A 57,671-nucleotide genomic window follows, 5' to 3' on the forward strand; every position below is an offset into this window, starting at 1 on the left:
CGGTTCTGGTTGAGGATGTTCTATCGACTCTTGCCTTTCTACAATTTCCAGAAAATCGGCCACTGGTTGCATTTCTGGTTCTAAATCGCTTATTTCCTCTGCTGTTTCGACAACTGGTTCTGATTCTGGTTGAGAATAGTCGCTCAAATCTTGCCTTTCGACAACTGGTTCTGATTCTGGTTGATGATGCTCGATCGACTCTACTGTTTCGACAACTGGTTCTGATTCTGGTTGAGACTGCTCGATCGACTCTACTGTTTCGACAACTGGTTCTGATTCTGGTTGATGATGCTCGATCGACTCTACTGTTTCGACAACTGGTTCTGATTCTGGTTGAGACTGCTCGATCGACTCTACTGTTTCGACAACTGGTTCTGATTCTGGTTGATGATGCTCGATCGACTCTACTGTTTCGACAACTGGTTCCGATTCTGGTTGAGACTGCTCGATCGACTCTACTGTTTCGACAACTGGTTCTGATTCTGGTTGAGAATGATCGATCGACTCTTGCCTATCTGAAACTAGCGGATTTTCGACAATCGGTTGCGATTTAGATTGAGGAGAATCGGCGATCGAGTCTTGAATTTCTGCCGCTTCTTGCAGATTTTGATCGACCTCCGGTTCGCTGTGAACCAGATTTTCTTCCGGTTTCTTTTCAGCCGCTGTCAGCCTTAAAAACACATCTTCCAGAGTAGCGCGAGAGCGACGCATTTCGCACAGCCCAAATCCAGAGGCGAGGATAGCTGTAGCAATTTCTCGTCCGGGTTCTCTTTCCGGTTCGCACAAAGCCCGCAGGCGGTAGCGATTCACTAAAAATTGCTGGCTTGGAATCAATTCGATCGATCGAACTCCCGGCAAATTTTCCAAAGAAGGCAACAGCAGACTGTTTACCAAATCCGCCTCCCCTTCAACTTCGAGTTCGTAACCCTCTCCGACAGCCAACTCTCCCATCAAATTTTCGGGAGTACCCGCAGCGACGATTTTACCGCGATTGATGATGGTGACGCGGTTGCAAGTCATGCTGACTTCCGGCAGAATGTGCGTGGAAAGGATGATTGTGTGCTGGCCGCCAAGACTTTTGATTAAATTGCGGACTTCGATGATTTGTCGGGGGTCGAGTCCGACGGTTGGTTCGTCTAAGATAATGACCGGGGGATCGTGGACGATCGCCTGGGCGATACCGACGCGCTGCCGAAATCCTTTAGAAAGTTTGCGGATTAAAACTTTACGTTTATCAACCAGGCCGCAGCGTTCGATCGCGGAGGTAACTCGTCGCGCGCGATCGCCCGCAGGTACTTGCTTAATCCGGGCCACAAAAAACAGAAACCCTTCCACACTCATTTCTGGATACAGTGGCGGGTTTTCCGGCAGATAACCGATGCGCTGTCTGACTCCCATCGAGTTTTCGTGAACATCGAGGCCGGCGATGCGGGCCGTACCGCTGGATGCCGGCAAATATCCCGACAAAATCCGCATGGTTGTGGTTTTACCAGCGCCGTTTGGCCCCAAAAAACCGAGAATTTCTCCTGATTCGACCGAAAAAGACACGTCCGCGATCGCTGCGGTCGAACCGTAAGTTTTGCTTAAGTGTTCTACTTCAATCATTTGTCAGAAGTGACGCGATTTTAGGTTTGAGATTTTAGATTTACTTTGCCAACCACAGGCGGGACGCCTGTTCCACGAAGTGGAGAGTCCCGCCCGATCGGCGGGTCGATCGAATTTATGGCGAAATTTTTAATTTGATTTTGTCTTCCAGTGTAGTCTGGCAAGAACCAAATCTATCATAAGGGTCGATCGGACTTTGAAGCAAAATGCTAGGTAGTAGGGTGCGAAGCCCGGAAATGATTAGCCGATGTACATCGAATCGCTACCAACTGACGCACCCTACCAGTAGATTCTGTGCCTAACCGAACCCTCAACTAGCTGCCTTCGCTACAGACGCGGGGCTGCTTCTAGGTTGAGTTCGGCATTAAAAACAATCACAAATTGAGCATGGGGGATTAACTGCCGGATTATCCGCAGATAGCCGTCAGCATCGGAATGCCTGAAGAAATGGGCTACAGTGATTCGCTGCATATTGGGAAGCAGGCGAACAACCAACCACCTGTTAAGGCGCTGTTTGTAGGGCATAATTAAGTTTGTCTCCATTCAGTGTTGGAGCCAAAGCCAGTTCAATGCTTGTCTAGGGCGCGGACTGGCTTTTGACCTTTGTTAGACTTTGTGTCTATCTCTAGGTTATGACACGAACTACATATAGTCAACTGAATAAATATAATCAACTGAACTAAGTACGGGATAGATAATGACGCTGGGGCAAAAGCTAAGAGAAAGACGTGAAAGTCTAGGTTTGACTCGAATACAAGTGGCAAGAGCGTGTAATGTGGTGGAATCAACAGTCATCAACTGGGAAACCGACAGACACGTCCCCAAACTATACCCAGCACAGATGAAAGCCCTGTGCGACTTATTGAAATTCTCGATCGAAGATTTAGTCGTGTAGCTTCATGAAAATTAGTTTGTAGTAAGGACGCTGGCATCCTGTTTTTGAGGACTAAAGTCCTCACTACAAACAGCGATTGTTATAATATTGTTATAATATAAAATATATTCTTCTGATATAGGCTATAATTTGAAGACCTTAGATAGGAGGACTAGCTTGTGATTTCCGAAAATCTTAAAAAAATTGTGAGTATTATTATCATCCATCACAGAGAGGTTTTTCTAGAAAGCCTAACTCCAATGAAGCTGCAAAAGCTTTGTTACTATGTCCAAGCTATTTATATGGCTACCCACAATGGAGAACCACTATTTGAAGAAGATTTTCAGGCTTGGACCTATGGACCTGTGATTACCGCCTTGTATCAAGAATACAAAGATTATGGATGGAGAAGCATTCAAGAAGAGTTTGAGCTTCCCGAAATAGAACCGGAAAAATTAGAGTCTATCGAACAGATCGTTGAAGCTTACGGACGATATGATGGTGCAGCTTTAGTGACGATGACTCATCGTGAAGATCCGTGGTTAGAGGCGAGAAAAGGGTTATCTGAAACTGAAGGTTCTAATGCCTTAATATCTAAAGATTCTATGAAGAGTTTCTTTGAGAGAAAGTTGGCAGCTTACGCATGCTAATCGAAATGACTAAGAAAAAATTTGAAAGTAGTCGTCTCAAAAATCTTGCTGAAGAGTCTTATCGCATAATATCAAACGAAAAACTTAAGATTTCTTTCAAGTTCGTCGAGTGGGAATCAGAAAAGTTTTTTCTTCACGGGTTGAGCCAAAAATATTATGAACTACTTTTTGGTGCCTTTAATGACATTCAAAATGCGACTGCTGATGATATTAAACAGCAAACCCATCCAAGACTGACGCCTAAATTTATTAATTGGAAAGGAGATAGCACCATCACACAAACTTCCTTTCCAGATAAGATTAAAGATTCACTGCGCCCTCAATGCGGCAATGATGAGAATGAATTACAAAAGCAATATGAAGAAATGACTAGAGATTCTTTTGAACTTAGGGTAGCAAAGAGCTATGGAAGAATACATGGTTTTATTTTTGATAATACGTTTTATATAGTGTGGTTTGACCCCGCACACAATCTTTTCCCAGGAAGGGATGATAAAGGAAGAGATAGAAAAACTAAGCTTCCCAGCGAAGTTGCAGAGGTAAAAAGTTTTAGCCCCGAAGAAATCAATCGAATTAAAGACTTAAATATAGCCCTTTATCAAGAGAATCAGAGACTTATCCAAGAAAATGCAGATTTAATGCAGCTTCTAGAGAAAGAAACCGCTCCTGATGCCTAGATTAATCGCCGAAGCGATCCTATCTCTCTTCTCTGGACGCCCTCTGGCCCTCTACGGTTCAAAAAAATCTCAATTGCCCCGTTTCCAAATCTTAATTTCCCCCAACCAACCAGCACTCACAATCATCTTCCCATCTGCACTAATCGCCACAGCGCTAACATAGCCAGAATGCCCGCTCAAATTACCTCTCAATTCCCCCGATCGCACATCCCAAAGCCTTATACTCTTATCCCAACTCCCAGTAACCAGCGTAGTGCCATCCCGACTGAAAGCCACCGACCAAACCCCGTCAGTATGCCCGCTTAAGCGCCGAATTAACTGCCCGTTTCCTGCATTCCACAAACCGATTGTGCCGTTGCTATTTCCCGCAGCTAAACTCTTGCCGTCGGGAGTAAAAGCTAGCGACAAAACAGACAAGTTTTTGCCGCTAATCGTGCGAATTGCTTGACCGCTAGCTAAATTCCACAACCTAATTGAACCGTCTTTGCTGCCGCTAGCTAAAGTTTTGTTGTCAGGACTAATTGCAACAGCATTGACCAACCCAGAATGCCCGGTCAAAGTCCGCAGCAATTCCCCCGTTTTCGCATTCCAAATCTTAATGGTTTTGTCCCAACTACCGCTGGCTACAAATTGACCGTCAGGACTAACGGCAACGCTCGAAACTGCACCGGAATGCCCGCTCAAAGTGCGTACAACCGCGCCAGTTTCTAAATTCCAAATTTTCACGGTTTTGTCGTCGCTACCGCTAGCTAACACCTTGCCATCCGCACTCGCAGCCAGTGCGTTTACGGCTTCCGTGTGTCCTTGCAGGGTAGTTTTTAATTGCCCGCTGGGGAAATTCCAAACTGAGATTGTGCCGTTGCTATTTCCTGTGGTAAAATAAGCTGAAGCAAGGGCAAGAGAACTGACAACTTCCGAAGGCCCTTTCAGGGTATTTGTAGCAGCAAAGGCGATCGCACTTGCGGGCGTGCGGGGCGCATTATTCGCCGGAGTTTTCGGGTTTCCGGCAGTAGGAGATTGGGGAACTACTGGCAGCGAAATAGTCGATCGCCATTTCATGAAAGTATTAATTTCTATCCCCGCCGCCACAATTTTATCAGAGTTATCCTCTAACCTGACAATGCCGTTAATTGCGACAACTCGCCCCGCATCGTCGAGTACCGGCCCGCCGCTCATTCCCGCTCTCACTAAGTTGTTGTAGACCAAAGTATAGCCGTTCCAAGCAGTTTGGCGGCCGGTAAGCTGACCTTCCGTGGCGATGAAAATCGGCTGTCTCAGAGAACCGCCGGATATCGGCCAGCCGGCCACATAAGCCTTGTTTCCCTTAGTTGCTGCGGAATTGGCTAATTGAGCCAGGGGGTAGGTTTGAGTGCTGCTGAAGGGCACGATCGCTAAATCGGCACCGGGCATTCGCCGCACGAGGCTATAGTATACAGAGTGAGCTTTGCCGTCGGGAGTTACGACCTCGTAATCGCCGGCTTTATCGACAACGTGCCAGTTTGTGAGAATATAGTATGTGCTGCCTTGTTTCTCTAAAATTACTCCTGAACCGCCTTTTGGCCCCTGGATGCGAACAGTAATTTGTTGGGCAACGGTTTTAACTTTGTCGGCGGTTAATGCGAGGGCAATTTGAGGTGATGTGATTGGAAGGAGGGCGATCGAGCTCAGGGCGATCGTAGCACTCAAAATAGCCGGAATTGTTCTGCTGTAATTCATTATTGTGTCAATTTAACATACCCACATATCAACTGACGGAAAAGTTATCCGGTTTGTGGCATATTTACGGTTGACAACGCCAAAATGCCTGCGCGATCGAACTTTCGACATTCGCACAAGCCTCACAATATTTGACACAGCCCTCTGGCTAGCAGAAAAATTTAGAATTGGGAACCACAAATAGACTCAACCATAGCAACTGGCTTATCTCTATTTTTTTGTTGGCAAACGATAAATTTAGCCATACGCTGCTCGGAAAATTCCCCATTAGCCATCCAGCCGAGGGGTGCGCCTGCGATCGCGCCGACTGCTAAACCAGTGATCAGGCTCCAAACAAGATGCTTTCTGGCGATCGGGTTTTGTTGCATAAAAATTTATCCTAAACATTTACCCTTAGAAAAAATACCACAAATAAAATTTACTTTCATCCTCCTATTTACTTATTTCTTAAGTAGTAACCCATGATTAAGTATCATGTTCTTCACAGTCAGCTTAAGACAATCCCAGGCAACAGCAAAAGGTGCGTCAGGATTGATGATTTTTTACCAGATTGTTAGCTTCGCGCTGACGCACCCTACGCACAAGTATTAGTAGAATGCGTCACTTGACAAAACCCAACGCTTGGGTTATTATGCAATTAGGGCTTATGCCACAATCCAAAAAATAGGGGCAACAACGGGGGCGATTGCCCCTACTACAGGCAGGCTGTGCATAAGTCCTGCAAACCCTCACGTTGGAGAACAGCGTCTCATGCCCAAAGTTCTTGAAGACCGCCAGAACAATCTATTTATATATATTTATACTAACGACCATATTCCAGCTCACGTGCACATCTTCAAAGGTAGAAAAAATGATAAGAACCACATGGAAATCAAAATTAATATTGGCAGTGAAACCCAAGCTCCTAGCTTAGTTTACGCACACGATAGAATAAAGGATAAAGATTTAGTGATCGCTCTTATATTAGTAGCAAATAATCAAGAAATGTTATTAAGCAAATGGCAAGAAATACATCAATGACTCTGGAAAAAATAAAATTCGTTGACTCATCTGAAGCTACTGTAAAATCAGTAGTTCCACCTTAAATTTATGAGGGATTCTGTCTTTCCTTACCGGAAAGACAGAATCCATACGGGGCAAAAGTTTGAGAATATTTAATGTCGCAAGTAACAAAAGAGGAATACATGGTATTTAGAAACTGGGACAAAGAGTTAACAGAGGAAAATCTCCGAGAGCAAATAGCCCAAGCCAAGCAAGCATGGAAAACCGCTGAGGCTACTGAACCCCGTGCCGAATCCGTGCACTATAATCACTCGGAAGATTTAATAGTTATCAAACTGAAAAACGCTGCTATTTTTTCTTTTCCTCCGCGGCTTGCACAAGGCTTAGAAGATGCTTCACCAGAACAGTTGGCTGATGTTTGGCTACCCCCTTCCGGTAGCAGCGTACACTGGGAAAGTTTAGATGTTGATTTTGGGATTCCCGAACTTGTAGCAGGTATTTTTGGGACGAAATCTTGGATGGCTGAATTAGGTAGAAAGGGAGGACAGGCAATTTCAAGCTCTAAATCGGCAGCAGCACGGAAAAATGGCAAGAAAGGCGGACGACCTAAAAAGAATATTTCTGTTAATTCTTGAAATCCTTTTGAGCTGTCAGATACCAGCGAATTAAATCCCCGACTTCTTGGAGAAGCCGGGGATTTCGTGTGCTATTCTATGCCAAATCAAACAGCAAAAATTCAGCATCTGCCGTAGCTTCAATCACCAACTCAGCCTCCCCGCTAACCGCCGCAGCGTCGCCATTTTCTAAAGTCAAACCGTTGACCAAAACCGAGCCGCGAGCAACTTGCAGCCAAGCATGGCGATTCGGCCCCAAAGCATGAGAAACCCGCGAGTCTTTATCCAAAACAGCCGCATACAAATCCACATCTTGATGCACTTTCACAGCACCATCTCTCGCATCTCGCGCCGCCACTAAGCGCAGTTTTCCGCGCCTTTGAGCTAGGGGAAAATCCCGCTGCTCGTAACTGGGTGATAAGCCTTTTGTATCGGGTAAAAGCCAGATTTGCAGCAAATGAACAGGGTCAGTTTGCGAGTTATTGAATTCGCTGTGCTGGATGCCAGTACCTGCCGTCATCCGCTGCACTTCACCGGGTTTAATCACTGCACCAGTACCCAAACTGTCCTTGTGTTCTAATGCTCCTTCCAGTACATAAGTAATGATTTCCATGTCGCTGTGCCCGTGAGTGCCGAAACCTTTGCCGGGGCTAACGAAATCCTCATTAATTACCCGTAACGATCGAAAATTCATATAATTTGGATCGTAATAGCCTGCAAAAGAAAATGTGTGGTAACTGTCCAGCCAACCATGATTAGCGTGTCCTCTTGCTTCACTTTTTCTGACGGTAATCATTTTCTGAATCCTCAGTGAAATTTATCTGGTATTTCTTTGATGTTTTTATTTTAAACCTAGTCAAGCTATTATGGATAGTACGCACTTAAAAGTGCGGTACTTACCAAAAAGATACTATGCAAGTCCAAGAAGTAAAGGTCGATCGAGCAAATTGCCCTGTAGAACGCACTCTAGAGGTGATTGGCGGGCGCTGGAAAGTCTTGATTCTGCGGGAGTTGTTTCCAGGAGTGAAGCGCTTTAACGAGCTGCAACGAGCTGTCAACGGCATTACTCAGAAGATGCTGACGCAGCAACTGCGCGAAATGGAATCAGACGGGATTGTGCACCGGGAAATTTACCTGCAAGTGCCGCCAAAAGTTGAATATTCGCTAACGCCTTTGGGCGAAAGTCTCAAACCGATTATTAATGCCATGCACGAATGGGGAATTCAGCATATTAGCGAAGATGGAAAATGAGCGGTTTCTAGATGGTTTTTTCCGTCTTCCGACAGATTTCAAATTTTCCAGCTAGTTCAAGAATAATAATATGAACAACATAGAGCGTCTCGCCACCCTCAACCGCATCCGCAAACTCAGCCGCCTGATGGATACCGCCATTGGCATCCCCGGCACTAAATTTCGCATTGGTTTAGACCCCATTATCGGTTTAGTTCCGGGTGCTGGGGATATCGTAGATACCGCGTTTTCCGCCTACCTAATTTATTTAGCAACTCGATTCAACATTCCCCAAAAGACTCTAGGGAAAATGGTTTACAATATCGGTCTAGAAGCCGTTGTGGGATCAGTACCTTTAGTCGGAGATATCTTCGATGCTTTTTATAAATCAAACATGAGAAATCTGGCGCTTTTAGAAGCACACCTCGAAGAAGTTGAACCGGAACTAGCCGCAGTTGCAGAACCTATTCCTGAACCTATTAAATTGTAGGGGCTGGTTTCACAAACAATAATTGTAAATAACCAACAATCTCTCAAACCCGCCCCCATCAAACGAACAATCAGAATGTAGATTTTCCGCATTCGATCCAAATTTAATGTTGATGTGGGTTATCTGTTGTGGGGGGTGGGTTTATCTAGATTGTTGGTACTCGTCAGATATTATTCGTAAAACTCGCCATCACGAAATAATTAATGATGTCGTTTAACCGCTTCCACCAAAGCAATAACATCCGCTTCCAAAGTATTAAAAGCCGTTACCAGTCTAACAGTACATTCATCCCACCGATAAAACTGAAAACCATCACTCAAAACCCCTGTAATTACCGATTCGGGAAGTTGAATAAAAATCTCGTTGGCTTCAACTTGATGGCAAAATTTCGCTCCCTCAACTCCCGCCAAGCCTTGGGCTAATTTCGCTGCCATATTATTTGCATGAGCCGCATTCTTCAGCCACAAATCATCCGTTATATACGCTTCCAACTGCGCCGACAAAAACCGCATTTTTGAGAAAAGATGCCCGCTGCGCTTGCGGTAAAAAGGGAAAGTATTTGCTAATTGTTGATTAAAAATAACCACAGCTTCCGCAGCCATCGCGCCGTTTTTTGTCGCTCCAAACGATAGAATATCTACACCAGCACGCCAAGTGACATCAGCAGGAGAACAGCCAAGACTGGCGACAGCATTGGCAAAGCGGGCTCCATCCATGTGTAGGTGCAAATTGCGATCGCGAACTACTTCCGAAATATGGGAAATTTCCGCTGGATTGTAGACTGTGCCGGCTTCCGTTGCTTGAGTGATGCTGACGGCTGCGGACTGTACATGATGGACGACACCTGCACCAGCGCGATCAAGTATTTTTCCTAAAGTATCTGCCTCTATTTTACCATCATTTCCTGTTACTGTCACTAACTTTGCACCGCCTGTAAAAAACTCCGGCGCGCCGCATTCATCTAGATTAATATGAGATTCGGCATGACAGTAAACAGCCCCGTAAGGAGGAGTCATAACCGCAAGGGCTAGAGCATTAGCAGCAGAACCAGTTGCTACAGGAAAAACACTCACCGATGTCTCGAACAAATCCGAAAATTTAACTTGCAAACGCTGTGTATATTCATCATCTCCGTAAGACATCACAGCACCGCAATTAGCCACTGCAATCGCTGCCATAATCTCCGGCGAAACCCCGGTTGCATTGTCGCTACAAAAATTCATTAGAATAATTGGTAAATAGAATCTATAATATAACTCAACACTCAGCAGTCAACACTCAAGCATTAAACCAAGAGGCAGAATTATGGCAGAATACCGCCAAATAGAATACCGTATCGGCAAAGACGGCAAAATTACCGAAACCGTCCTCAACGCCACCGGTTCGAGTTGCACCGAAACCACCGCCGGAATTGAAAAAGCCCTCGGAAAAGTAGAATCTCAAGACTTGCTGCCAGAATACTACGAAGGCGAAGAAAATTTGGTCGTTGAACAAACGCAGACTTTAAAACAAGTTTAGAAGAGTTAAAGATGTTTGAGATCCTCGGTGCAACAGTTGATGTAACAACACTGCCTGCCTTCAGCTTCGCGCTGGCTATCGGGGGCATTTTTCTAATTTTAGTCTACCTTTATGCTGCATCTGAGGCGGGAGATGCGATCGAGTTTAAGTACGATACAATTCTGCGGGAACGCATGAATCAGCTAGACATTCTCGATTGGCAAGACTTAGGGGAAAAAGCAGGCTTAAGTCGCTTTGGGGTGCGCTTAGTGCGGCAGGGAGACGTGGGAAAACTCACGCTAGACCAACTGAGGCGGCTGGCAACAGTGCTGAATTTGAATTTTCAAGAGTTCGATCGCACTTTGCTCGCGCTGCCAATATCGGCTACAATCACAACTAATCCCAGCGAAATAGAAGAATTGAGACAGCAGTGTTTCCGGCTGCGATCGGAATTGCAGCAGCAAAAAACTCAACTAACTGCCGATTTTCGCCGCGCTACCTTTGAACAGTTGCAAACTTTGTTAACCAACTATCCCGCCGCCCGCAAAATGGCAGAAGCCAAGCCGGATATGCCCGCCAAAAATCTCTCAGCTTTGTTTACTCCCTTAGAAAATCTCTTGTCAAGTTGGGATTTTGAAACGATTGGTTCTGCGTGGGAACAAACTGCTTACAATCCGCAGTTGCACCAGCCGGATGTTGAGGATATAACAGAAGGAGAATTAGTTTATATTCGATTTGTCGGCTATCGCGAGGGAGAGCGAATTCTTACTCCTGCTAAAGTTAGTCGTACCCTGCCAGCGGGAATGAAAAATTAAATTTTAAATTTTAAATCAACATGACTACAGTTGCCATTGACTTCGGCACCAGCAATACGGTTGTCTGCATTCTCAACGCAGATACCCAAACACCAGAAACTTTGAGATTGGGCGATATATCCCGGATTTTCAAAACTAATAGTTTGAGCGGAGAAGTTCGAGAAATCTCTGTTGTGCCGACTTTAGTTTTTGTGAAAAAGCCGGGAGAGTTGGTGTTGGGAGAAAGAGTGCGATCGCAGCGTTTGGGGCAATCCCAGCCAGACCGCTTTTTCAAAGCTTTTAAACGCAATTTGGCTGCTGACTTTCAGCCACCACCCCGCAATATCGAAGGCGAAACCTACACAGCCGAATCAGTAGCCGAACAGTTTATCACAAGTATTTGGAAACAATTATATTTACAAAACATACAGCCAGAAAAAGTAATTTTTACAGTCCCCGTTGGAGCATTTGAGCGATACCTAGATTGGTTTCGCGACTTAGGAGAAAATTTGGGAGTTGCGGAAGTTCAGGTAATAGATGAATCCACAGCCGCCGCCCTGGGATATGCAGTAAAACGCCCCGGTTCTCTAGTTTTAGTAGTTGATTTTGGTGGCGGAACTTTAGATTTAAGTTTAGTCCGTACTGCTGTAACTTCCCCCTTATCCGCCCGAAGCTTGGGGGGGCTGGGGGGGGTGCGTGCCGAAGTGTTGGCAAAATCCGATGCTTATGTCGGTGGCGAAGATATTGACATCTGGATTGTCGAGGATTATTTGCGGCAAATTGGTTCGTCGCGGGCAGAAGTCGGCCCAGTTGGCTGGCAAAACTTATTAGAAATAGCGGAAAAATTAAAAATTCAACTTTCTCAAGTTAATGAGGCGAAGGAAAGCTGGTTTGACGATGAAAATTTTATGTCTTACGACTTGCAGCTAAACCGAGACAAGCTTGAGGAAATTCTGGAATCTAGGCAGTTGTTAGAACAGTTGCGGGAAAGTTTAGATGAAGTGCTGAGTATTGCACTTGGAAAAGGTATCGGCAAAGCAGATATCGAACAGGTTTTGCTGGTTGGAGGAACTTCTTTAATTCCCGCTGTATCTAATTTAGTGGTTTCGTATTTTGGGCGGCAAAAAGTCAAAATAGACAAGCCTTTTGAAGCAGTGGCACACGGTGCTTTAGCGTTGACACAATTGGCGAGAGTTGACGATTATTTGCGCCACAGCTATGCAATTCGCCTCTGGGAACCTTATGCTAAAGCTTATGCTTATTCGCCGATATTTAGCAAGGAAATGAAGTATCCCTGTCAAAGTTCCGAAGAATTGACGCTGCAAGTGGCAATTGAAGGGCAAAGGGAAATTCGGTTAGATATTGGGGAAGTTGCGGAGGTATCGCAAGCGGAGGTTATTTTTAACGAAAAAGGGCAAATGACGAGCAGTTTGCTCAACAAAAAAACGGATTTTCGGTCTCTGGAAAGCCACCACCAGCAGGTTTGCGTAGCGCATTTGAATCCGCCTGGGGTATTGGGAATTGACAGGGTTTCGGTGAGTTTTGAGGTGGATGAGAGGCGGGTTTTGTTGGCGACGGTGCGGGATTTGGTGACTGGTAAGGTGTTGGTGGAAAAAGGGGCGATCGCCAAACTGCAATAATGGTAAAATCTCAAGTATCCTCGGTAATTTTTAGTTAATTTAAGGACTTTTAAAATGTCATATAGTGAATTTACTACCATCACCAAAGTGCGTGCAGCATTTAACCTCACTGTTAATGAAAAAACAGCTTTGTTTGCAGATGTAGAATCAATTGCACCTAGCGACTATCTCAAAACCACCCTAGCAGAATATATCCCTCTCGCCAATGCGATCAATACTGAAAAAGCTCGCTCCGAGTTAATTATTGCTCCCGTATTATTAGAAGTAAGGCGCATTTTAAACTTCCAAATCGGGTTTTTCTCCGGTACAGAATTTAACCCCGATCCAGAAAGCGGACTTAGCGGCTATTGCGATTATATCCTCACCGCATCCAGCGATTTGTACGAAATCAGAACACCAGTTGTAACCTTAGTAGAAGCCAAAAATGAAAACATCAAAAACGGATTAGGACAGTGTATTGCTGAAATGTTGGGAGCCCAGCGATTCAATCAACAGCAAAATGATGAAATTGAGGCGATTTACGGAGGTGTTACCACGGGAAATGCTTGGAAGTTTCTCAAATTGGTAGATCAAACAGCTTTTATTGACTTGAACGATTATTATATTAACGAAGTTGACAAAATTCTCGGAATTTTAACAAAACCTTTACGTAAAGACTAAAAACAACGATTGACATCAAATTTCTGCCATGAAAAAGCAACAAAATAAATTCAGCCACCTGACGGCAATGGAAAGAAATTCCCTGTCCTTTCCGGCAAGATTTTTATTAGATAAAAACTTGCTGCAAGGCAAAGTCTTAGATTTTGGGTGCGGCTTGGGTAGCGATGTGAGATTGTTGCAGCAAAAAGGCTTCGATATTACGGGTTACGACCCTTATTATTTCCCGGAATTCCCGGAAGATAAATTCGACACCATCATTTGTTTTTATGTTTTGAATGTTTTATTTCCCGAAGAACAAGCTAATGTCCTGATGGAAGTGTCGCACCTGTTAAAACCGGGAGGGAATGCGTATTTTGCGGTCAGAAGGGATATCAAAAAAGAAGGCTTTCGAGAACATTACGTGCACAAAAAACCTACATATCAGTGCATTGTCAAACTTCCATTTAAGTCAAGTCACCTAGATGAGTCTTGCGAAATTTACAAATACGTGCATTACAACCATCAAAGAAATTCAACTAATAACTGCATATTCTGCAATCCGTATAAAAACCTAATTTTGCTAACTGAATCAGCAACAGCTTATGCGATGTTTGACGGTTATCCCGCCAGCAAAGGTCATGTCTTAATCATCCCCAAGCGTCACGTTGCCAATTATTTTGAACTGCCGTTTCGTGAGCAATCGGCTTGCTGGTTTATGGCTAATCAGGTGCAGAAAATGTTAAGTAAAAAGTTTCAGCCTGACGGGTTTAATGTGGGAATCAATATTAATAAACAGGCTGGTCAAAGTCGCAGTCACGCTGCTATTCATGTTATCCCACGTTATCAGGGCGATGCGGCTGGGAATAAAGGTGGAATTAGGTATGTGATTCCGAAGAGTGAAAAATAAAAGTTAGCCAATTGTGAAAGGAATTCTTTTTTACCGCAGAGGCGCAGAGAACACAGAGGAATAGAGAAGAGAGGAATTCATAATTTTTGTAAGGATTGTTATATTTGAGCAAACGGCGAGCAAAATAAGGTTAAAATGTGTTTGCCAAGTCTAAAACTACACATTAGCAGCAATTTGGTGTTCTGTTTATGTCTAAGCGCAAAAAGCAAGAATGGCTCAAGGAAACTCTAGAGCTCAAAGAAGACCACAATTGGAAGTCAAAGCCTGGAACTCGAATTTTTGTTGCAGGAAGAGGTGCAGTCCGCTTTGATGTCCCGGAAGATTGGCATTTTGAACCGGATACTAAGTCGTTCCGATTTACGGATAAAAAGCCGCCGGATGATGATTGTCGTTTGGAGGTTTCGTTTAATTTGCTACCACCTGGTAACTGGGCAGATTTTCCGCTGGTGCCGCTATTACAGAAGGTAGTTGAAGATGAGACGCGGAATCCGATCGCTTTTGGGGAAATTATCCAATTGAAGCGGCAAACTGCCCGCGTTGTTTGGACTGAATTTAAGTTTATCGACCCTCCAGAACAGCGGGAAGCTTATTCGCGAATCTGTATTGGATTGGGTTCTAATGTTCAGTGTTTGATTACTTTTGATTACTGGGTTGATGATGCTGAACGTTTGACTCCTGTCTGGAATACGGTGATGGATTCGTTAGTTCTGGGTTTGTTTATTAGCGACCCTCGAACGGGGTTCGCACTTCCAGACTAGACCGATTTTCTGGGAAACTTTCAACAACTAATTTGGCTAAGTGTTGGATTGGCAAGCCACCTGTCAGTAAATTTAAAACCAACATTAAACTTTACAACCGCTTTGCCATGAAAATATCTGGCTTGCCAATTCCGTTCGCGTCGGGCATCACTCCGACGATCGCAAAACCCATTTTTTGATAAAATTCGTAGGGATGACCGCGCAAATTTCTAATTTTGGCGATGTGTTCCCAAACGTTAGGATAAAGATTGATGCCTGAAAGAGTGGTTTGATTGTCTTCGTCGTCGGTACCTACCCACAGCACGATCCCTCCCCGGTTTTTAGCTTCTGCTGCTAAATCAGCTACGAGCGATCGACCAATTCCTTGTCCGCGAAATTCTGTTCTCACTACCAGCGGGTGCAGTTCCCAAACATTACCATCATACTGTCTAATCCCGCCAATCCATCCCAAAACTTGACCGTTTTCGGCGACAGCAATTCGACTGATGCGATCGCCTCCAAAAGATGCTTGCACTTCTTGCAAAGCAGATTTTAGATCGGGCCAAGCATGGGGCCAATGCTCTTTAAAACCTTCAACTATTAATCTGGCTACCTGTTGAATTTTTGTCTCGTCAACCGCACGCAAATCTGTAATTTGTACGTTCATGAATTTACATACTAAATCAAGGATTACGGACTAATACGCTCACAAACCGGATTTTATAACCGGGGTAAACGGCAAAAACGAAATATTATTCATAGTCTTCACGCTCCTTATGTTCCCAAAGCGAAAAGTTATTATTGGAAACTTGCGTGAAGCGAAGCTATCCCGCAGGGAATCGCCGGATCGCCAATTCCCCGCAAAATACTAACACAAGTGCCGTACAATTATCCCACCATCCGGCATCAACCAACCTGCTAACGCCATGCTTTGCGATTACCTAGTACAAATCCTCACCGCCCGCGTCTACGATGTTGCACAAGAAACAGCCCTAGAAGTAGCCCCGAATCTATCAGCACGGCTCAACAATAAACTTTTGCTAAAGCGAGAGGATATGCAGTCGGTGTTTTCCTTCAAACTGCGGGGTGCGTACAACAAAATGGCGCAACTGTCGCCGGATTTGCTAGCACAAGGTGTCATCGCAGCTTCGGCCGGGAACCACGCCCAAGGAGTCGCCCTCGCCGCCCGTCACCTGGGAACTCGCGCGATTATAGTCATGCCCGTAACGACGCCGCAGGTGAAGGTAAATGCGGTGATAGCCCGTGGTGGAGAGGTAGTCTTGCATGGGGATGCTTACGATGATGCTTACGCTTTTGCGCGTCAATTAGAGGCCCAAAAAGGTATGACTTTTATTCACCCTTTTGATGACCCCTACGTGATTGCTGGACAGGGTACGATCGGCATGGAAATTCTGCGGCAACATCAAAAACCAATTCACGCGATTTTTGTGGCAATTGGTGGTGGGGGATTGATTTCGGGAATTGCAGCTTATATTAAGCGGTTGCGGCCGGAAATTAAGATTATTGGTGTTGAACCTGTGGATTCCGATGCCATGAATCAATCGCTGAAAGCCGGTAAACGGGTGCGTTTGTCGCAGGTGGGTTTATTTGCTGACGGCGTTGCTGTGCGGGAAGTGGGGGAGGAAACTTTTCGCTTGTGCCAGGAGTATGTGGATGAGATTATTTTGGTGGATACGGATGATGTTTGCGCGGCGATTAAGGATGTTTTTGAAGATACGCGATCGATCTTAGAACCTGCTGGCGCTTTGGCGATCGCAGGTGCGAAAGCTTACGTGGAACGGGAACAAATCGCAGGAGAAACATTAATTGCTGTTGCTTGCGGCGCGAACATGAATTTCGATCGCCTGCGTTTTGTAGCAGAAAGAGCCGAGTTTGGCGAACGCCGCGAAGCCATTTTTGCCGTCACAATTCCCGAACAACCGGGAAGTCTCCGCAGGTTTTGCGAATGTCTGGGCAAACGCAATTTAACTGAATTTAGCTATCGAATTGCGGATGAGAAAGAGGCACATATTTTTATCGGTGTACAAATTCAAAACCGTGCCGATGCGGTTAAAATAGCCGCAACTTTTGAAGATTGTGGCTTCAAGACTTTGGATTTAACTGATGATGAATTAACGAAATTGCACGTCCGGCATATGGTGGGCGGGCGTTCGATGCTGGCAGATCATGAATTGTTTTATCGCTTTGAATTTCCCGAACGTCCGGGTGCGTTGATGAAGTTTGTCGGTTCGATGAGCCCTAACTGGAATATCAGCGTTTTTCACTATCGAAATAATGGCGCCGATTACGGGCGAATTGTGGTGGGAATTCAAGTACCGCCCGATGAGATGCAGAAATGGCAGGCTTTTTTGGATACGCTGGGCTATCAGTATGGGGATGAGAGTCAAAATCCCGCGTATAAGTTGTTTTTGAGGTAGGTTTTGGGGTGGGTTTTGGGGTGGGTTTTTGGGGAAAGAGCGATCGTCCAAAATGATCGCATCTCGATACAATGGGTAAAGAAGTCTAGCAAGGAAAATGCCAGATTATGACTGTCCGGGAAGAACTAATCAGCGAGATTGAGCAAGCCTCAGATGACGTACTTGAGGTGCTATTGAGTTTTTTGCGTCAGAGGCGCTTGTCTAATTCGGAGGATTTTCGGGCGATCGAGTCGGCTGAGATTTCGAGTGCTGAATTGACGGTAGAAAAGCATTATCCTCTGCGCGGGCTGCCGCTGGTGATTGCTGATGATTTTGATGAGCCGATGCAAGTTTCCCAACTCATCGAGGAGATTGTCACGATTATGGAAAATGAAAATGTAGGTTTGACGGACTTATTGGGTGGTTTAGAAGCCGAGAGAGAGGCAATTTGGCAGGAAAAACAGTCTTGATGCGTAGGATATTTTCAGACGAAGAGCGTATTAATTGCCGGATGCGGATCGCGAATCTACAATCGTTGAAGCAACTGGTCATACTCTGTATGTGCGCCGATCCAAAACCAGTAAATCCGCTCGTTCTCTAGTAAGCCAAGAACTCGGTAGTTTAGTCCAACGCGAACTGAGTAAATTGCTTGACGCTGGCTAACTCGTTTAAACTGAAGACTGTGATGGTAGGGATCGGAACACCAAAGGGCGTATGCTTTGCCAGCTTGCTCTTGAACCGAGGCTGGAAGTTCGCCCAGTTTCTTGCGGAATGCGTTCGTAACACTTGACTTCATGGCTTTGACGGAAAAACGTCAGTTAGAGGGGTAATATCGCCAGCAGCGATTTCTTGACGTACCATCTCAGCTAGACTATCCCACTGAGCATCTGTTGTAGCTTCAAATTGAGCTTTCCATGCTCGTTCATCTTCTAATTCGGTAAGGAGACGAGCAGCAATCGCATCTTGCTCCTCAGCAGATAAAGTTTTCAATTGGGCGATCGCACGTTCGAGCAATTCAGTCATAGTCGCCGTTTTGTATAAGAGATACTGCTAATTATAGCTGGCCCAGTTGTCAGGTTTTGGTGTTTCGGGCGATTCCCTTGAGGATAGCTTCGCTCGCGCGCACTTAGTTTTTGTTCGTAAGGGCGATCGGGCTATAACTTTATACTGTAAATAAATTATGGTGGAGATTAAGGCTTCGTTTCAATATCGAACTCAATTTTAATTGCTGTTATCCAGATTCATTGCCTGCATCAAAGCTACACCAGCACCCAAAGTATCGTAGGGAGTTGGTAGGTAGTAAATCTTGTAAGGTTCTAAAGGAAAAATCTCCTCACTGATATCCTCTTCCCCCAGGAGAATGCGGATTAACTCTCGTTTGTCGATCGCAGACAGTTGTCTAATAGTAGGGAGTAATTCTGTTAGTGTCATCTGTTGTTTTCCTACGATGCGTCTATGTTAATGGTAGCAGGTCAACGTAGTAATTGCAACTTTCAGGGGGGGTTCACAAAAATCGGCGCGATCGTATCTTAGTTGCGATCGCGCGGCCGTATGATATTCGTTACGTTGAAACGATTTGGTAGTTGGGGGCGATCGCACTTTTGTCTGGTAAGGGCGATCGCTCTTTGAGAATTATTCACACATTCTACAACTTGAAGCACTTACAACTACACCATCAATGTACCTCCACACCACCGGAATCATGGTTTTATCATCTACCTCTGAGGAGTGAACGAAAGAAGTGACTAACTGCCGCTCCACTTGAATCATATCCTTTGGTAGCTCTACAAATCCGTTGTTATTTGTGTGCATATGTGGCATACATACCCCAAGATTGTATTTTGCCAGTTGTTTGATAATTTCTTGCACTTCTTCCGTATCAATCGCTTTTTGTGCAAGTTGCAGACTCTCTGGCAGATTGTTTAACGTTCCCTCATCAATTTTGTTGTTCACAGTTGATCTCCTTTAGTTAGTAATGATCGGACATTTTGTTTTGGTTTTCCACATATTGCCACATTTTTTAAAGGCAGAAGCTACTAATTTTGCAAAGCTACCGATCAAATATGTGTGGAGCCAAAACTTACCCCATTTTTTGCCTATAGTAAACTAATCAACCCCAACTTAAAAGCGGAAAAAGACGGATTTTTATTAAATTATTGTAAACAACGGAAAAAGACGGTTCGAGACGGATAAAGTCGGCTATAATAACTAATGTCCTCCCACATCCCGGATGATGCGCCTCCAAGAAATACTTCAATTTATAGATGATGCTGTCTACGCCAAGACACGCAAACGTTTAAATGACTTGCAGCGCGGAATTATCGAAGGAACGCTGAAGCGTCAAAAGTATGATGACATTGCATAAAATTGTGGTTGTTCAGCGGGTCATGCTAAGGATGTCGGTTATGAGCTTTTGCAAATGTTATCTGATATCTTTGATGAAGAAGTTGATAAAAAAAATCTTAAATCCGTCGTAGAACGGCAAACTAATTTAAATATTTCTTTGGGCGCTCGAAGCTTTAATAGTAATAATAATATAATCGGCTGTGTAAACATGGGTTCCGAAGAACCCACTCCTACCGCAGATAAAAGTCAGCCGCAAACTGCCGAATTGCAGGAGGAAACCCAAATAAAAACGAAGATTGAAACAATTGATAAATTACGGCAGTTTGGCTTGAGCGACGAGCAAATTGCAGAAGCGCTACATATACCTTTAGAGCAGGTTAAGCAGGTGGACTTCGAGGAGTAAATCTGTGCTATCTCCGAATGAATTTTACTGGGTCGGGCGATTCCCTACGGGATAGCTTCGCTTCACGCTCTTAGTTGTTTTGTTATAATCATCGAAGGTTGCCTTTTTGAAGTAAAAAAAATATCCCCACATTTTTTCAGCTATGAACACAAAACTCATTGAATCCTTAGTACAAATCATCCAGACACTCTCAGAAGACGAGCAATTGCTAATAAAAGCAAAACTATTTAATAACATCCCCTATCCTTCTACTGTCGAAATAACCCAGTTAGCCCAAAGCGGAGGAGCATTTCAATTCCTGGACGACGAACCTGATATTTACACCCTTGAAGATGGAGAGCCAATTTAGTGAAGCTAAAAAAAGGAGATATTGTTTTAGCTGAATTTCCCTTTACAGATTTGAGTCAGAAAAAATTACGACCGGCTTTAGTGCTGTGGGCAAGTTCAACCATAGATGCAGGGTAAACGCATCTTAACTTCAAGCCAAAATATGCTACAGTTAAATGCGACTAATTTTTAATGTAGTTTCTTGTAGTTCATGAGTGCTATAAATGGCAATAGGTTTTAGTAAAGCTGTAAGTTGCCAACAAAAACAAACAGATTCATTGCCTTCAATGAATATTTTAAATGCCAGTTTTTTCGAGCATTTTGCCAAATTGAAAGACCCAAGAATAGAAAAAAGTAAAGAACATTTGCTCAAAGATATTAGATCGATTGCGATTCTAGCTGTCCAGACCCGGCGCAGACGGATGGGTGGCAATAGAAGCCTATGGTAACGCCAAATATGAATGGTTAAAAAGCTTTCTATAATTACCGAATGGTATACCATGTCATGACAGGTTTAGTCGATTATTTGCCCGAATTGAACCACAACAGTTTCACGAATGTTTTTTGAGTTGGGTAAATGCCATAGTCGGGGAATTAGAACTAAACGTGATTGCCATTGATGGCAAAACGATGAAACAATCTTATGACCGAAATTACCAGCAAAAAGCGCTACATATAGTCGCTGCGTGGTCTTCATCTCATCAATTGGTTTTATGATAAAAAAAGTCGATAAAAAATCTAACGAGCTGACAGCAATTCCGCCATTAATAGAAATGTTATAAATTGCCGGAAGTGTAATAAGTCTAGACGCTCTATTGATGTCAAAAAGACATAACATCTCTGATTATCAAGAGAAAAGGAGATTATTTTTTAGCCTTGAAATGGAATAAATAAACTCCTCTACAAAGCCGTAAAAGAGTGGTTTGAAGTCGCTAAAAAAGCCAAATATTTAGGCAAAAAATATGATGAGTATGAACAAGTAGAAGCGGGACTTCATCGAGGGGAAAAAATCCCAGTCTGGACTGTGGATGTATCCGAGTTACCACAAGTGCATAATCAAGAATTATGGACGGGATTAAAAACATTTGTCATGATAGTTAGTGAAGGACGATTGTGGAATAAAACCACCACGCTCAGCTCGTTTTTACGCTTAGTAGTTTAAGCAGTAATGCTGAGAGAATTGCTGGGGCTATCCTCCGTCATTGGGGCATTGAAAATAGCTTACATTGGACGCTTGATGTTACATTTTGTGAAGATGAAAGCCGGATTCGGAAACAGAACTCTCCCGAAAATTTGGCACTTCAATCGGAGGCTAGCAATAAATTTACTGAAACCAGAGAAAACTTCCGGCACAAAGTCTAAAAATGAAACGGTATCGAGCGGCAATGGACAATAATTATTTAGTTAAAATTTTAAACTCTGCCAGTTAATACTCGAAATCTATAGCCTTTATCAGAAAGATGAGGTACTCATGGGCATAGGGCTCCGTGGCCTCCGTGGGCTCCGTGGCCTCCGTGGGCTCCGTGGGCATACCTCACCACGCTTGAGAACCGCTATAACACCTATCTAAGAAGGAAAATTAGCCTGCTTTAAGAAGTTCATAAAATCTTAAGGTTCTGATTTAATCTGCTCAATTCGGGTTAAAATTAAGAAGTTTAAGAAATTTTTTTTAGTTATTTAGTAATGCACAAATTCACGTTTTTGTCAAATGAATTTAGATGCGTTTACCCTGGGTGTTGGTGGTGTGTAGGAAACATCTTGCTAAAACAAGCAATCCGTGCATTAGGTCAAAATGCTGGAAGGGCGATCGACCATCTCTAACTGGCGATAGAACTTTAATAAAGTTTATAATGATATAAAGTTGTCTAAAAAATACCAGCAGTCGCAACAGTTACTAAGGAATTATTTTAGATTAAATTAATATTTCACCGAGTGGAAAAAAGCAAAGCTGCCAGCTATAATTAAAGAGTAAGTGAAAAAAATAACTCGCTGAAACGATATGGCAACAACATTGTACGAAAAAATGGGTGGAGAGCCAGCCATTAAAGAGATGGTGGATGATTTTTACCGCGATGTTTTGGCTGACGAGATAGTGAGCCATTTCTTCGATCATACAGATATGGAAAAGCAGCGCCGCCATCAAACTGCTTTTATCTCTTATGCCCTTGGAGGCCCCAAGCAATACTCAGGCCGTTCAATGGAGAAAGCACACGCAGGTTTGAATCTACAGCCTGAACACTTTGATGCAATTGTGAAGCATTTGACAGATGCAATAGTTGCCCACGGCGCCTCCCAAGAGGATCTTGATGAAGCGCTAGGTAAAATCGCGACTTTGAAAGAGGCTGTTTTGTACAAGTAAGATCGAGTGAAGACAAGAGGGTTTTTGCAGCCACTAGAATAGTGAGAAAAGTGGAGATTTCGTAATTGTGCAGCGAAAGCTCCACTTTGTTGTTTACCAGATATAATGAACCGCGAAGATGCGAAGGAAGAGAATAGTTCACAGTTGAGGCGAAGATGGCTAGAGTTATTTAACTGATATCCCCTATGAGTTATGGGAAGCTATCGCGCGATAGATATATAGCAATCCTTGCATCATTTGTGAATTTCTTACTTTCTCCTCACGGGTTCGGGGAGGGTTGGGGTGGGGTACAAAATTTACGACTTTTGCAAGGATTGCTATAGTAGCGGATTTAAGTTATTTCTGACATCTCGCACCGTTATCAATAACAGGCAAGATGCCTGTTCCACAAGAAAATTTAGTCTTTGTGGAACAGGCATCTTGCCTGTTCCTAAAGCCTGATTGAAAAGGGTGCAAGGTGTCAGTTATTTTTGACTGGGTTTATTGATACCTATTTCATTTTTTATAGTAGCTTATTCGGCTAGCCACGGTATTGCTGAAGTATATTTCACTCTATTTGTTCATTTACTTGAAATGCTGACAAGTTATATTCCTCCTTTAGTTAGATGACAGCAGTCAAGTGCGGCTTGCACGATCGGTTTACTAATTGCCAATTACTAAATCCTATATGCCGCAATACTTCGGAAAACTCCAAACTACTGAACAGCCTTGGTCAACAATCGGTTCGGTAGAATCCATAAATAAAACCGATTCCCTACGGGATAGCTGCGCTTCACGCACAATTCACTTTAATTGCGGCGAAACTTCCCTAAACATCAGCATCCTCGCACCGAATTTAATCCGAGTGCGAATGTCCCCCACAGGTGAATTTAACAACCGATCGTACTCAATAACTGTCCCTGACGAAGAGTGGGAAATTATACCATTTGAAGTGCGAGAAACCGAGGAAAAAATAGAAATTGAAACAGCGCAAATATTAATTTCCGTAAAGCGAGATCGCCCTGCAATCGAATGCTTTGACAAATCGGGAAAACCCTTTGCTAGCGACTGCGATCGCAATATGGGATGGCGCGCAGGTGCAACCGCGGGCTGGAAGCGCATCGAAGCAGACGAGCACTTCTACGGTTTCGGCCAACGCACCGGCTTTCTCGACAAACTCTCCGAAGTCAAGACAAACTGGACAACCGACTCCCTCGACTACAATTCCCTCACCGATGAAATGTACCAGGCGATCGCATTTTACATCGCCCTGAATCCCGATCGCGCTTACGGCATTTTCTTCAACACTACATTTTGGAGTCAATTCGATATCGGCGCGGAACAACCGGGGGTTTTGCGGATGGAAACCAGAGGCCCGGAACTCGACTACTACATCATTTACGGCCCGGAACCCGCCCAAATTATCGCCACCTACACGCAGTTAACTGGCCGGATGCCGCTTCCGCCAAAATGGGCGCTGGGATACCACCAATGCCGCTGGAGCTACGAATCCGAGGACATTGTGCGGGAGTTGGCAAAGGAATTTCGCGATCGGGCGATTCCCTGCGATGTCATCCACCTCGACATCGACTATATGCGCGGCTACCGCGTTTTTACCTGGAGCCCGAAGCGTTTCCCCGATCCCGCGAAACTGATCGCAGACTTGAAAGCAGCGGGTTTTAAGGTTGTCACGATTGTCGATCCCGGTGTCAAGTACGAACCGGAAGCAGATTATGAAATTTTCGATCGCGGTGTGGAGAATGACTATTTCGTCCGCACCGCAGAGGGAAAGCTATTCCACGGTTACGTTTGGCCGGACAAAGCGGTGTTTCCCGACTTCATGAGGCCGGAGGTGCGCCAGTGGTGGGGCGAATTGCACAAAACTCTGACAGATGTTGGGATTGCGGGGATTTGGAACGACATGAACGAACCTGCGATCGCAGAACGGCCTTTTGGTGACGGCGGCGAACACATCTGCTTTCCCCTGGATGCACCGCAAGGCCCGGAATCCGATCGCGCCACCCACGCCGAAACGCACAATTTGTATGGTTTAATGATGGCGAAAGCTTGTGCTGAGGGGTTGCAAAAAGTGCGATCGGCCGATCGATCTTTTGTGCTGACGCGATCGGGTTTTGCGGGCATTCAGCGTTACTCGTCGGTATGGATGGGCGACAATCAATCGCAGTGGGAACACTTAGAAATGTCGCTACCAATGCTTTGCAATATGGGGCTTTCCGGTGTGGCGTTTGTCGGTTGCGACATCGGCGGTTTTGCGGGGAATGCAACCGCTGAACTTTTCGCGCGGTGGATGCAGGTGGGGATGCTGTATCCGTTGATGCGCGGTCATTCGGCGATGAGTACGGCGCAGCACGAACCGTGGGTTTTTGGCGATCGCACTGAGAAGATTTGCCGCGAATACATCAATTTGCGCTATCAGTTGTTGCCTTATATTTACACGTTGTTTTGGGAAGCTGCGACGACGGGAACGCCGATTTTGCGACCGTTACTATATCACTTTCCGCGCGATCGCACAACTTATCATCTTTACGATCAAGTATTGCTGGGCCCGTCGCTGATGGCTGCACCTGTTTACCGGCCGGGAGTTGAGCATCGCGCCGTGTATTTGCCGGAGGGTACTTGGTACGATTGGTGGACGGGCGAATGCTATCACGGCCCGATGCACATTTTAGCTTATGCACCTTTGGAGAGAATGCCGCTTTACGTGCGGGGCGGGGGCATAATGGCGTTAGCGCCTGTGAGGCAATTTGTCAGCGAAGAACCGCTTGAGTCATTAAAAATGCGAATTTGGCCCGGAAGCGGTGAATGGACGCTTTATGAGGACGATGGACACAGTTTTGAACACGAAAAAGGTGTCTGGGCTACTACTAATTACAAGGTGTATTTGGAAGGGGAAAAAATCATCGTTGAAATTGCCGCGCGCGAGGGTCAATTTTTGATATCAGAACGCGAAGTTATTGTGGAAGTTGTTGGCGTTGGCGAACAGCGATTTACAGATGATGGTACGGTGCGGCGTTTGACATTTGGATAACTTTGGCATAAAGCGGTTTATGCTATGGTGGGATTCATTCAGGGCGATCGCTCGATCTGGTAGAGTTTGAGATGGAAAGGGCGATCGTATCCCTCGATCGAGTTCAAAATATAATTATTCATCGACCTATCACTAAAGAGGCTTTCGGATGACTCAAACAATATCCAAGTTAATAACTTTTGATGATTTTCTGGAAGGAAAACCAGAAAACGGACATTATGAATTACATAACGGAGTTATTGTTGAAATGCCAAATCCAACTGGTAAACATTCAGCCAGCGCCGGTTTTCAGGCGATCGAGTTTGGGTTAGAAATCAGGCGACTACAGCTTCCTTACTTTATTCCCAAGGAATGTACAATTAAATTTAGCGATAACTCTGGCTACGATCCCGATGTAATTGTATTAGATAAACAAGCCGTAGCAGCCAATGAGTCTCGATGGGAAAGAGAATCAGTTATTACTCAGGGAAATTCCGTTAAATTAGTTGTTGAAGTTGTCAGCACTAATTGGCGGGATGATTATGCCCACAAAATGATTGACTATGAAGCACTAGGCATTCCTGAATATTGGATTGTAGATTATTTGGGTTTAGGTGGTAGCCGTTATATTGGTTCTCCGAAACAGCCTACTTTATCGGTTTATCAGTTAGTAGAGGGTGAGTATCAAATTAAGCTGTTTCGAGGAGATGAAAGGGTTGAATCGGCAGTGTTTCCCGAATTAAATTTGACCGCAAAGCAATTTTTTAACGGTGGGTAAGTGTAATGCACTGATAAATTTTCAACCAACCTAGGAAACTTGGGGATAAAGAAAAAGAAAGAGAAATTATGTCATCATTATTTACAATGATTAACAGATCATCTGTTATAATCTACATAGATAACTTAGATGAGATTTTATGAGCCCCACATTTATGCTAGAACCCTATCACCTAGCTAATGTGTTGCTTGTCGCTGCCAAAAGACCAGAAAGTTAATGATTGGGAGAGAAATAGAATGTCTACAAGAATTGAAGAAGTTAAGAAGCAGTTATCTAGTGAAAGTGAGCAAGAAAGACTTGCTGCTTTATCAGAGACTCTCAATTATGGTCAACAAGGTTTAGAACTATTGATTGAACAGTCTATCAAAGATCCATCAGACAGAGTTAAACAATTTGCCTACAGAGTTTTTCGTGGTGATAATTCTTGGTTGATGGAAAATACACCAGAAAACTTAATTAATTGCCCAACAGATATTATTACTTCTCTAGCAATAAGTCCAGATAATACTATTTTAGTAGGAGGGAGTTGGGAAAAGATTTGGGTATGGGATTTGCAAACGGGGGCAACAATTCGTAGTATTGAAGGACACTCGCACTGGGTTTTGTCTGTGGCTATTAGTCCTGATGGAAATACTTTGGTTAGCGGAAGTGCCGATAAAACTATTAAGGTATGGAATTTAAAAACAGGGAAGCTTATTCATACATTAAATAGGCTAAGTTGGCATGGTTGGGTTACTGCTGTTGCTATCACTCCTGATGGAAAAACCATTGTCAGCGGTAGCACAAACAAAAATATAAAAATATGGAATTTAACAACGGGTCAATTAATTAGAACTATAGAAAGTCCAAAAAAACTATCTTCTGTTTTGAGCTTATGTATTTCTCATGAAGGAAAATTTATCGTTTGCGGTAGCACTAATAAAAAAATTACAGTATGGAACTTACATAGCGGTCAATTCATACGTAGTCTTGAAGGGGAATCGGATTGGATTCAATCTTTAAGTATTACTTCAGACAACACAACCTTAATTAGTGGAAGTCGTGATGGTGTTGTCAACTTTTGGAAATCACAATCTGAAGAAGGATCTTCAAATAAATTGGGCGCTGGGGCTATTGTTGCAGGTACAGGATTAACTACGGCAATTGGATTTGCATTTGGTGGCCCAATAGGTGCATTAATAGGTGCAGGCCTAGGTGCCGGAATCTTGGGAGGTGGTAACTTTTATACTCAATTTCCGGCTGACACTTTAGAACTTGTAAATACTTCTAAATATCAAGGATTAATTAATTCTATAGCTTGTCATGTCGAGCAAAATATACTTGTAGTAGGTTTTTCCAAAAAAATTAACATCTTTGATTTAAAAGATAATAGAATCATCTACACTTCACCAGAACAGCCTGAATTGATTAGCTCTGTAGCAATTAATTGTGAGGGAAAAACTCTTGCTGTTGCAGGTAAAGATTGGGTAAAATTGTTGGACACAAAAACAGGAAAACCACTCCATCCTATTAAAGGATGTTCTGAGCCAAAACTAAGCAATATTGTTATTACTGAAATTCCCCAAGCACTCCTTTGTGGTCAAGATCAGCATTTTACTGTTAAAGGTTTAGACCAGAATAATAGAGAGATGAGCCTTAACAATACAGATGTTAAATGGGAAACTACCGGAGGGAAAATCGAACAAGGTTTATTTACAGCAGGTCAACGGGAAGGAAGATTTGAAGTTAAAGCAAAGATAGGCATTTTTGAGACTTCTGTCACAATTACTATTATTCAGCCTCCTAGAATAACTGAGATTTCTGTTACTCTTTCTAGTATTATTTTAGAGTTTGGTAAAACGCAACAATTTACAGCACAAGTTTTAGATCAACGACGAAATCAAATGCAGGAAACTGTATTATGGGAAGTAAGCGGAGGAGGGAAAATTGACCAAAATGGCAATTTTATAGCTGGAAGCAAGCAAGGTAAATTTGAAATAATAGCTTCAGTTAGTTCAATTCGTCGAGTTATTCCAATTACGATTATTGAACCTCCGAGACTAGCAGAACTAATTATTATATCTTCAATACCTCAATTAGAGTTTGGTCAGAGCTTTCAGTTTCGAGTTAAAGGAGTAGATCAGTATGGTAAAAAGATACAAACTGGGACAATTACTTGGTTAGTAAGTAGTGAATGTGGAAGGATTGACCAAAATGGCAATTTTATAGCTGGAAGCAAGCAAGGAGATTTTGAAGTTAGAGCTTCAGTCAGTTCAATTCGTCGAGTTATCCCAATTACGATTATTGCACCTCCGAAGCTAACAGAAATAATTTTTACATCCTCAACATCTCAATTAGAGTTTGGTCAAAGCTTTCAGTTTGAAGTTCAAGGATTAGATCAGTATGGTAACAACATACAAACTGGAAAAGTTACATGGTTAGCAATTAGTGGAAATATTGATAGTCAGGGCATCTTTTATGCGGGCGACCGAGAAGAAACTGTTATTATTAAAGCAAGTGTAGGGACAATTAACACTTGCACAGAAGTTAAAGTTTACGAACATTCTCGGTTAACATTCATAGATATTTTACCTTCATCTGTTACTTTAGAGCCAGGACAAAGCCAAAAATTTAATGTGGTTGCTTTAAATCAACGAGGTGAAGAAATATCTGTCAGCGATATTGAATGGAATGCAACAGGCGGCTTCATTGATCAAAATGGCAATTTTTGTAGTGGAGAACAGCAAAAAGGTGATTGTCAAGTAACCGTCAATGTAGGACATTTAAGCGCTAACGCTGAAGTTACTGTTACTCCTGTTGTGAGAGGGCTAAAAATATCTCCTGAACAGGTAGAACTTAAACCAGAAGAAGAATTTTCTTTTACTGTAACTGGATTAGATCAGGTTGGCCATCCTTTAGACATAATGAATGTTATATGGAACAGTACAACTGGTGGATTAATTACCAATAAAGGAGCTTTTAAAGGCGATTATAAAAAGCGCGAAGTTACTGTCACCGCAAAATTAGGAAAGCTTAGCGGTACAGCTAAAGTTATCCTGCTACCTGTGTTAAAGCGTTTAGAAATTAAACCTAGTTTTGTTTATCTTAAATCGAGCGAAAAACAAACATTTGTTGTTAAAGGATTAGATCAATTCGGCTTTTCAATCGCGCCTGGTGAGGTTGATTGGGAAACAACCGGAGGTGAAATTGCTCAAGATGGTACATTAACTTTTACTCAGAATGAGCAAGGTTATTTTCAAGTAACTGCAACATCTCAATTAGCCCCGAAGTATACGCAAGATATAAGAAAGCTCTTTTTATATACTGGAATTTCTAGCAGAATAATATCTTACTTAATTTCCTATGAAATGCTGCTCCAAGAAATATTTGCTTTAGATTCAGGCTCAACAGATACCGAGGAAAATTTAGATAATTCAATAGTTGATGAGACACAAGAATTAGATATAAGTACAGAGGAATTCGAGGCAATTCAAGAGACAGATACGATAGTAGAAGCTGACGAACAACTAGATATAGAGGTATATCAAACAGCAGATATTGATACAATTGTAGATCCAAATGTATTAGATTTTCATACGGCTTTAGAAGGGTGGTTTTGGAAAAAGCTGCAAAAGTTAGTAGCTAGGGTTTTCCTATCTATCAGTCGTTTCTGTTTGAATGAAGCGAGTGCAAACTTAAGCGCTTCTGCTGATGTCTTTGTTTTGACTGTTGAATACAATCCCTATCAATATTTTGAGTGTCTTAATACCCTTGATGGTCATTTTGATAGTGATTTGGATCGTGATTTGGGGTTGATTCATACTTCTTTGGCTATTACACCAGATGGACAGAGACTTGTTAGTGGTAGTCCGTGGGACAATACTATAAAAATCTGGAATTTAAACACCGGAGAGCTACTTAGTACGCTAGAAGCCTGTGTTTACTGTGTTGCGATTACTCCAGACGGGCAAACGCTTGTTAGTGCGGGTTGCGATAACACCATTAAAATTTGGGATTTAAAGACTAACGAGTTACGACACTCTCTACATTGTTCAAATGAAGTTTATTTAGTGGTAATTACACCCGATGGGCAAAAGTTAATTGGCGTAGAAGACACCAAGATTATTCAAATATGGGATTTAAACAACCAAGAACTCTTAAAAAAATTTAAAATTTATTCATTTAACTCTTGGTCTCTTTATTGGTGGGATAGTAACTCTATGGTTATTTCTCCTGACCAACAGAGACTAATTGTAAGCCATAAAACCATCAGATCCTATGATTTAATAACCGGGAAATTGCGAACAATTATAGGAAGGAATTTAGGGTGGGTTTATGCTTTGGCTATTACGCCAGATGGTAAAACACTTATTAGCAGCCATGACAAAAAGATTAAAGTTTGGGATTTAACATCAAAGAAATATCCAGAGGTTCGGCTAACTTTAAACAGTTATGCTGGAGAAGTAGAAGCTCTTACACTTACACCAGATGGTCGAAGAATTGTATCTGCTGGTTATAGATTCATAAAATATGAATCTTATGAGTGGTTTATTGAAATATGGGACTTAAATACTGGAGAAAGACTTCGCTATATAAAAAGGTATTGCACAAGCAATCGTTTCATTTCTCTTGCAATTACGCCAGATGGAAAAAAAATTATTAGTGGTCATGGTGATGGAACTATTCGGATATGGGGAATACCAGAGTTTAGTCGGTAAGAATAAATTGTGAAAGTCACCTTTGTTACAATATACCGTCCGGGGATGACTAGACCCGACACCTACCCACAAACTATGCAACCCATCCAAATTACCACCTTCCAAGCTTTGCGGCGCAGCCTGAGCCTGATAATCAAAGCCGCACCAATAGAACTCCGCAATTTAATATTACTCAACATTATCAGCGGTGCTGCCCCATCTGCTGTGCTATTCTTAGATAAATTAATCATTGATGAAGTATCTCGGTTGCTGTCGCAAACCCAAACAGCACAGCCCTTTGCTTTGATGCTTTCCCGACCAATATTGCTGTGGAGTATTGGCGGAGTCTTAAGTCTCAAGTTAGTCGGCGATGCCCTAGACACAATGAACTCTTTTGTCGCGACATCTTTGCGCGATCGCGTTCAAGGCTTTGTCGAAGGAAAAGTCCTCGAAAAAGTCGCCAATTTTGACGATATTGCCCTCTTTGAAAACCCGGAACTATTAAATATAGTAGAACTCGCAAAAAGCGGAGTATCCAAAATACAGCAACTCGCCTTTACCATCAGCATGACTATCACGGGAATTTTTATATTTATTCCATCGATAGGCCTTGCTGCTGCAATAGCTTGGTGGGTGCCATTGCTGATATTAATCTCCTCATCTCCCTCAATTTATACCCAAAGAAAATATAGCAGAATCATCTGGAGAGTTCAAAGAAAGCAAGCTAAAATCAGCCGCGAAATGAACTTATCCGCTAGAGTATTGACGGGCGAAGAATATGCTAAAGAATTGCGTTTGTTTGGCTTGCAAGAACTTTGGCTCAAACGCTGGCAGGATCAGTTTTTGCAATTTTTTAGCGAGATGCAGCAAATCCGAAAAAAAGGAGCTTTTGTTGTACTTTTCTGGTCGATGTTTAGTAGAATTGGAGTGGCTTTACCATTTATTTATGTAGTAATGGGAGCTTTGGGTGGTCGCTATACTTTGGGCGATTTAGCACTCTATTCTGGTTTGATTGTCCAAGTAAAGCAAAGTTTGCATATGCTGATTAACACTTCTACTAATTTGTACGATATCTCTCTCAGTGTTAGTCCGATTTTTCAACTTTTGGAACTCAAACCAGAATTGCAGTCTCCGCTTGTGGATGTGGCATCTCGCCTGCCTAGTTTACCCGAAGGCGGGCAAGATTCGGGGTTGACAAAAGATAAAATTGGTATCGAAATTAAGCATCTATCTTTCTGCTATCCCGGTAGCAATAAAAGCACGGTTGAGGATATTAACTTAACGATTAATCCGGGGGAAATGCTAGTGCTTGTTGGTGAAAATGGCGCGGGTAAAACAACTCTTGGCAAACTCCTCGGCCGCCTGTACGACCCGACAAGTGGTACGATCGACTGGAACGGCAAAGATTTGCGATCGTACTCTCTAGCATACGTGCGATCGCGCATCGCCGTTGTTATGCAAGATTACGCCCGTTTCCCCTCCACAGTTCGCGAAAACGTCGGTTTCGGCGACTTGCTTTCCCTCTCAGATGACACCGCAATTAACGAAGCTATTTCCGAAGCAGGAATTAGTGCAAAAGTCAATAGTCTTTCCGCAGGTTTAGAGACTCCGTTGGGGAAACAATTAGAAGACGGCATAGACTTATCGGGGGGACAGTGGCAAAGAATTGCGATCGCCCGCGCCTTAATGCGGCTTTCTACAGCCGAAGTGCTAATTTTTGACGAACCAACCGCCGCCCTCGACCCCAAGACAGAACACGAAATTTACAGCATCTTTCGTCAAATAGCCGCCGGGAAAACAACCATAGTCATCAGTCACAGATTGGGATTAGCCAAAATTGCCGATCGTATCGCCGTGATGGAAAACGGTAAAATAGCAGAAATAGGAACTCACGACGAATTGATAGCATCAAACGGAATTTACTGTTCCATGTTTACCCGTCAAGCTAGCAGTTATATTTAGAGTTAAACAAACAGTCCGCCAGGGGTTAAAACCCCTGTCTCATAGCGAAAGTCGGTTGAAACCGACTGGGGAGGGAGATATTGCAATGCTTGTTCAAAAATGTGTCTTTCAGTCCTCTTTGAGAGGACTTTTGCTATGAGACGGGGGTTTTAACCCCCGGCGGACTTGTGGGTTAGCGTGGGGAATTTGGCGCGGGTGATTGTGATAAATTATCGCGGATTTGCAATCTAATTTCTCTCGTTAGGTGGCGAGAAACCGGGTTTCTGCGAATAATTTGGCTTGAGTACGAGAAATATCGGAAGAAACCCGGTTTCTGGGATTAGCTGCGTGGCGAGAAACCGGGTTTCTGCGACAATTTTTGGTTAAGTACGAGAAATAAGGGAAGAAACCGGGTTTCTGGGATTTGCGACTTTTTTGATAAAATTGTCGGAAAGTGCGCTCTATAATAAAACCAACCTAGTTGGCGATATATCAACGATGGAAACTATAACTCTCAACCTACCTGCCGCCGTCGCTTTAACCGACGAACAATTTTATCAATTGTCCATCGCTAATGAAGAGTGGCGATTAGAACAAACCCCCGAAGGAGAACTAATTATTATGCCTCCAACAGGCGGCGAAAGCGGCATCAGAAATTCCGATCTCAACCTAGGACTCGGTTTGTGGAATCGTCAGACTCGATTGGGAAAAGTCTTTGACTCTTCCACTGTCTTTCAATTACCCAACGGTGCGAAGCGTTCCCCTGATGCTGCTTGGGTAATCCGAGAACGCTGGGAAGCATTATCTCCAGAAGATAAGCGCAGGTTTCCTCCCCTGTGCCCGGACTTTGTAATAGAATTGCGATCGCAAAGTGATTCCCTAGAAACATTGCGGGCTAAAATGCGGTATTATCGAACTAACGGCTGTCGCTTAGGTTGGCTAATTGACCCGCAAACGCCTTTAGTAGAAATCTATCGGTTGTCTGAAGATGTAGCAGAAGTTATTAATTTCTCTTTTGACCAACCACCAACACTTTCCGGTGAAGATGTACTTCCCGGATTTCTCCTCGATCTTACACCTATTCTCAATCCTTGAATCTCGATCCATTTTCTTTAGTTGGCTGGCGAGAAACCGGGTTTCTGCGACAATTTTTGGTTAAGTACGAGAAATATAGGAAGAAACCCGGTTTCTGAGATTCTTGTGCCTCCGAAAAGTCGATCGACAATTATCTCCCCGTCAGCGTATCCGCATAAGGATCGGGCAAAGCTTGCTGCACTTCAAGCGACAAAGAATCTCCAGTCAACGGTTGGCTAATCAAATTTTTTTTTAGCCCATCCCCCTTGCGATCTCGCTCTTGCAGCTTCAGCAATTCCTCTTGATAAACAGCAACAATTCGCCCTAAACTCAGCACCAAATCATCCCAATTATCATCTCCCACCAACTTCTCCGAAATTCCCTCAAATAACTCTCCCGCTTGCCTTTTTTGGACATAAGCTTTCAAAAGCTTTCCCGACTTTTGCAAAACGGCCTGATAAATATCCCCATCAGACCACCACAGCCCCTGTTGACTCAGTAGCCAAGTCAAAATATACTCGCGAGCGTGTTGCTCCTTCACCCAGGCCGCGAGATACTGCAAATCTTCCATAGTTACAACAGTCTCCTAAATTTTCCTCAAAATGTCCGCTTGTTTGTATCTACCGTTACCGCGATCGACATAATACCTGCCTTATCATCACCTGTCCCCGTCATTAATATCCCTTAAATCTTAAAAAAACCCTACTGATTTACCAAACAGCAATTCTGAGAATATAAAAATAAACCTAAACCTCCTAGGTCTATTGTCCAATACTTTTAGTCCACCGGAAAGCGGTACACCCCGCCTCGCTTTCCTCTCTCGCAAACCTATCATCAAGCGGGAACAACCAGCGGGTTATTAGCATGACAAAGCAAAATTTTGGTTTAATCGGTCTAGCAGTGATGGGCGAAAACCTAGCGCTCAACGTCGAAAGCAGAGGCTTCTCCGTGGCTGTATACAACCGCACCGCAGCCAAAACCGACGACTTCATGGCCCAACGCGCCCCCGGCAAGAACATTGTAGCCGCCAAGACTCTGACAGAATTCGTCGATGCCCTAGAAACCCCACGCCGAATCTTAGTCATGGTGCAAGCTGGGAAAGCCGTAGATGCGGTCATCGACCAGCTCAAACCCATGCTGTCACCGGGCGACATGATTATTGACGGCGGCAACTCGCTCTACGACGACACCGAACGCCGCACCAAAGATTTAGAATCGATCGGACTGGGATTTGTCGGCATGGGCATCAGCGGCGGCGAAGAAGGCGCGCTGAATGGTGCTAGCTTGATGCCCGGTGGCACCCGCACTGCTTACGGCCTACTAGAGCCAATTCTCACCAAAATTGCCGCTCAAGTAGATGACGGCCCCTGCGTCACATTCATCGGCCCTGGTGGTGCTGGTCACTACGTGAAGATGGTTCACAACGGTATTGAGTACGGTGATATGCAGCTCATTGCTGAAGCCTACGATTTGCTCAAAAACGTTGGTGGATTGGACGGCAAGCAGTTGCAAGAAGTTTTTGCCGAATGGAATACCACAGACGAGCTCAACTCGTTTTTGATTGAAATTACGGCTAACATTTTCAAGTACATTGATCCGGAAACTAAGCAACCCTTAGTTGAGGTAATTATGGACGCAGCCGGTCAAAAAGGCACCGGCCGCTGGACTGTTATGAGTGCTTTGGAATTGGGCGTGAGCATTCCCACAATTATCGCTGCTGTGAATGCCAGAATCATGTCTTCTTACAAAGACGAGCGCATCAAAGCTTCCCAAGAACTGACCGGGCCTAGCGGCAAGTACGAAGGCGATACTAAAGAGTTTGTGAACAAAGTTCGGGATGCGCTTTACTGCTCGAAGATTTGCTCCTACGCGCAAGGCATGGCACTTTTGAGCGCGGCCTCGAAGTCGTACAATTACGACTTGAGTTTGAGCGAAATTTCCCGAATTTGGAAGGGCGGCTGTATCATTCGGGCTGGATTTTTGGACAAGATTAAAACAGCTTTCAAGGACGATCCCACATTGCCGAATTTGCTGTTAGCGCCGGAGTTCAAACAGAGCATTCTCGATCGCCAATCAGCTTGGCGGGACGTGTTAGCGACTGCTTGCCAACTGGGGATTGCAGTGCCAGCATTTAGCGCCTCGCTGGACTATTTCGACAGCTACCGGCGCGAAAGATTGCCACAAAACCTCACGCAAGCTCAGCGTGATTATTTTGGGGCTCACACCTACGAACGCACCGACAAACCGCGTGGCGAATTCTTCCACTCTGAGTGGACGCAGACTGCTAAAGAGTCGCTGCAAACCGGTACTACGGACTAATTAATTTTTGTAGGGTGCGTTTCGGCGCACCTTACTAATTATTCTGGGGTTGCAAATTGTTTTGACGTTTTTTTTCGAGATAGCTTTTAATATATTCGTCGTTAAAGAGCGATCGGGCGATGGTCAGTGCTTATTGTCTTTCTGCGTCTGTCATGTAATCATCGCCTTTTAAACCTGATGCCGGCTGTCGAGGATCGCCGCCTGGTTCGAGGAATCGCTGACGTGCGTTAGCAAAGCCCTCGAAGAGGATCGCCATTAATTCTCCCAATCTGCGGTCTTGCTCTCGAATGATATCATGCGGTTTCGTCATAGTCTTCTACCTCGTCTAGTCGAGCGGGTGTAGTTTAGCCTGTTGGCTATTGTATCACCCATTGCTGACAGCATTTTCAGTTATCATTGATTGTTTCCTTGCACCTATTATCAATTCTCAGAAATTCAGGGTTTTCGTAGATAATCAGTAATTAAGATCACAATGTGCTTGTGAGATGGGTAGATAACTATATTGAGTAAATCTGGTACGCTCGTAAATACTTCTTTAAACTAAATATAATCTTATGTTAGATTTTATATTAGTAGCCGCTATCGTTTTCGCTGCGGTAAATATGATTTGGGAATGGGTAGATACATGGAAAGAAGAAGAGCCAAGAAAATGTTTATCAGACAGTGGCATTCTGGAAGTGGATGAAATGACTGGCAAAGAGTTTGAAAACTTTCTAGCTTTCCATTTTATCAACTGTGGTTATATTGTTAATTTAACTAAAGACAGTCAAGATTATGGAGCCGATATAATTTTGTACAAAGATGGGTCAAAAACGGTGGTTCAAGCAAAAAGAACCAAAAGACCAGTTGGTATTAAAGCCGTTCAAGAAGTAGCAGGATCTGTCAGATATTACAAAGCAAATAAAGCCATAGTAATCACCAACAACAGATTTACAAAAAATGCTTACAACCTTGCTGATTCTAACCAAGTAGAGTTATGGGATAGAAAAAGACTCATGGAATTCATCCTGATAGCTAAGAATTGTAGTAAATAACTTATCTACCAAAGTAAGTTATATATAAAAGATGCACTGCTTTCCCGGTATATTTAATCTCACTGATGAATCATGCTACAAATTTCTAATACAGTGTTCCTGGACGATCGCGAAATCGAGATTAGTGCGATTCGCTCTCAAGGCGCGGGGGGACAAAATGTAAATAAGGTGGCGAGTGCGATTCACTTGCGCTTTGATATCCCAGCTTCCTCATTGCCCGATCGCTACAAGGAGCGTTTGTTGCAAATCAACGACCAGCGCATCACCTCCGAAGGTGTGATTGTCATCAAGGCCCAGGAACACCGCAGCCAGGAACAAAACCGGGAAGAGGCTTTGAGACGGCTGCAAGAACTGATTAAAAGTGCGATCGTCATACCGAAAAGGCGCAAACCCAGCAAAGCGACTCGTAGTTCCCAGCGCAAGCGTCTCGACAGCAAAACCAAGCGAGGGCAGATTAAAGCTCTGAGAGCGAAAATTACGGATTGATCGATAATCTCAATTCCTATTAAAATTAGGATATCATTGTAAATGATGATTGTTAGTTTTAGGAAACGGCAATGACAACTACTGCAAGTAACGAGCCGACGCTAGCCGATGTTATTGAAAAGCTAGACAAGCTATCGGCAGAAGTTGAGAAATTATCAACTGATGTTGAAAAAACTAATGACAAAACCGACAGATTCAATGACAAGTTCGATAACTACCAGAAAGCTACCCAATGGGTTGTGCAACTTGCTTTCACTTTGATTGCAAGCGCCACTATCACGGTGATTATCACTTCTGTTCTCCGTAAGTAATACCAAATCCTACTTTAATATCCTCTTTATAACTTGCTTGTTAGATGCCCGACTTCTTCAAGAAGTCGGGGATATAATCTGCTTTTTTAGGTTGGTCTAATTAGAACTAAGCAACAAAAGTTGTCAGTCGGGATGTGGTGGGCCTAAGTCGTCAGGTAAATCGTTAAGCGTTTTTCCGAGAGCTTTGCAAAGGGCTTTCATTTGAGCAATGGTCAGTTCGGGTTCGTCTAGTCCTCGTTCCCATTTGCTAATGGCTTGCTGAGTTAGGGTTTTTGTGCGGGTTTTGTCGGGAATTTGCTTTGCTAAAGCGGATTGCGATAAACCAACTGCCTCCCGCAAGATTTGCAGTGCTGGTATATCTTTCGACTCTTGAGTTTGTTTCTTTCTGGGCATATCATAGCAAATTCACAACCAAAGTTGTTGACAAATCAGTGAAATACAACTAAGGTTGTTTAATAGAGAGACAACACAAAGGCGACTGCTTTAGCCGGACGGTGGAAACGCTTTGGTTTAGCAAGCTGCCCAATTTGTAGTTTCTACCCATTATGCCTGCATAGCCAAGCCTATTTTCCGGGCTTGGGTGCATTACTCAAGCCCTTTTCCCTAGACATTTCCGAACCCCTGCGGGTTAGTTGTCCTTCGGCGAGGGCTCACGACTTGGCAAGTCATCGGGAATTTTGGTTACGTCTAATCCTAAAACCTCAAACATAGTTTTTAGAGAAACCTGATACAGGTTAGCCATAGCAAGTATGTTTTCAGCATTAGGTAGAGCCTTGCCTAATTCCCAGTCAGCTTGTCTTCGCTCGGAAATTCCGATTTTTTCTTTGACTTGAGGGCGTGTTAGTCCAGCTTGTTCTCTGAGTAGTCTCAATGGAGACTTCTCCTTTTCTTGTAAATCTTCTTCTATCATAGGACGAAATATTCATGATGTAAACGTCTTGACAAAGGCTTGAATAAGACGTAAACTTCATGTTGGTAGGCAAAACAAAGGCGGCCGGGCGAGCCTCCAAGGTCAAAATGCAGGTTTGAAGAACCGCCTTACTTGTAGCGTCTATCAATTGTGCTTGCATACCCAAGCGTTTTTTTGGGGGTTGGGCGCATACCTCAAGCCCCTTTTTTCTCAACGCCGAGGAGGTGATGCCATGTAAAAGGTCGATCGACCTCACAGGACAGCCCAACTCAAAATTGTATCAAAGATCCAGAGCAAAACTTCTACTTTGCGATCGCACAACTTCCGTGGTATCGTGCCATTTCTCGAACCATTCCCGATCATGCCCACATCAATTGACAACTTCTACCTAGGCGATGTCGCCTCCAACTTTCACTTTGCAGGCCCGCTGCTAGACTTTGAAGAAGAAATCCAGAATCAATCACCCTTTCACGATTTAGACTATCTGACAGGCGAAATCAAAAGGGGATTCCTAGACTACGTGCGTCAAGGAATCATGCTGGACGCCATCCGAAAGCTGCGATTGTACAAAGACAAGTTCAAAACTTTTAAAAGTTACTGCGAACAAGCATTAGGTCGGCAGTATTTTTACTGCACACAAATTATCAAAGCTGCGAGCATTTGCCTGCGCTTAATTAAAGCAGGATTTGAGATTTTGCCTAGCTGCGTTGCTCAAGTTGTCCCTTTGTTCAAACACGCAATCACCGACCAATATGGCGACTGTCGTTTACAGGAAAAGTGGCAAGAAGTTGTCGATGTCATACCAAAAGAAAGGATTACCGCAGTAACTATTGCCGAAACCGTTGACAACAATCCCAACCTCCGGCTCAAACAAATTCGCATAAAAACCGACACTTACGCCCTTTTAACGAAAAAAGCAGCCGCAGCCGGACTGTCAATTTCGGAATTTTTGGCAAGGTTGGTTGGCGAATACAATCCCAGAAATTCAGACCAGCCAGCGGAACATACTCCCGAACAAGAGGAGATTTTAGACCAATTAGACGCGGAGTTTAAGAAGCCGGCCACGGAACCGACTTCAACTTCTGCCCCAGGAAAAGTTAAGTCTAAAGGTTTTGGAGTGAAAGTTGAGCCTAAAGGTGGTAAAAGGGAAGTGAAGGCGAAAACTTCGGAAAGGGAAGTTAAGGCAAAAACTTCGGAAGGTGAAGTTAAGTTCAAAAATCGGCAAACTGAAATCCAAGCCGAGAAACAGTCGAATTCATTTAATGAGAAAAATCATGAAGTCATCTGCCCAAAATCCAATCATGCGTCAACTGAAATTAATGGAGGTTCAACTGAACGAAATTCAGTGCCACCTTATTAAAGCCACTGTGTTGAATTGGTGGCAAATAGTTTTGCCTGACGGTCAGAAAATTGCGATCGAGCACGCGGGCGGCGGACACTGGGTTTTTCGGGCTAACGGGCTTGAGAAATCTCATCCAGAAGTGCGGCTAGCGGTGTTAAGGGCGATCGCCCAAGGCTGTCGCCGATAAGTTACGGGTAAGGACACGGCATCACAGCCGTGTCCCGGAAGGGGCTGGTGGGCATCCTGTCAGAGTCCAACATTTAGGCGATCGAGTAATGCTTCTAAATTCGTAAGTGTTCGTTGTTTTATCTTTTAGCGCTTCGTTAATCGTGTTATTTCTCTATGGTGCCGGAATTTGTCGCAGCAATCCCTTTTTTTAGCTGGATTGTAGCAAGTCAGGGCTGTCAGTTGCACTGAGTCAGGGGCTGGGGTGCGAATGGGCGATTCTAAGGAATGAGAATTAAATAACTTGCATTTTTTGTAGGTTGGGCCCGTGGAACGAAACCCAACGCCACGCTTGATTGTTGGGCGGAGTGAAACGGAGGGTTCGTTCCACTCCGCCCAACCTACGGAAGTTATTTAATCCACGATCCTAAAACCACCACGCTCAGCTCGTTTTTACGCTTAGTAGTTTAAGCAGTAATGCTGAGAGAATTGCTGGGGCTATCCTCCGTCATTGGGGCATTGAAAATAGCTTACATTGGACGCTTGATGTTACATTTTGTGAAGATGAAAGCCGGATTCGGAAACAGAACTCTCCCGAAAATTTTGCACTTCAATCGGAGGCTAGCAATAAATTTACTGAAACCAGAGAAAACTTCCGGCACAAAGTCTAACAATGAAAGGGTATCGAGCGGCAATGGACAATAATTATTTAGTGGAAATTTTAAACTCTGCCAGTTAATACTCGAAATCTAACACCTATCTAAGAAGGAAAATTAGCCGACTTTAAGAAGTTCATAAAATTTTAATGTTCTGATTTAATCTGCTCAAGTCGGGTTAAGATTAAGAATTTTAAGAAGGTTTTTTTAGTTATTTAGTCATGCACAAATTCACGTTTTTGTCAAATTAATTTAGATGCGTTTACCCTGCACCAACACCCCTCGGTTTTTTAGCTAGCAAACTCAAGAAATCGGTGATAAAACAGAGGCAGGATGCGATCGCCCAAATTAGGATCGCCTCTGCAATTGGACAAGTTAAAATAAATGGGCGATCGCCTGCTGAGCGGCATCATCTATAAGCAAATGGCAAATATAATCGAATCACACAGACTAGCGGCGAAAGTCGATCGCCTGTATAGTAATATTTGGCAGTTGTCTACTCGGTTGCGACACTTCCGGGCGATCGCCCGCAGTTAAGAAAAACCTTTGACTTAAGTAGGCGGACACAAATAAACATTATTATGTCATTGCGCGGAACGAAGCAATCCCAAGTCTGATCGATGGCTGCATTTCTATCTGCTGTTTCCTTAAACTTTGATGATTTTTGAGTGCCTTGAAATACTATAGCCAACATCCTAACGCTTTCTCGATCGACTACCTCAACGACTTGCGAGGAGCAATTCTAGCCTCCCCTTATCTAGCAATCAACAACCTCAATCGCGATTTCATTGGCACAAAAGGGTTTTCCGTAGTGTTTCAACGTTCGGAAATCGCCGAAGTAGAACGGCGGTTTCCCTTGTTCAAACCCTATCTAGACCAAGCATTACAGCCTGAATGCAATGCTTTTTACCTCAACCCTTTGTTGCTGGGTGAAGGTTCCCGCGTCGATCCGCATATCGATCGATCTTTGCGATCGTACTGCAAAACAGTTGAACCTCCCGCAGCAGTCAGCGTTTTATACGTGCAAGTACCGCCGAACTTGCAAGGGGGAGAATTGATACTGCGGCGCAACAAACAGCAAGTCGGCCAGATTAAGCCGCAAGCCAACTCGCTAATCTATTTTCAAGGAGATTTGACTCACTCTGTCAACGCTGTTAAAAGTACCGGGACTCGTTTGAGTTTGGTTTGCGAACAGTACAGTTTGAGCGAAACAGAACTGCAAGATATTCCAGGATTCACAGTGGAATCTAGGGCGATGAAAGCAAAAATTAAGTAATGTTTATTCGCTCCTGGGAGGGTGATAAATTCAGGACACGCTTAACCAGCCGCTTGCATCAAGGGTTCCATCACCGCCAACTTATGTGCTAGGAGATTATCCATAATCCGATGATCCACAAGAATAACCGCAAAAAGTTACCCTTATTAGCAGCATTCTTAGTCTCGCCATTTATTTCTTGGTTCCTGAGTGCGATCGCCCTATTTCTCAGTCTCTGGATCATCGTACCAGCACCCACGATGTTCCTGTACCCTTTGGCGGTGGGAGCACCAGAAATCAGTCCTTGGTTGGTTGGTATCAATACGATCGCCCTTCTGCTGAACCTGCTGGGACGGCATCAAGGCAAAGTCTACATTATTTTACTCATTTGTAACCTGTTCGCCCTCATCCTGGGCCTGCTACCCCTGATTCAGTTTCCAGCAGCCAATGCAGCCATAGCTACCCAAATGCAAGCAGTTTTAGGGGAAAACTATTTAGCAGCCCTTCCTCAAGCCGATCGCGCGCAGCTACGCCCTCAACCGTTTATCCTCGCAGATACGTTCCGAGGAATTCCCATCAGAGACGTTAGGATCGATCGGGCTATTGTATTTGCCAACCCAGGCGGAGTTTCACTGCAATTAAACCTTTATCGGCCGATGCAAATTGGCAAATATCCGGCGATTATCACCCTCTACGGGGGAGCTTGGCAAAGAGGTAATCCCGATTACAATCAGGAATTCAGCCGCTATATGGCCGCCCAAGGCTATTGTGTGGTTGCAATTGATTACCGCCACGCTCCCAAGTATCAATTTCCTGCTCAGCTTGACGACGTACAAGCCGCTCTTTCCTATATCAAAACTCATGCTGCTGATTGGGAAATTGATCTCGCTCGAATTGCTTTGATGGGAAGGTCTGCAGGTGCCCATTTAGCAATGCTAACTGCTTATGATTCTAGTGTGCTTCCAGTTCGAGCAGTAGTGAACTATTACGGGCCAAATGACCTGATTCGGGGATACAATGACCCACCTTTTCCTGATGCCATAAATGTTCGAGCCGTCTTGCGCGCCTTTCTGGGAGGAACCCCAGACGAACTGAATGAGCTTTACCGTCGGGCTTCTCCCATAAATTATATTAAACCGAATCTTCCCCCTTCTCTACTGGTTTATGCAGGTCGCGACCATATCGTTCAGCCCAAGTTTGGTCGATCGCTCTACGAACGATTCCGAGCCACGGGCGAGCGGGCTATTTTGCTCGAAATTCCTTGGGCTGAACACGCTTTTGATGCAGTTTTTAATGGGCCGAGCAATCAATTAGCTTTGTACTACACAGAACGCTTTTTGGCTCATACTCTGAAGTCTTCTGATTACCAACCAGTTAAATAAAAGTTTAAATTTTACTTTTTTATGCTTAAATAAATGCGTGTCAAACTGTCTAAAATATTGCTCTAAGTCTCTTCATTTTATATCCCTAGAAATCCCCATTACTGCGCTGGGAAAGTTTTGTGGCGGTGCTAAATAAAAGCTTACCCCGTCAGCGGTGGCGCAACCACGGGGGATTGCCCCTACAAATTTCATACCCGAATTTAGCAACGCCAAAGCGAGAGCCCTTTCTTGGCACACTATATATAGTATGCCTGCGTAAGTCCTGTAAACTGAGATGTTGCACCATTCTCAATTAGCCTTTTCTGAACAGGCTGGACGGCCTGTTCCACAAGAAAATCTACTCTTTGTGGAACAGGCCGTCCAGCCTGTTCTTGAGAATGGTGCAACATCTCAGGTAAATGTACGATCGCCCTCAGTTTCAGCGCCCCGCGTCCTGTTAAACTGAAATCCTGTGGTTGTGTGCGCTTGGTGCGATCGACCCTTATGAAAAAAACATAAAATTATGTAGCCTACAATACATTTATTTAGTTAATGATTGTTTAAACTCTCCAAGTGTAGATTGTGTACTCTCCATAATTCTCCAAAACCCCTAAACGAGTGCGTTGTTTGCTGGACTGCGATTTATCGATCGTCGAACGGTTAAAAACCATAAGTAGTTTTGACCTGAATTCATCGGAATTGATTCGCACAAAATTTTTGAGCTGACCAGGGTAAAGATTAGTTACTAAATTTGTGCAGTGCAGACATCTATAATGTTGACTCAAGTTAGTACAGGATCTTGTCATCTATTTTATTGCTGCTAATAACCGAAATCCAACCGCATCTCACAGTGGATTGTCACACCCGATGGACGGCGAAGTGATGGCGCATCGCTCATCCAATCTTGTAGAGCCTGCCAAAAAAGGCATTCTCGCAAAAGTTAGCTTTGACAAAAAATGTTGGGTAAATCTCATATGTTGCACCATTCTCAATTAGCCTTTTATGAACAGGCTGGACGGCCTGTGAAGCGAGAAAATTGATCTCTTGTGGAACGGGCCGGAGATCCCGTTCTTGAGAATGGTGCAAAATCTTGGGTAAATCCAGGATATTCGTCAATAGTTAGACTTTTGCTAACATCTATTTTTTCTCAACTACTCGTCCCGCAATACCAATAAAAATAACCATGAGTGGAAACGAATCGCGCGTTCAAGCAATTTCTCAAATCGTCAACCGCAAACTGATGCCTAGTCGGCCTCCCAAGCGGCTAGAAGATATGTGGGCAACAGACGTTTTTACTCTGAGCAAGATGCAAGAAAGTCTGCCCAAAAGCATTTTCAAATCAGTAAAAAACACCGTTCAAACAGGCCAAAAACTCGATGCTTCCGTAGCTGATGTAGTTGCAGTAGCAATGAAAGATTGGGCTATTTCCAAAGGAGCCCTCTACTACGCCCACGTATTCTACCCGCTAACCAACGGCACCGCCGAAAAGCACGACGGTTTCATCTCAGTGCAAGGCGACGGCTCCGTCATCTCAGAATTTGCAGGGAAAGTTCTCGTACAAGGCGAACCCGATGGTTCCTCATTCCCCAACGGCGGCATCCGTTCCACCGCCGCCGCTCGCGGATATACAGCCTGGGATGTCACCAGCCCTGCTTATGTCATGGAAACAGACAACGGCATGACATTGTGCATTCCTACTGTTTTCATCTCCTGGACAGGTGAAGCCTTAGACAAGAAAACGCCGCTTTTGCGTTCCATTGCCGCCATGAACAAAGCAGCAACTCGAGTGTTAAAGCTATTAGGCAATACCGAAGTTGCTCCGGTAAATTCCAGTTGCGGTTCCGAACAAGAATACTTCCTGGTAGATGCCAATTTCACCAACAACCGCCCCGATTTACTGCTAGCAGGTCGCACCCTTTTTGGCAAACCTCCTGCCAAAGGTCAGCAATTTGACGACCACTATTTTGGAGCGATACCAGAGCGCGTTCAAGTCTTCATGCAGGAAGTAGAAGAAAGAATGTACCGTCTGGGAATTCCTGCCAAAACCCGCCACAATGAAGTAGCTCCCGGTCAGTTTGAAATTGCACCAGTTTTTGAAGCTGCAAACGTCGCCAGCGACCACCAACAATTAACCATGACAATTCTCCGCAACACAGCGAAGAAACACGGTTTTATGTGTTTGCTGCACGAGAAGCCTTTCGCCGGCATTAACGGTTCTGGCAAACACGTCAACTGGTCGGTCGGGAATGCCACCCAAGGAAACTTATTAGACCCCGGCGATACACCGCACTCGAACATACAATTTCTAGTTTTCTGCGGCGCTGTCATTCGCGGAGTTCACAAATACGGGCCGCTATTGCGCGCGGTAGTTGCTACTGCCAGCAACGACCACCGATTGGGTGCAAATGAGGCTCCACCAGCAATTATCTCTGTCTATTTGGGTTCGCAATTAGAAGATATCTTCGGGCAAATTAGCCGGGGAGAAGTTAAGGACTCTAAATGTCGGGGAATTATGAACTTAGGTGTAGAAACACTGCCTACTTTCATGAAGGATGCTGGAGACAGAAACCGGACTTCGCCCTTTGCCTTTACTGGAAACCGATTTGAATTCCGGGCAGTAGGTTCCGGTCAGTCTGTTTCCGGGCCGCTGGTGGCGATGAATACAATTCTTGCAGATTCTTTGGACTGGATTGCTAACAAATTAGAAAGCGATTTGGCTAACGGAACTGAACTGAATGCTGCCATCCAAACCATTCTCAAAGAAGTGATGGACGAGCACGGTGCGGTTGTATTTGGTGGCAATGGCTATTCGGAAGAATGGCACAAAATGGCTGTTGAGGAACGGGGTTTAGCTAACTTGCGGACTACGGCCGATGCTTTACCCGTGTTGAAGGAAGGATACATTGAAGACTTGTTTGAAAAGACAGGTGTTCTGACTCCCGTGGAATTGGAAAGCCGTTACGATGTTTATGCAGAGCAGTATTTGCTGGCAATTGAAGTCGAAGCAAAACTGGTATCAAGCATGGCAAAAACCATCATTTACCCGGCTGCGGTGAGGTATTTAGCTGAACTTTCCGGCACGGTTTCTAAGTTGAAAGAGATTGGGATTGAACTGGAAAAGGAAACGGCCGAAAAAGTAGCGGTGCTGGTTAAGTCCATGATTGATACTGCAAGCAAGTTGAGTGCTGCTTTGAGCAAGCACGATTTTGCTTCGACAGAAGACCATATGCAATATGCTTCGCAAACAATTCGTCCTTTGATGGATGAGGTTCGCAAGTATGCGGATGCTCTGGAAGGTGAAGTGGCTGATGATTTGTGGCCTCTGCCTACTTATCAAGAAATGCTGTTTGTTAAGTAATAGCAAACAAATTCGGTTAATTTCCGGTGATATTTGTAGGGACACGGCACTGCCGTGTCCTTACTTGTTTTTGAGCTTAAACGAGTGTTACGCTGAATTTGTCAGAGTCATTAAATGCCAGCTACAGTAAGAGTTGTGAAGATTGTTGAGATACCCTTCAACAAATTTATCGGCGTAGAAAAAGTAATATTGCTACGAAAAGCTATTATGCGAATTCAATCTCTTTTGAAACAAATGACTCTGGCGGCTCTAGCTCTATTTTTTGCGATTAGTTGCAGCCGATCGACTCCGAACGTAAACTCTTCCCCTGAAGCAAGTACCTCTAGCAGCTTTAGAGTGGCAATGGTCGTCCCAGGCTCCAAAAACGACAACAGTTGGGGTCAAGGCTGCTTTGAAGGATTAAACCTCATTAAAGATAAATTTAATGCTCAGGTAGACTTTACTGAAAATATTGACGATGAAGATAGTGAAGCTCCCATTCGCAAATATGCCCAGTCAGGCTATGACCTGGTAATTGCAGCCAGTGGTGGGTATATCAAAGCTGCCGAAAAGGTCGCTAAAGAATTTCCGCGAACGAAATTTGCCTTGGTTACAACCTATCCAGGGAATAACCAAAATTTGGGGGCTGTTGCCTTTCGATCGGGTGAGGTTGGCTACCTCACAGGCGCTTTGGCTGCCATGAAGACCAAAAGCAATAAAGTTGGCTATATTGTGGGTGCACCTTATCCGGTTTACAAAGAAGAAGAAGCTTTGTTTAGGCGGGGAGTGAAGGCAACGAATCCCTCTGTTCAAGCCTCGACTGCTTTTCTCAATTCTTGGGTTGATACGGAAAAAGCCACCAAAGTCGCAAGGGATATGGTGGCCTCTGGAGTAGATGTTTTGACAATCAACGCGGATGAGGCAGGGTTAGCCGCGCTAAAAGCCGTTACGCAAAAGCCAAGAGTCTTTGTGATTGGTTGGGCCAAGGATCAGTACGAACTGGCTCCCGGCCAAGTCCTAACTAGCGTTCTGCAGGACATTCCCAATCTGGTGCTAAATGCGGCTGTATTAACCCAGCAAGGTCGCTGGGAAGGAAAACTTTACAAGTTTGGGCTCAAGGAGAAAATCTACGATTTTGCCCCTTTCCGTGGTAGTCTCACGGCTCAGGAAGAGGACAGTTTCAAGATTATCCGAGATGCTGTGACGACTGGCCAAATTGATGTGTCTCCTTAGTGCGCGCATTAATTGATTTACCAATATTGATCCTAAGTTCCGATGCAAAATCAACGCAACGAGCGCGTTCTGCCGATCGCCAGAAGCTCCCGTTCTCATCCTTGGCAACGCTTCTTTTCTATTGCACATCAGCTCCGCTATGGTTTGATCTTTTTGGTTCTCCTGAGCTTACTGCCCACTGGTGCCTTGCTGATCTACCTCAGCTTTCAGGCGCAGATCCAGCAATCGCGATCGCTCCAACAAGAGCGTAGTCAGACAGCAGGAGGGCAGATTGATAATTATTTAGATGACTTGAAACGAAAACTGAGCTATTTAGCTAGGGTCAAAGGACTCACCAACTTTCAACCTCAAGCGCAGCAGAGCCTGTTGGAAGGGTTGACTCGTCATAATGATGCTTATGAAGCCGTTGCCATTTTGAACCGGAAGGGACAAGTTGTCGCGTCAGTTTCACCCTACGAACCGCTCAAGTTAGAAAATCCCGCCAATTCGCCACTGTTTATTCGTGCCTTCAAACAACAGGAAGATTATGTCAGTCCTGTAGAAATTAATCCTCAAACCCACGAACCAAAAACCCTTCTGGCGGTTCCGATTCGGAATGAGCGAGATGAGGTGGATGGGGTACTATTAGCACAGGTAAATCTCAACTTTCTCTGGTTTATTGTTTCCCAAACCGAGGTCGGCAAGACGGGTTATGTTTATGTAGTTGATGAGCGTAATTTTCTCATTGCTCAAAAGGATAGTAAGCCAGAAACCTTTCAACTTCAAGATATTTCTAAGCGCCCCTTCTTTCAATTCTTGAAAGCATCCGAAGATACTAAGCGCCTTAACGTTTATCAGGGTCTAAAGCAGGTAGAAGTATTGGGAGCCAGTGCCTTAGTTCGGAGCGTGAATTGGAATGTGGTTGTAGAACTGCCAACGGCTGAGGCTTATGCTCCCGTTTACCAAATGCTCTCAATTATGGGAGGCTCATTGGCGGTGGTGACGATCGTTGCTATTGGCATTGGCTTTCTATTTATTCGGCAAATTGTGGTGCCACTCCAGCGCTTAACCACGGCAGCTATTGAACTCAGTGCGGGGCAATTAGAGACGCGGGTCAAGATCGACAGCCAAAACGAACTGGGGACATTGGCGATCGCCTTTAACAATATGGCAACCCAGTTAGAGGAACTGATTACAGCAGTTGAAGTGGAACGCAATTTCGTTTCAGCCATTCTTGAAATTGCAGGTGCCCTGGTAGTTGTGCTCGACCCGCAGGGACAAATCGTTCGCTTTAACCGAGCTTGCGAACAAACGACTGATTACTCGTTTAGTGAAGTGAAAGGGCGCTACCTTTGGGACTTGTTCCCGAACTCAGACTTAGCTGGACAAACCACAACTACTTTTGAGTCTTTAAAAGCTGGTAATTTTCCCCAGCAGTATGAAGGCAGTTGGGTGAGCAAAGATCAACAACTCAGACTGATTGCCTGGTCAGATACTGCTTTACTGGATAATCAAGGTGAAATTGAGTACATCATCAAAACAGGCATTGACATTACTCAACGGAAACAGGCAGAAGAAGAACTCAGAACGTCGGAACAGCGACTATCTTTTCTATTCCGCCAAAGTGCACTGGCAATTGTGGAATGGGATTTAAACTTTAAAGTCACTGCCTGGAATCCAGCGGCAGAGCAGATTTTTGGTTACACGGCTACAGAGGCGATCGGACACCATCCCGCAGAATTAATTGTGCCTGCGTCTGCCCGAAAGGTGGTCGATCGAGTTATGAGCGAGCTGTTGATTGAGACCGGAGGACGCTACAGCGTCAACGAAAATGTTACGACAGACGGCAAAACCATTATTTGCGAATGGTTCAATACGCCTTTAGTAGGGGATGGTGGAAAGATTCTTGGAGTTGCATCCTTGGCACTGGATATTACTGAGCGCAAGCAAGCCGAAGCTGCCTTGAGGCAAGCAAAAGAGGAAGCTGAGGTTGCACTCAAAACCTTACAGCAAACTCAGGCACAGCTTATTCAGGCAGAGAAAATGTCAGGTTTGGGGCAACTGGTTGCTGGTGTTGCTCACGAAATTAATAATCCAGTCAACTTTATCTATGGCAACCTGAGCCATACTGCGGACTATACGCAAAATTTACTAAAGTTGATTCAGCTTTACCAGCAAACCTATCCAACTAATACCGAAATTCAGGAAAAAATTGAAGAGTTCGAGCTGGACTTCATTAGTGAAGATTTACCCAAAATCCTGACTTCAATGAAGGTAGGAGCCGATCGCATTCGTCAAATTGTCCTGTCGCTGCGAAACTTCTCGCGACTGGATGAGGCCCAAATGAAGCCAGTTGATATCCACGAGGGAATTGACAGCACATTGATGATTTTGCAAAATCGACTGAAGGCGAAACCAGATCATCCTGCTATTGAAATTGTTAAAGAGTACGGCGACTTACCGCGAGTAGAGTGCTATGCCGGACAGTTGAACCAAGTCTTTATGAATATTCTGGCAAATGCGATCGATGCTTTAGAAAACTACGACAATCACCGTTCTCGAAAAGACATTCAAACAAATCCCAGTCGCATCACTATTCGGACTAAGCTAGTCAGAAACGAAACTGGCCCCGGTTATTCTAAAAACGTGGTGATTCAAGTTCAAGACAATGGACCTGGGATAACGGAAACTGTTAGACAACAGGTGTTCAATCCCTTCTTCACCACAAAACCAACTGGTAAAGGAACAGGATTAGGGCTATCCATCAGCTATCAAATTGTAGTTGATAAGCACGGTGGCTCCATCGAGTGCTTCTCTCAACCCCATCAAGGAACAGAGTTCCGAATTGAAATTCCTGTTTTGCAAAGCGGTGCTGTAGCACTCGTTGGTAAATAATTGCGATCGCATTCCTCTATATATAGCGTTTCTGATGATAGACACTTAGGATCGCGAATTAAATAATTTACACTCTTGAAAGTGGGTTGGGCGTCCCGCCCGCCCTTTCTGGACGGGCGGGACGCCCATCCCACAAGAACCATCACGCATTCTAAGTTATTTAATTCTCATTCCTTATGAAGCTAGCTACAAATCGCACTAGGATAGTTTATCGAACAAATTTCGTGAAGCTTTGATGAACGGCATTGTGGGTTTTGAGAGGAGTTTTACTCGGTGGGAAGGCAACTATAAGCTTAGTCAAAACCGCAGCTTGGTCGATCGATAAAATGTGTCAAACGCACTGCTAGAAAGTTTAGAGCCGGCGGCTGGTGCCGTTGGTGTGGAAATTTAACATAACCTGCAGGCGAATGAGTAGCAATGGAGACGATCGCCGGAAAGTGATTCAATACCAGCCGATCGCCCCCAACCACCTCAAAACCGACTTAATATCACCCGCTAATCAAACGATTTGCTCGCTAGAAGGTTCCCCGCTAGCAGGAGGCTCTACCGTATCGCCAAAGGCAACCCGCAGAAAAGGCGGCGCTAAAAATGTCGTCAGAATCACCATGATAATAATCGACACTTCTAAGGGTTTATCCAAAACCCCACTCGCCGAACCGATGCCGGCAAACACTAACCCGACTTCGCCCCGAGGAATCATCCCCACTCCGATCGCCAATCGATTGATTCCCGGCAGACCAAACACCACCCAACCAGTCACCAGCTTGCCAAAAATCGCAACCACAATCAAAAATACGGCAATCAAAAGGCCAGCCCGATTATCCGGCACTGTTGGGTTCAAAACCCCCAAATCCGCCCGAGATCCCACTGTTACAAAAAAGATGGGTACAAATAAGTCGGCGATGGGTTTCACCAATTCATCCAACTCCTCGCGGGCATCGCTTTCATCCAATACCAAACCAGCCGCAAACGCACCCAAAATCGCTTCGAGATGAATTGCATTGCCCAGAAACGCCATGAAGAAAGCAAAGATAAATGCCGGGATCACTATATTGCCGCGAGTTTTGAGTGTGTCTACGACTGCTGAAAAGGTTTTGTTAAACACACCGCCCAATAGAATCGAACCTAGCAGAAAAGCAGTTGCACTGACAATCAAATAGATGACATTAACAACATCAATCTCACCAGTTTTCGCTAAACTGGCAACAACAGCTAGGACAATAATTCCTAACACATCATCAATCACCGCCGCACCAACAATGATTTGACCTTCTTTAGATTTGAGTTGTCCTAATTCCGACAAAACTTTGGAGGTAATTCCGATGCTGGTTGCCGTCAAAGCAGCCCCCGCAAAAATCGCCGGAATCGCCGCCGTGTGGAAAATGAGCATCAAGCCCGCAGTACCGGCGGCAAAGGGAACTGCCACGCCGACACAAGCGACAACGACAGCTTGAACCCCCACTTCTTTGAGTTGTCTGATATCCGATTCTAAGCCAATTTCAAACAGCAGAATAATTACGCCTAATTCAGCCAGCACTGAAATGACTTCACTCTGGGATTCAAACACACTGGTGAGGGCGGCAGGAGACAGATGATTAATCGATTGCAGAACTGTCATAATCCCTGAGTCTGATGCTGACAGCCCTGCTTCGGGAAAAACGACTAGGTGTAAAGCAGATACCCCGACAATTACCCCTGCTACAAGTTCCCCCAAAACCGGCGGAAAATCGAAGTTTCTAGCCGCTTCCGCGCCTAATTTACTGGCGAGATAAATCACTACCAAAGTGAGCAAAACTCCGCTGAGGACGATCGGCGAATTTTCTGCCTCGACTGTTGCTAACAAAGGTATGGGAGCAACTAGAGAAGCCATCCCAGAACTTAAAGCTGTAATTGTATGGTTCAAAAACATGGGTACGATGATGGTAAGAAATACGATTCTACGGTGACTGTTGACTGTTGACTGTTGACTGTGAGTCGGAAAATTGATAACTGTTACATATTGGGTAGCCAGTTAACTCGACATGACTATCAAGCAAAACTTGAAGAACCCAAATCTGGCGGTACATCCTGCCACCGCCCTTGTCCGACTGCTTGAATTGCTTCTTTTAGCAAGATATCGCCGGTATAAATTGCCCTACCAACGATCGCACTTTTGACACCAATTGGTTCCAAAGCCAGCAAACTCAACAAATCTGCGATCGAACTAACGCCACCGGAAGCAATCACCGGAATCGAAATAGCGTTAGCAATTTCGCGCAAAGATTCCAAATTCGGCCCTTCCATAGTACCGTCACGGTGAATGTCGGTGTAAATAATTTCAGCCGCCCCTAACTCGGCCATTTTTTGCGCCAATTCTGTCGCTAAAACTTCCGAAGTTTCTAGCCAGCCTCTAGTAGCAACTTTACCATTTCTGGCATCAATGCCGACCAGAATTCGGCCGGGAAATTCGGCGGACAATTCGCCGACTAATTGCGGTTGTTCGACGGCTACAGTGCCGAGAATGACGCGCCGGACGCCTAAATTGAGGATAGCAGCAACCGAGGCGCGATCGCGCATTCCCCCACCTACTTGACAGGGAACGTCTACTGATCGGACGATCGCTTCAATGGCTGCTTGGTTGACTGGATAACCTGCTTTGGCGCCATCGAGGTCTACTAAATGCAGCATGGTTGCGCCTTCATTTACCCACTGTCTGGCGACTGATCCGGGGTTGTCGTTAAAAGTTTGAGACTTCGCGTAGTCTCCCTGATACAATCTGACGCATTTTCCATCCAATAAGTCGATCGCTGGAATTACGTTCATAATTTTTCCTCAAATTGCTAATTATACCAGCTAAAAAAAAGAATGCAACTTTAGGGAAGATTCCCACCCATACATAATCATTCATTATAAATTTTATAACCTAAAGTAAAGAGAGTCTTACGATTGCCTAGTACCATTTATTTGTGACATTCGCAACCGCTATTAAGATGAAACATAATCGCCGAAGAAAGCGTAGACCATAAAGGAGTATTGATATCAGCTTTTTGCAAAGCTTCTGCCGTCCAGTCGTTGCAAGTTCTCAAAACATAGTAACTACCTTTTGCTTCATAAAAACTATCGCTGTTGTCGTAGCCGTAGCTAATTTTTATTTTCTTACCTGCTGCGTCTAATAGAAATGAATTTTTAATAAAATCTACCATATTCAGATAATTTTCGCCGCTAATTTTGACACATTTGGTTTCTATATTTTGGGGTAAAAGCCGATAACTTTGAACGTGTACGGTAGACGGCGTAGGGAGAAATAGCGCCTTGAAAGCTGTAACTGGGTTGATACTTCCTGATGTGGGAGTTTCCAACATAAAAGCTCGATCTCCCCAGCCAAAAGACAAATATTTATAATCAGAAGTGGCATCCCGCCCTATTTCTGTTAGCGGTAAAAATTGATTCCAGTCAAAATATTTATTTTTAACTGGAACAATGATTTCGGTGTGAATTCCTTGGTTGGAAATGTATAGAGACATGGTGCAATCGGCTTGCGAGTAATTTCCCCACTTTCTGGGAGTGAAATAGCCAATTGTTAAGAAAGCGCTTAAAGATAAGATGACAATTCCTAAGCGCTGTATGATTTTTCTCATTTTAACCGTGGGTTTCAAATTCTGCCTTCGGATGGCGGGCGCTGCATCTTTGTGGGAAAGAATTCTTGCAATGCCGAATGGCGCTGTTCGGGGGTTTCGTTAGCCCAATTCGACAAACTTTCGTAAAAAAAGAACGACACGCCAGCGAAATCTCTTTTTCGCACTTCTTGCACTTGTTCTTGAATTTGTTTGAGGGGCACGGAATTATTTTTAAGGCCTGTCAAAATGCCGATCGCAGTTGGAATGTTAAGCTTAGCTAATTTAACTTCTTCCCGTTCCAGTTCGGCACTAAAACGTTTGATATCGCTGCGATAAACCTGCAACACAATTTCGTCGATGTAGCCGCGTCTTTCCCAGGTAAACCAGTCCTGCAAGTGGGCGGGTAAAGAAAAGTGAAAAGGGTTCGGAGATAAGCTGACAATACATTTTTCTTTGCGGGATTTGATGGCGCGGGAAACTCGCCCCACGAAGTCGTTGATTTTGTCAGCGCGCCAGCGCACCCAGAAGGTTTCGCGAGGGTCGTCGGAGGGAGGACTTTTGATTTGTTCTTGATACATTGACACTGTTAGTGGCTCGTAGCCAAATTCTACTGGCAAGCCGAAATGGTCGTCAAATTGAATGCCATCTATGTCATAATTATCGACAATTTCTAGGATTAAATCTAAGATAAATTGCTGCACTTGGGGATGAAAGGGATTCAGCCAAACTCGATCGTGTTTGCCTTCTTTCCAAATAGTTGAACCGTCGCGCCGCTGCGCCAGCCACTCTGGGTGAAGTGTGGCTAATTCCGATTCGGCGGGAGCCATGAAACCAAACTCAAACCAGGGGATTACTGCTATACCTTTTTGGTTGGATTGTGCTATAATTTCTTTGAGGATGTCTCGGTCTTTCAATCCAGGCGAGGGGTCGATCGACTGTCCGAATACTCGTTGGGCTGCAGCGCTCGGATAAAGCGTATAGCCTCCTTGCCAAACCGTGGGATAGATGGTATTGAAATTGAGTTGATCCAGTCGATTTACAGCGTCAATGATGTTGTTGCGGGAGAAAATAACGTCGCTGTCAATGTTCGTCAGCCAGACGCCGCGCAATTCGGTTGTTGGAGTTTTGGGCGGGGTTTGAGCCAAGAGACGCGGGGATAAAATCGCGGAGGAGGTAAGGGCGATCGCAAAAACAACTATTAAAGCCAGTATCCGCTGCCATTTGTGCAGTTTAATCATCAATTTGTCGCAAATATGATTATTTTTAGACTGATATTTTACCGTATAATTAGCTTGGTAGGGTGCGCCAGCTAGGGTTATTTTATTAAAAGTCGATCGAACACTTCTTGACGCACCTACTATTTTTGATATTATTGGGGGTCAACGATGGTACCCATAAATAATATTGTTCCTGTAGTATTGTCTTGAATGGCACAAAAGAATGGACGGTTTACATTCATTTCAAAAGACGATCTAGATCTGGTTAACCCGATGGAAGTGACGGCGGCTGCTTCTGTACCTTCTTCGTTCACTTCGACAAATGTTTTGTGTTTTACTGAATCTACTGCTACGTTGTTATCAGTCGTCATCGGAGAAAAATCGGCTTTTGAGCTATCAAAAATTCCTGCCATGCCCAAAGCTATGAGTGTGTTTTCGAGTTGAACTTCATACTGTATTTTGAAGCGGGGTATTTCAATTGTACCATTTACCCCTGTAAATTCTGGCATCCATTCATTCCAGTTTTCTGGTGTTAATTGCTGCAAGAAATTTGCCAAATTGCTATTGGAGTTGGGCAAGAAAATATACATAGCCAGAGCGCCTTCTTTTCCGTAAGGTAAACTGACTGCTTGAAATGTGTCTGTTTCGTAGTACCCATAAATGCCTTTCTGGGACATCATCGGATGCTGTTTGGAACTGCCGTCGGTTAAAGAGAAAGTTTTGTTCGCAGTTTGAGATTTATCAAAGGGGGTTTTCCAGTTGCCTTTGAAATAGATAGCGTTAATCAAAAACAAGACTTGATTGGGGCTAATTTTTTCGACTATTTGATCAATTTTTCCTTGAGTTTTTTGGCTCACCCAGTTGTTAATGATGCTAAGAGCTTGCGGATTCATAAAGTCTATTTCGGTAAGATTAGCATTGTAGTATTTTTGATTTGTTTGCATAAATTCTGGTTTTAAGGAGAAGCCTTGTTGCGCCCAAAGCGAGTTAGCAATTAATACTTGGACATTGGGGTCAACTTTCTGAAAACTATTTTGCAAAGCTTGATTCGCTGCGTTGATTTCTTGCGGAGTCATTCCCGTTAATTCGAGAACTTTTGTCATTTCTTGTTTGGTTTCTCCGCTAACTCCGTTGTATGCCATTGACAGCGCGAGGGCGACAGAAGTAGGTGAAAT

At 44.1% G+C, this 57,671-nt stretch carries 57 protein-coding genes and 1 pseudogene (1 of these 58 cut by a window edge); 38 read left to right on the plus strand and 20 right to left on the minus strand.

Annotated elements, in window-relative coordinates; translation table 11 throughout:
• Positions 1-528 precede the first annotated feature (528 nt).
• Both QUB08_RS16780 and QUB08_RS16785 read right to left on the minus strand, forming a co-directional pair.
• Positions 529-1,605, minus strand: a pseudogene (locus tag QUB08_RS16780) (ABC transporter ATP-binding protein); the annotation flags it as partial.
• Between the two features lie 327 nt (positions 1,606-1,932).
• The gene (locus QUB08_RS16785) at positions 1,933-2,148 is read right to left on the minus strand and encodes a hypothetical protein (RefSeq protein ID WP_333225771.1); all 216 of its coding nucleotides are present in this window, start codon (positions 2,146-2,148) and stop codon (positions 1,933-1,935) included.
• A gap of 154 nt (positions 2,149-2,302) precedes the next feature.
• On the opposite strand from QUB08_RS16785, the gene QUB08_RS16790 reads away from it, so the two are divergent.
• The 3 genes from QUB08_RS16790 to QUB08_RS16800 all read left to right on the plus strand — a co-directional run bounded on the left by QUB08_RS16790 (position 2,303) and on the right by QUB08_RS16800 (position 3,806).
• Positions 2,303-2,500, plus strand: coding sequence for a helix-turn-helix transcriptional regulator (locus tag QUB08_RS16790; protein ID WP_332970604.1), 198 nt, complete (start codon positions 2,303-2,305; stop codon positions 2,498-2,500).
• 158 nt (positions 2,501-2,658) lie between these two features.
• A complete protein-coding gene (locus QUB08_RS16795) occupies positions 2,659-3,129 on the plus strand; it encodes a type II toxin-antitoxin system antitoxin SocA domain-containing protein (RefSeq protein WP_333225772.1) in 471 nt (156 codons plus the stop codon).
• Between the two features lie 5 nt (positions 3,130-3,134).
• Positions 3,135-3,806 (plus strand): hypothetical protein, encoded by a 672-nt coding sequence (locus QUB08_RS16800; protein WP_333225773.1) that lies wholly within the window; start codon positions 3,135-3,137, stop codon positions 3,804-3,806.
• Positions 3,807-3,875: 69 nt separating this feature from the next.
• Here the strand turns inward: QUB08_RS16800 and QUB08_RS16805 are convergent, their stop codons facing one another.
• Together QUB08_RS16805 and QUB08_RS16810 are read right to left on the minus strand one after the other, a co-directional pair.
• Positions 3,876-5,522 carry a WD40 domain-containing protein gene (locus QUB08_RS16805; protein WP_333225774.1) on the minus strand — a complete coding sequence of 549 codons (1,647 nt, stop codon included), beginning with the start codon at positions 5,520-5,522 and terminating at the stop codon, positions 3,876-3,878.
• A 161-nt stretch (positions 5,523-5,683) separates the two neighbouring features.
• Positions 5,684-5,890: a hypothetical protein gene (locus tag QUB08_RS16810; protein WP_333225775.1), complete on the minus strand. Its 207-nt coding sequence runs from the start codon at positions 5,888-5,890 to the stop codon at positions 5,684-5,686.
• A gap of 253 nt (positions 5,891-6,143) precedes the next feature.
• Here QUB08_RS16810 and QUB08_RS16815 point away from each other — a divergent pair, with 253 nt between their 5' ends.
• Both QUB08_RS16815 and QUB08_RS16820 read left to right on the plus strand, forming a co-directional pair.
• Positions 6,144-6,542, plus strand: a complete 399-nt coding sequence (locus QUB08_RS16815) for a DUF4160 domain-containing protein (protein WP_333225776.1) — start codon at positions 6,144-6,146, stop codon at positions 6,540-6,542.
• A gap of 137 nt (positions 6,543-6,679) precedes the next feature.
• Positions 6,680-7,159, plus strand: a complete 480-nt coding sequence (locus QUB08_RS16820) for a DUF2442 domain-containing protein (protein ID WP_333225777.1) — start codon at positions 6,680-6,682, stop codon at positions 7,157-7,159.
• Positions 7,160-7,235: 76 nt separating this feature from the next.
• On the opposite strand, the gene QUB08_RS16825 is transcribed toward QUB08_RS16820, so the two are convergent.
• Positions 7,236-7,934, minus strand: a complete 699-nt coding sequence (locus tag QUB08_RS16825) for a pirin family protein (protein WP_333225778.1) — start codon at positions 7,932-7,934, stop codon at positions 7,236-7,238.
• A 116-nt stretch (positions 7,935-8,050) separates the two neighbouring features.
• Here QUB08_RS16825 and QUB08_RS16830 point away from each other — a divergent pair, with 116 nt between their 5' ends.
• Together QUB08_RS16830 and QUB08_RS16835 are read left to right on the plus strand one after the other, a co-directional pair.
• Complete coding sequence (locus tag QUB08_RS16830) at positions 8,051-8,389, plus strand: winged helix-turn-helix transcriptional regulator (RefSeq protein WP_015177415.1); 339 nt, start codon at positions 8,051-8,053, stop codon at positions 8,387-8,389.
• Between the two features lie 70 nt (positions 8,390-8,459).
• Positions 8,460-8,858, plus strand: coding sequence for a DUF4112 domain-containing protein (locus QUB08_RS16835; protein ID WP_333210535.1), 399 nt, complete (start codon positions 8,460-8,462; stop codon positions 8,856-8,858).
• Between the two features lie 200 nt (positions 8,859-9,058).
• On the opposite strand, the gene QUB08_RS16840 is transcribed toward QUB08_RS16835, so the two are convergent.
• A complete protein-coding gene (locus QUB08_RS16840; RefSeq protein WP_333225779.1) occupies positions 9,059-10,081 on the minus strand; it encodes a low specificity L-threonine aldolase in 1,023 nt (340 codons plus the stop codon).
• 82 nt (positions 10,082-10,163) lie between these two features.
• On the opposite strand from QUB08_RS16840, the gene QUB08_RS16845 reads away from it, so the two are divergent.
• The 6 genes from QUB08_RS16845 to QUB08_RS16870 all read left to right on the plus strand — a co-directional run bounded on the left by QUB08_RS16845 (position 10,164) and on the right by QUB08_RS16870 (position 15,093).
• Complete coding sequence (locus tag QUB08_RS16845) at positions 10,164-10,376, plus strand: DUF2997 domain-containing protein (RefSeq protein WP_333129970.1); 213 nt, start codon at positions 10,164-10,166, stop codon at positions 10,374-10,376.
• 11 nt (positions 10,377-10,387) lie between these two features.
• Positions 10,388-11,170: an XRE family transcriptional regulator gene (locus QUB08_RS16850; RefSeq protein WP_333225780.1), complete on the plus strand. Its 783-nt coding sequence runs from the start codon at positions 10,388-10,390 to the stop codon at positions 11,168-11,170.
• A 20-nt stretch (positions 11,171-11,190) separates the two neighbouring features.
• Positions 11,191-12,789 (plus strand): Hsp70 family protein, encoded by a 1,599-nt coding sequence (locus tag QUB08_RS16855; RefSeq protein ID WP_333225781.1) that lies wholly within the window; start codon positions 11,191-11,193, stop codon positions 12,787-12,789.
• A 54-nt stretch (positions 12,790-12,843) separates the two neighbouring features.
• Positions 12,844-13,449, plus strand: coding sequence for a hypothetical protein (locus tag QUB08_RS16860; RefSeq protein ID WP_333225782.1), 606 nt, complete (start codon positions 12,844-12,846; stop codon positions 13,447-13,449).
• A gap of 28 nt (positions 13,450-13,477) precedes the next feature.
• Complete coding sequence (locus QUB08_RS16865) at positions 13,478-14,335, plus strand: bifunctional class I SAM-dependent methyltransferase/HIT family protein (protein WP_333225783.1); 858 nt, start codon at positions 13,478-13,480, stop codon at positions 14,333-14,335.
• A gap of 188 nt (positions 14,336-14,523) precedes the next feature.
• A complete protein-coding gene (locus tag QUB08_RS16870; protein WP_333225784.1) occupies positions 14,524-15,093 on the plus strand; it encodes a hypothetical protein in 570 nt (189 codons plus the stop codon).
• A 91-nt stretch (positions 15,094-15,184) separates the two neighbouring features.
• On the opposite strand, the gene QUB08_RS16875 is transcribed toward QUB08_RS16870, so the two are convergent.
• Positions 15,185-15,739 (minus strand): GNAT family N-acetyltransferase, encoded by a 555-nt coding sequence (locus QUB08_RS16875; RefSeq protein ID WP_333225785.1) that lies wholly within the window; start codon positions 15,737-15,739, stop codon positions 15,185-15,187.
• 238 nt (positions 15,740-15,977) lie between these two features.
• On the opposite strand from QUB08_RS16875, the gene ilvA reads away from it, so the two are divergent.
• On the plus strand, positions 15,978-17,510 hold the full coding sequence (gene ilvA, locus QUB08_RS16880; protein ID WP_333225829.1) for a threonine ammonia-lyase, biosynthetic: 1,533 nt from the start codon (positions 15,978-15,980) through the stop codon (positions 17,508-17,510).
• A 107-nt stretch (positions 17,511-17,617) separates the two neighbouring features.
• Positions 17,618-17,959 (plus strand): hypothetical protein, encoded by a 342-nt coding sequence (locus tag QUB08_RS16885; RefSeq protein ID WP_333225786.1) that lies wholly within the window; start codon positions 17,618-17,620, stop codon positions 17,957-17,959.
• 56 nt (positions 17,960-18,015) lie between these two features.
• Here QUB08_RS16885 and QUB08_RS16890 read toward each other — a convergent pair whose 3' ends face one another.
• The 4 genes from QUB08_RS16890 to QUB08_RS16905 form a co-directional block, all read right to left on the minus strand.
• Positions 18,016-18,285, minus strand: coding sequence for a ParE family toxin-like protein (locus QUB08_RS16890; RefSeq protein ID WP_333225787.1), 270 nt, complete (start codon positions 18,283-18,285; stop codon positions 18,016-18,018).
• Positions 18,282-18,512: a hypothetical protein gene (locus tag QUB08_RS16895; RefSeq protein ID WP_333225788.1), complete on the minus strand. Its 231-nt coding sequence runs from the start codon at positions 18,510-18,512 to the stop codon at positions 18,282-18,284. Before QUB08_RS16895 ends, QUB08_RS16890 begins: the two co-directional genes overlap by 4 nt.
• Positions 18,513-18,710: 198 nt before the next feature.
• Positions 18,711-18,920, minus strand: coding sequence for a hypothetical protein (locus QUB08_RS16900; protein WP_333225789.1), 210 nt, complete (start codon positions 18,918-18,920; stop codon positions 18,711-18,713).
• Between the two features lie 201 nt (positions 18,921-19,121).
• Positions 19,122-19,442 (minus strand): hypothetical protein, encoded by a 321-nt coding sequence (locus QUB08_RS16905; RefSeq protein WP_333225790.1) that lies wholly within the window; start codon positions 19,440-19,442, stop codon positions 19,122-19,124.
• A gap of 277 nt (positions 19,443-19,719) precedes the next feature.
• On the opposite strand from QUB08_RS16905, the gene QUB08_RS16910 reads away from it, so the two are divergent.
• The 11 genes from QUB08_RS16910 (at position 19,720) to QUB08_RS16960 (ending at position 34,421) form a co-directional block, all read left to right on the plus strand.
• Entirely contained in the window at positions 19,720-19,854 is a 135-nt protein-coding gene (locus tag QUB08_RS16910) for a hypothetical protein (protein ID WP_333225791.1), read from the plus strand.
• 54 nt (positions 19,855-19,908) lie between these two features.
• Complete coding sequence (locus QUB08_RS16915) at positions 19,909-20,238, plus strand: hypothetical protein (protein ID WP_333225792.1); 330 nt, start codon at positions 19,909-19,911, stop codon at positions 20,236-20,238.
• A 142-nt stretch (positions 20,239-20,380) separates the two neighbouring features.
• Positions 20,381-20,587: a hypothetical protein gene (locus tag QUB08_RS16920; RefSeq protein ID WP_015177442.1), complete on the plus strand. Its 207-nt coding sequence runs from the start codon at positions 20,381-20,383 to the stop codon at positions 20,585-20,587.
• Between the two features lie 202 nt (positions 20,588-20,789).
• Positions 20,790-21,014, plus strand: a complete 225-nt coding sequence (locus QUB08_RS16925) for a hypothetical protein (protein WP_333225793.1) — start codon at positions 20,790-20,792, stop codon at positions 21,012-21,014.
• Positions 21,015-21,060: 46 nt separating this feature from the next.
• A complete protein-coding gene (locus tag QUB08_RS16930; RefSeq protein ID WP_445300929.1) occupies positions 21,061-21,282 on the plus strand; it encodes an ISAs1 family transposase in 222 nt (73 codons plus the stop codon).
• A gap of 1,282 nt (positions 21,283-22,564) precedes the next feature.
• On the plus strand, positions 22,565-22,924 hold the full coding sequence (locus QUB08_RS16935) for a group 1 truncated hemoglobin (protein WP_333160123.1): 360 nt from the start codon (positions 22,565-22,567) through the stop codon (positions 22,922-22,924).
• Between the two features lie 646 nt (positions 22,925-23,570).
• Entirely contained in the window at positions 23,571-25,952 is a 2,382-nt protein-coding gene (locus tag QUB08_RS16940; protein WP_333225794.1) for a glycoside hydrolase family 31 protein, read from the plus strand.
• A 148-nt stretch (positions 25,953-26,100) separates the two neighbouring features.
• Positions 26,101-26,709 (plus strand): Uma2 family endonuclease, encoded by a 609-nt coding sequence (locus QUB08_RS16945; protein WP_333225795.1) that lies wholly within the window; start codon positions 26,101-26,103, stop codon positions 26,707-26,709.
• A gap of 236 nt (positions 26,710-26,945) precedes the next feature.
• Entirely contained in the window at positions 26,946-31,406 is a 4,461-nt protein-coding gene (locus QUB08_RS16950; protein ID WP_333225796.1) for a beta-propeller domain-containing protein, read from the plus strand.
• Positions 31,407-31,415: 9 nt separating this feature from the next.
• Entirely contained in the window at positions 31,416-33,347 is a 1,932-nt protein-coding gene (locus QUB08_RS16955; protein WP_333225797.1) for an ABC transporter ATP-binding protein, read from the plus strand.
• Between the two features lie 477 nt (positions 33,348-33,824).
• The gene (locus QUB08_RS16960) at positions 33,825-34,421 is read left to right on the plus strand and encodes a Uma2 family endonuclease (RefSeq protein WP_333225798.1); all 597 of its coding nucleotides are present in this window, start codon (positions 33,825-33,827) and stop codon (positions 34,419-34,421) included.
• 130 nt (positions 34,422-34,551) lie between these two features.
• On the opposite strand, the gene QUB08_RS16965 is transcribed toward QUB08_RS16960, so the two are convergent.
• Positions 34,552-34,971, minus strand: coding sequence for a hypothetical protein (locus QUB08_RS16965; RefSeq protein ID WP_333225799.1), 420 nt, complete (start codon positions 34,969-34,971; stop codon positions 34,552-34,554).
• Positions 34,972-35,264: 293 nt separating this feature from the next.
• Between QUB08_RS16965 and gnd the strand changes: the two genes are divergently transcribed.
• The gene (gnd, locus tag QUB08_RS16970) at positions 35,265-36,719 is read left to right on the plus strand and encodes a decarboxylating NADP(+)-dependent phosphogluconate dehydrogenase (RefSeq protein WP_333225800.1); all 1,455 of its coding nucleotides are present in this window, start codon (positions 35,265-35,267) and stop codon (positions 36,717-36,719) included.
• 130 nt (positions 36,720-36,849) lie between these two features.
• On the opposite strand, the gene QUB08_RS16975 is transcribed toward gnd, so the two are convergent.
• Positions 36,850-37,029, minus strand: a complete 180-nt coding sequence (locus tag QUB08_RS16975; protein ID WP_333225801.1) for a hypothetical protein — start codon at positions 37,027-37,029, stop codon at positions 36,850-36,852.
• Between the two features lie 244 nt (positions 37,030-37,273).
• On the opposite strand from QUB08_RS16975, the gene QUB08_RS16980 reads away from it, so the two are divergent.
• The 3 genes from QUB08_RS16980 to QUB08_RS16990 all read left to right on the plus strand — a co-directional run bounded on the left by QUB08_RS16980 (position 37,274) and on the right by QUB08_RS16990 (position 38,550).
• Positions 37,274-37,753, plus strand: coding sequence for a restriction endonuclease (locus tag QUB08_RS16980; RefSeq protein WP_333225802.1), 480 nt, complete (start codon positions 37,274-37,276; stop codon positions 37,751-37,753).
• 72 nt (positions 37,754-37,825) lie between these two features.
• Positions 37,826-38,239: an alternative ribosome rescue aminoacyl-tRNA hydrolase ArfB gene (gene arfB / locus QUB08_RS16985; RefSeq protein ID WP_333225803.1), complete on the plus strand. Its 414-nt coding sequence runs from the start codon at positions 37,826-37,828 to the stop codon at positions 38,237-38,239.
• A gap of 71 nt (positions 38,240-38,310) precedes the next feature.
• A complete protein-coding gene (locus tag QUB08_RS16990) occupies positions 38,311-38,550 on the plus strand; it encodes a hypothetical protein (protein ID WP_332983737.1) in 240 nt (79 codons plus the stop codon).
• Positions 38,551-38,673: 123 nt separating this feature from the next.
• On the opposite strand, the gene QUB08_RS16995 is transcribed toward QUB08_RS16990, so the two are convergent.
• Positions 38,674-38,943: a helix-turn-helix transcriptional regulator gene (locus tag QUB08_RS16995; RefSeq protein ID WP_333225804.1), complete on the minus strand. Its 270-nt coding sequence runs from the start codon at positions 38,941-38,943 to the stop codon at positions 38,674-38,676.
• A gap of 235 nt (positions 38,944-39,178) precedes the next feature.
• Positions 39,179-39,460 (minus strand): helix-turn-helix transcriptional regulator, encoded by a 282-nt coding sequence (locus QUB08_RS17000; protein ID WP_333068931.1) that lies wholly within the window; start codon positions 39,458-39,460, stop codon positions 39,179-39,181.
• A gap of 361 nt (positions 39,461-39,821) precedes the next feature.
• Between QUB08_RS17000 and QUB08_RS17005 the strand changes: the two genes are divergently transcribed.
• The 8 genes from QUB08_RS17005 (at position 39,822) to QUB08_RS17040 (ending at position 51,683) form a co-directional block, all read left to right on the plus strand.
• Positions 39,822-40,820, plus strand: coding sequence for a hypothetical protein (locus QUB08_RS17005; RefSeq protein ID WP_333225805.1), 999 nt, complete (start codon positions 39,822-39,824; stop codon positions 40,818-40,820).
• A 7-nt stretch (positions 40,821-40,827) separates the two neighbouring features.
• Positions 40,828-40,989 (plus strand): hypothetical protein, encoded by a 162-nt coding sequence (locus QUB08_RS17010; RefSeq protein ID WP_333225806.1) that lies wholly within the window; start codon positions 40,828-40,830, stop codon positions 40,987-40,989.
• Positions 40,990-42,007: 1,018 nt separating this feature from the next.
• Positions 42,008-42,160, plus strand: a complete 153-nt coding sequence (locus QUB08_RS17015) for a hypothetical protein (protein ID WP_333225807.1) — start codon at positions 42,008-42,010, stop codon at positions 42,158-42,160.
• Positions 42,161-42,296: 136 nt separating this feature from the next.
• On the plus strand, positions 42,297-42,899 hold the full coding sequence (locus tag QUB08_RS17020) for a 2OG-Fe(II) oxygenase (RefSeq protein WP_333225808.1): 603 nt from the start codon (positions 42,297-42,299) through the stop codon (positions 42,897-42,899).
• A 110-nt stretch (positions 42,900-43,009) separates the two neighbouring features.
• Positions 43,010-44,260, plus strand: a complete 1,251-nt coding sequence (locus QUB08_RS17025) for an alpha/beta hydrolase (protein WP_333225809.1) — start codon at positions 43,010-43,012, stop codon at positions 44,258-44,260.
• Positions 44,261-45,422: 1,162 nt separating this feature from the next.
• Entirely contained in the window at positions 45,423-47,597 is a 2,175-nt protein-coding gene (locus QUB08_RS17030) for a glutamine synthetase III (RefSeq protein WP_333225810.1), read from the plus strand.
• 114 nt (positions 47,598-47,711) lie between these two features.
• A complete protein-coding gene (locus QUB08_RS17035) occupies positions 47,712-48,809 on the plus strand; it encodes a BMP family protein (RefSeq protein WP_333225811.1) in 1,098 nt (365 codons plus the stop codon).
• A 42-nt stretch (positions 48,810-48,851) separates the two neighbouring features.
• Complete coding sequence (locus tag QUB08_RS17040; protein ID WP_333225812.1) at positions 48,852-51,683, plus strand: PAS domain S-box protein; 2,832 nt, start codon at positions 48,852-48,854, stop codon at positions 51,681-51,683.
• 499 nt (positions 51,684-52,182) lie between these two features.
• Here QUB08_RS17040 and QUB08_RS17045 read toward each other — a convergent pair whose 3' ends face one another.
• The 5 genes from QUB08_RS17045 to QUB08_RS17065 form a co-directional block, all read right to left on the minus strand.
• Positions 52,183-53,592, minus strand: a complete 1,410-nt coding sequence (locus QUB08_RS17045; RefSeq protein WP_333225813.1) for a cation:proton antiporter — start codon at positions 53,590-53,592, stop codon at positions 52,183-52,185.
• Positions 53,593-53,711: 119 nt separating this feature from the next.
• Positions 53,712-54,485, minus strand: a complete 774-nt coding sequence (gene hisA, locus QUB08_RS17050) for a 1-(5-phosphoribosyl)-5-[(5-phosphoribosylamino)methylideneamino]imidazole-4-carboxamide isomerase (protein ID WP_333225814.1) — start codon at positions 54,483-54,485, stop codon at positions 53,712-53,714.
• 137 nt (positions 54,486-54,622) lie between these two features.
• Complete coding sequence (locus QUB08_RS17055; protein ID WP_333225815.1) at positions 54,623-55,300, minus strand: TIGR02117 family protein; 678 nt, start codon at positions 55,298-55,300, stop codon at positions 54,623-54,625.
• Positions 55,301-55,314: 14 nt separating this feature from the next.
• Positions 55,315-56,517, minus strand: coding sequence for a glycoside hydrolase family 10 protein (locus QUB08_RS17060; protein WP_333225816.1), 1,203 nt, complete (start codon positions 56,515-56,517; stop codon positions 55,315-55,317).
• Positions 56,518-56,648: 131 nt separating this feature from the next.
• A protein-coding gene (locus tag QUB08_RS17065) for a serpin family protein (RefSeq protein ID WP_333225817.1) crosses the window boundary here: on the minus strand, positions 56,649-57,671 show its 3' portion. It continues 243 nt past the right edge of the window; only the last 1,023 of its 1,266 coding nucleotides appear in the window; its start codon lies off the right edge, out of view — the gene reads right to left on this strand; it ends in the stop codon at positions 56,649-56,651.

The sequence above is a fragment of the Microcoleus sp. BR0-C5 genome (genome assembly GCF_036705045.1).
Taxonomy (GTDB): domain Bacteria; phylum Cyanobacteriota; class Cyanobacteriia; order Cyanobacteriales; family Microcoleaceae; genus Microcoleus.

What these genes read in the sequence shown, in the direction of transcription:
- QUB08_RS16935 (WP_333160123.1), top strand. Translation starts at nt 22,565, where the DNA reads ATGGCAACAACATTGTACGAAAAAATGGGTGGAGAGCCAGCCATTAAA.
- QUB08_RS16945 (WP_333225795.1), top strand. Translation starts at nt 26,101, where the DNA reads ATGACTCAAACAATATCCAAGTTAATAACTTTTGATGATTTTCTGGAA.
- QUB08_RS16825 (WP_333225778.1), bottom strand. Translation starts at nt 7,934, where the DNA reads ATGATTACCGTCAGAAAAAGTGAAGCAAGAGGACACGCTAATCATGGT.
- QUB08_RS16785 (WP_333225771.1), bottom strand. Translation starts at nt 2,148, where the DNA reads ATGGAGACAAACTTAATTATGCCCTACAAACAGCGCCTTAACAGGTGG.
- QUB08_RS16850 (WP_333225780.1), top strand. Translation starts at nt 10,388, where the DNA reads ATGTTTGAGATCCTCGGTGCAACAGTTGATGTAACAACACTGCCTGCC.
- hisA (WP_333225814.1), bottom strand. Translation starts at nt 54,485, where the DNA reads ATGAACGTAATTCCAGCGATCGACTTATTGGATGGAAAATGCGTCAGA.
- arfB (WP_333225803.1), top strand. Translation starts at nt 37,826, where the DNA reads ATGCTACAAATTTCTAATACAGTGTTCCTGGACGATCGCGAAATCGAG.
- QUB08_RS16845 (WP_333129970.1), top strand. Translation starts at nt 10,164, where the DNA reads ATGGCAGAATACCGCCAAATAGAATACCGTATCGGCAAAGACGGCAAA.
- QUB08_RS17000 (WP_333068931.1), bottom strand. Translation starts at nt 39,460, where the DNA reads ATGATAGAAGAAGATTTACAAGAAAAGGAGAAGTCTCCATTGAGACTA.
- QUB08_RS16885 (WP_333225786.1), top strand. Translation starts at nt 17,618, where the DNA reads ATGACTGTCCGGGAAGAACTAATCAGCGAGATTGAGCAAGCCTCAGAT.
- QUB08_RS16890 (WP_333225787.1), bottom strand. Translation starts at nt 18,285, where the DNA reads ATGAAGTCAAGTGTTACGAACGCATTCCGCAAGAAACTGGGCGAACTT.
- QUB08_RS16860 (WP_333225782.1), top strand. Translation starts at nt 12,844, where the DNA reads ATGTCATATAGTGAATTTACTACCATCACCAAAGTGCGTGCAGCATTT.
- QUB08_RS16995 (WP_333225804.1), bottom strand. Translation starts at nt 38,943, where the DNA reads ATGCCCAGAAAGAAACAAACTCAAGAGTCGAAAGATATACCAGCACTG.
- gnd (WP_333225800.1), top strand. Translation starts at nt 35,265, where the DNA reads ATGACAAAGCAAAATTTTGGTTTAATCGGTCTAGCAGTGATGGGCGAA.
- QUB08_RS16800 (WP_333225773.1), top strand. Translation starts at nt 3,135, where the DNA reads ATGACTAAGAAAAAATTTGAAAGTAGTCGTCTCAAAAATCTTGCTGAA.
- QUB08_RS16960 (WP_333225798.1), top strand. Translation starts at nt 33,825, where the DNA reads ATGGAAACTATAACTCTCAACCTACCTGCCGCCGTCGCTTTAACCGAC.
- QUB08_RS17030 (WP_333225810.1), top strand. Translation starts at nt 45,423, where the DNA reads ATGAGTGGAAACGAATCGCGCGTTCAAGCAATTTCTCAAATCGTCAAC.
- QUB08_RS16975 (WP_333225801.1), bottom strand. Translation starts at nt 37,029, where the DNA reads ATGACGAAACCGCATGATATCATTCGAGAGCAAGACCGCAGATTGGGA.
- QUB08_RS16875 (WP_333225785.1), bottom strand. Translation starts at nt 15,739, where the DNA reads ATGAACGTACAAATTACAGATTTGCGTGCGGTTGACGAGACAAAAATT.
- QUB08_RS16990 (WP_332983737.1), top strand. Translation starts at nt 38,311, where the DNA reads ATGACAACTACTGCAAGTAACGAGCCGACGCTAGCCGATGTTATTGAA.
- QUB08_RS16895 (WP_333225788.1), bottom strand. Translation starts at nt 18,512, where the DNA reads ATGACTGAATTGCTCGAACGTGCGATCGCCCAATTGAAAACTTTATCT.
- QUB08_RS16855 (WP_333225781.1), top strand. Translation starts at nt 11,191, where the DNA reads ATGACTACAGTTGCCATTGACTTCGGCACCAGCAATACGGTTGTCTGC.
- QUB08_RS17015 (WP_333225807.1), top strand. Translation starts at nt 42,008, where the DNA reads ATGGGCGATCGCCTGCTGAGCGGCATCATCTATAAGCAAATGGCAAAT.
- QUB08_RS16790 (WP_332970604.1), top strand. Translation starts at nt 2,303, where the DNA reads ATGACGCTGGGGCAAAAGCTAAGAGAAAGACGTGAAAGTCTAGGTTTG.
- QUB08_RS17055 (WP_333225815.1), bottom strand. Translation starts at nt 55,300, where the DNA reads ATGAGAAAAATCATACAGCGCTTAGGAATTGTCATCTTATCTTTAAGC.
- QUB08_RS17025 (WP_333225809.1), top strand. Translation starts at nt 43,010, where the DNA reads ATGATCCACAAGAATAACCGCAAAAAGTTACCCTTATTAGCAGCATTC.
- QUB08_RS17035 (WP_333225811.1), top strand. Translation starts at nt 47,712, where the DNA reads ATGCCAGCTACAGTAAGAGTTGTGAAGATTGTTGAGATACCCTTCAAC.
- QUB08_RS16830 (WP_015177415.1), top strand. Translation starts at nt 8,051, where the DNA reads ATGCAAGTCCAAGAAGTAAAGGTCGATCGAGCAAATTGCCCTGTAGAA.
- QUB08_RS16820 (WP_333225777.1), top strand. Translation starts at nt 6,680, where the DNA reads ATGTCGCAAGTAACAAAAGAGGAATACATGGTATTTAGAAACTGGGAC.
- QUB08_RS16915 (WP_333225792.1), top strand. Translation starts at nt 19,909, where the DNA reads ATGTTATCTGATATCTTTGATGAAGAAGTTGATAAAAAAAATCTTAAA.
- QUB08_RS16865 (WP_333225783.1), top strand. Translation starts at nt 13,478, where the DNA reads ATGAAAAAGCAACAAAATAAATTCAGCCACCTGACGGCAATGGAAAGA.
- QUB08_RS16805 (WP_333225774.1), bottom strand. Translation starts at nt 5,522, where the DNA reads ATGAATTACAGCAGAACAATTCCGGCTATTTTGAGTGCTACGATCGCC.
- QUB08_RS16870 (WP_333225784.1), top strand. Translation starts at nt 14,524, where the DNA reads ATGTCTAAGCGCAAAAAGCAAGAATGGCTCAAGGAAACTCTAGAGCTC.
- QUB08_RS16810 (WP_333225775.1), bottom strand. Translation starts at nt 5,890, where the DNA reads ATGCAACAAAACCCGATCGCCAGAAAGCATCTTGTTTGGAGCCTGATC.
- QUB08_RS16950 (WP_333225796.1), top strand. Translation starts at nt 26,946, where the DNA reads ATGTCTACAAGAATTGAAGAAGTTAAGAAGCAGTTATCTAGTGAAAGT.
- QUB08_RS17040 (WP_333225812.1), top strand. Translation starts at nt 48,852, where the DNA reads ATGCAAAATCAACGCAACGAGCGCGTTCTGCCGATCGCCAGAAGCTCC.
- QUB08_RS16920 (WP_015177442.1), top strand. Translation starts at nt 20,381, where the DNA reads ATGAACACAAAACTCATTGAATCCTTAGTACAAATCATCCAGACACTC.
- QUB08_RS17005 (WP_333225805.1), top strand. Translation starts at nt 39,822, where the DNA reads ATGCCCACATCAATTGACAACTTCTACCTAGGCGATGTCGCCTCCAAC.
- QUB08_RS16925 (WP_333225793.1), top strand. Translation starts at nt 20,790, where the DNA reads ATGGCAATAGGTTTTAGTAAAGCTGTAAGTTGCCAACAAAAACAAACA.
- QUB08_RS17060 (WP_333225816.1), bottom strand. Translation starts at nt 56,517, where the DNA reads ATGATTAAACTGCACAAATGGCAGCGGATACTGGCTTTAATAGTTGTT.
- QUB08_RS16900 (WP_333225789.1), bottom strand. Translation starts at nt 18,920, where the DNA reads ATGACACTAACAGAATTACTCCCTACTATTAGACAACTGTCTGCGATC.
- QUB08_RS17045 (WP_333225813.1), bottom strand. Translation starts at nt 53,592, where the DNA reads ATGTTTTTGAACCATACAATTACAGCTTTAAGTTCTGGGATGGCTTCT.
- QUB08_RS16965 (WP_333225799.1), bottom strand. Translation starts at nt 34,971, where the DNA reads ATGGAAGATTTGCAGTATCTCGCGGCCTGGGTGAAGGAGCAACACGCT.
- QUB08_RS16835 (WP_333210535.1), top strand. Translation starts at nt 8,460, where the DNA reads ATGAACAACATAGAGCGTCTCGCCACCCTCAACCGCATCCGCAAACTC.
- QUB08_RS16840 (WP_333225779.1), bottom strand. Translation starts at nt 10,081, where the DNA reads ATGAATTTTTGTAGCGACAATGCAACCGGGGTTTCGCCGGAGATTATG.
- QUB08_RS16980 (WP_333225802.1), top strand. Translation starts at nt 37,274, where the DNA reads ATGTTAGATTTTATATTAGTAGCCGCTATCGTTTTCGCTGCGGTAAAT.
- QUB08_RS16910 (WP_333225791.1), top strand. Translation starts at nt 19,720, where the DNA reads ATGATGCGCCTCCAAGAAATACTTCAATTTATAGATGATGCTGTCTAC.